We start from the raw sequence: 57,671 nt of genomic DNA, 5'->3' as shown, positions 1-57,671 counted from the left end.
GCAGCGGAAAGACTGACCCATGTTCGGCATCAGCTTCAGCGAGCTGCTGCTCGTCGGCCTGGTCGCCCTGCTGGTGCTCGGTCCCGAGCGCCTGCCCGGTGCCGCGCGCACTGCCGGCCTGTGGATCGGCCGCCTCAAGCGCAGCTTCAACGCCATCAAGAACGAGGTCGAGCGCGAGATCGGCGCCGACGATATCCGTCGCCAACTGCATAACGAGCACATCCTGCAGATGGAACAGGAAGCCAAGCGCATCCTCAATCCGCAGATGCCGCCCGCACCGCCGTCGGCCAGCCAACCTGTCGAACAGGCGCCACCCGCCCCTGTCGGCGAAACGCCCGCAGCGCCGAACACGACGCCGCCCTCCGAGCCGCCACAACCGCCCCGAGCCCCATGAGCGAAAACCCGGAACATGACCAGCCGATGCCGCTGGTCTCGCACCTGACCGAGCTGCGCACCCGACTGCTGCGCTGCGTCGCCGCCATCTTCCTGATCTTCGCCGGGCTGTTCTCGTTCGCCCAGCAGATCTACACCCTGGTCTCGGCCCCCCTGCGCGCCCACTTGCCGGCCAATGCGACGATGATCGCCACCGATGTGGCCTCGCCGTTCCTGACGCCATTCAAGCTGACCATGATCGTCTCGCTGTTCCTGGCCATCCCGTTCATCCTCCAGCAGATCTGGGGCTTCATCGCCCCTGGCCTGTATCGCCATGAGAAGCGCATCGCCATCCCGCTACTGGTGTCGAGCATCATCCTGTTCTACGCCGGCATGGCCTTCGCCTACTTCCTGGTGTTCCCGCTGATCTTCGGCTTCTTCGCCAGCGCCACGCCCGAAGGCGTGTCGATGATGACGGACATTTCCAGCTACCTGGACTTCGTCATGACCCTGTTCTTCGCCTTCGGCGTCGCCTTCGAGATCCCCGTCGCGGTGGTGCTGCTGGTGTGGATCGGCGTGGTCGACGTGAAGTACCTGAAGAAGGTCCGCCCCTATGTGATCATCGGCTGCTTCGTGGTCGGCATGATCCTCACTCCGCCAGACATCTTCTCCCAGACCCTGCTGGCAGTGCCGATGTGGATGCTGTTCGAGGTCGGCGTGCTCTGCGGCAGCCTGATCCGCAAGCGCGGCCATGTCGACGAAGACGCCGAAAACGATCACAACGACCAACCACCTGCGACCCAACCGTGAACCTGTTGCTCCTCGAAGAGGCCGACTTCGTGTCGGCCGACCGTGTCGTCCTTTCCGACCGCCGTTTCATCCACATGCAGGACATCCACCGCGTCGCGGTAGGCGACAACCTGCGCGTGGGGCGTATCAATGGCCTGATGGGCAAGGCCGAGGTGCTGCGCCTCGCCGGCCATGAGGCCGAGTTGCGGGTAATCTTCGACCAGACGCCGCCGGCCAAGCTGCCACTCACCCTGGTGCTGGCCGTGCCGCGGCCGAAGATGCTGCGCCGCCTGTTCCAGACAGTCGCCACCCTGGGCGTGCCACGCCTGGTCCTGGTCAACAGCTACAAGGTCGAGAAGAGCTTCTGGCAGACCCCGTTCCTCTCCCCCGAGAGCATCCGCGAGAACCTGATCCTGGGCCTGGAGCAGGCCCGTGACACCGTCTTGCCGGAGGTGATCATCGAAAAGCGCTTCAAGCCTTTCGTCGAGGATCGTCTGCCAGCCATCGCCCAAGGCAGCCTGGGCCTTGTCGCCCATCCGGGCCCCTACCCAGCCTGCCCACGGGCGGTCGAGGGCCCGGTCACCCTGGCCATTGGCCCGGAGGGCGGCTGGATCCCCTACGAGGTCGAGTTGCTGGGCAAGGCTGGACTGGCCCCCGTGCAACTGGGCGAGCGCATCCTGCGGGTGGAAACGGCAGTGACCGCACTGCTCTCGCGAATTTTCTGACAGCTCGGTCAGAGCTGTCTCATCAAGTTTCCCTGGCGCAAGCCGATGGCCTGTGCAACAAAACAACAATTTGCACTGCCAATCGCCGGGGGAGTCGACATGTACCGATGGTTTGCCCAATCACTGGGGAATGTGAGCGTCAATCGTAAGTTGGGGATCGGTTTCGGCCTGGTGCTGTTGCTCACCCTGGCCATCACCTTCACGGGCTGGATCGGCCTCGACAGCGTGACCGACCGTGGCGACAAGCTCGGCAACATCTCGGTGATCCACCAGTACACCCAGGACCTGCGCATCGCCCGCCAGCACTACGAGCGCAACCGCGACCAGGCGAGCGTGGCAGAGCTGGAGAAGGCCCTGGCCAACCTCGAGCGCCAGGTCCAGTTCATGCTCGACCAGATCGAGCTGCCGGCCGATCGCCAACGCCTGGAGCAGCAGCGCGAGGCGGTACGCCAATACCAGCAAGCCTTCAACGACCTCAAGCAAGCCGACCAACGGCGCAGCGCCAGCCGCCAGGTGCTCGGCGACAGCGCCGACAAGGCCAGCGAACTGATCGGCACGGTCCAGCAGCGCCTGCTGCAGGGCGGCGATATCCACCAGTACCAGGAAGCGGTAGAGGTCAGCGCCCAGTTGCAGCAGGCTCGCTTCCAGGTCCGCGGCTATACCTACAGTGGCCGTGCCGAATTCCAACAGACCGCGCTGGCCGCCATCGACCAGGCCCTGCCAGTCCTCAGGGCCCTGCCAGCCAAGGTCCCTGCCGAGCATGCCGCCAGCCTCGAAGCCGCCGCCAGTGCGCTGGCCGCCTATCGCGACGCGGTGATCCAGGTGGGCAACGCCCAGACCGCCAGCGAGCAGGCCCTCGCCCAGATGGCGGCCCAAGGCACCGTCCTGCTCGATACCAGCCTGCAGATGAGCGAATCGCAAACCCAGGTCCGCGACCAGGGCACCCGTCAGGCCAAGAGCCTGCTCGCCGGTGCTACCGGCCTGGCCCTGCTGCTGGGGGTACTGGCCGCCCTTGCCATCACCCGGCAGATCACCGTGCCGCTGCGCCAGACCCTGGCGGCGGCCGAACGCGTCGCCAGCGGCGATCTGCGCCAGGACCTCAAGACCGACCGCCGCGACGAACTGGGCCAGTTGCAGGCCAGCATGCAGCGCATGACCCAGAGCCTGCGCGAGCTGATCGGCGGCATCGGCGACGGCGTCACGCAGATCGCCAGCGCCGCCGAGGAGCTGTCGGCGGTGACCGAACAGACCAGCAATGGCGTCAACAACCAGAAGGTCGAGACCGACCAGGTCGCCACTGCCATGAACGAGATGGCCGCCACGGTGCAGGAAGTGGCGCGCAATGCCGAACAGGCCTCGGAGGCCGCGCTGATGGCCGACCAGCAGGCCCGCGAGGGCGACAGGGTAGTTGGCGAGGCCATCGCCCAGATCGAACGCCTGGCCAACGAAGTGGTGAACTCCAGCGAAGCGATGAACCAGCTCAAGACCGAGAGCGACAAGATCGGCAGCGTGCTCGACGTGATCAAGTCGGTGGCCCAGCAGACCAACCTGCTGGCGCTCAACGCCGCTATCGAAGCCGCCCGCGCCGGCGAAGCCGGACGCGGCTTCGCCGTGGTCGCCGACGAGGTTCGCAGCCTGGCCCAGCGCACCCAGCAGTCGACCGAGGAAATCGAGGAACTGATCGCCAGCCTGCAGAATGGCACCGAGCATGTGGCCAATGTCATGGACAGCAGCCGAGCGCTGACCGACAGCAGTGTCGAACTGACCCGCCGTGCTGGCGGATCGCTCGATACCATCACCCGCACGGTGTCGTCGATCCAGGCGATGAACCAGCAGATCGCCACCGCTGCCGAGCAACAAAGCGCGGTGGCCGAGGAGATCAACCGCAGTGTGATGAACGTGCGCGACATTTCCGACCAGACTTCGGCCGCCAGCGAGGAAACCGCCAGCTCCAGCGTCGAACTGGCACGCCTGGGCACGCACCTGCAGCAACTGGTGGGGCGGTTCAGGCTTTAACGCGCAAGGGCAGCGGTAGCCCTTCAATTCGCAAGGAATTTTCCTACGCGATTTGCAGGTCACGTCCCACGCACTCTGCGCCGATGATCGACAGGCCATGCCGGCAATTTGCCGCCATGGCCTTTGTTCATCTGCACGGAGACCTGCCATGTTCGGCTACCTAGACCGCATGCTCGGCAACCTCAAGGTCGGGCGCAAGCTCGCCCTCGGGTTCGCCGTGGTACTGCTGCTCACACTGGCCACCACCATTAGCGGCTGGCGTGCCCTCGATGGCGCCATCACTCGCTCGGAACAACTCAGCGAAATAGGGGCGATCAACGACCTGACCAAGGACCTTCGCGCCGAACGCATCACCTATCGGGTCCTCAACGACGACACCAGCAAGAGCCGTATCGGTCGCATCCTCGACCAGTTGCAGAGCCGTCTGAACCTGCTGCTGCAGCGCAGCAGGGTGGACGAATCGCGCCAGACGCTGGAGCAGAAACTGCAACTGCTCCAGCGCCTGCAAGAAGACTTCGCCACCTTGCAGCGCACCGTCGACAGTCGCGAAGGGCTGCGCACCGCCATGCGCGAACAGGCGGCCACGCTGGAGAAAGTCATCGACGAGTTGCAGACCCAAGCGCTACTGAAAATGCCCGGCGACGGTCAGCAAGGCAATGTGGTCGGCTTGATGGACACCCTCAGCCGCCATATCGAGTCCGCCAACCAGCAGAGCCAGGTGCCGGCCTACTTCGGCCCTCGGGATGATTTCGCCAAGGTGGGCGACACGGCACTGGACGCTGCGGATACCAGTCTGGGTCAGCTGTTGCGCGCGATCGCGCCGCTGAGCCTGCCACGCGCACTGATGGAGCGGCCCGAGGGCGAGCTCGGTCGCTACCGGGAAAGCCTGCTGCGCTATCGAAAGGCGGCACTGGAGGTCGAGCAACTGCAGGACAACATGGAGAAGATGGGCGAGGAACTGCGCGCCGCCAGCCTTGAACTGGGCGCCCGCAAGATCGAACAGCGCGACAGCGAAGCGGTAGCCGCCCGCTCGCTGCTCACCAGCGTTGCTGTGTTGGCGCTACTGGTCGGGGTGCTCGCCGGCTGGCTGATCACCCGACAGATCACCGCCCCCTTGCAGCAGGTGCTGACGCAGGCCACGCGCATCGCCCGTGGCGACCTCAGCCAGGTCGACTCGGTGGAAATGGGCGAGCTGCAGAACAGCATGCGCGAGATGACCCTGAGCCTGCGCGAGCTGCTTGGCGGCATCGACGAGGGCGTCGGGCACCTGTCGAAGTCTGCGGCGCAACTGGCCACTTCGAGCATCGACACCCGTGAACGCATCAGCCAGCAGCGCGAGGAGACCGACCAGGTGGCCACCGCGATGAACCAGATGAGCGCGACGGTACAAGAGGTGGCGCAGAACGCCGAGCAGGCTTCGGTGGCGGCGACCGCTGCGGACAACCAGGCACAACTGGGCGACCAGGTGGTGGCCGAAGCCATCGCCCGTATCGAACAGTTGGCCAGCCAGATGGATCACTGCCTTGACGCGATGGGCCACTTGTCTGGCGAAAGCCAGCGTATCGGCTCGATTCTCGATGTGATCAAGTCGGTTTCCGAACAGACCAACCTGCTGGCGCTCAATGCGGCCATCGAGGCGGCGCGGGCGGGTGAGGCCGGCCGTGGTTTCGCCGTGGTGGCCGACGAAGTGCGTGGTCTGGCCCAGCGTACCCAGCAGTCAACCGAGGAAATCGAGCAACTGATCGACAGCCTGCACCGGGGGACCGACGAAGTCACCGGCCTGCTGGACAACAGCAAGCGCCTGACCGAGCAAAGCGTCGAACTCAGCCGCAAGGCGGGCGACGCGCTCGGCCAGATCACCCAGACGGTGTCGACCATCCAGGGCATGAACCAGCAGATCGCCACGGCCAGCGAGCAACAGAGCGTGGTGGCCGAGCAGATCAATCGCAGTGTGATCAATGTCCGCGATGTTTCGGACCGGACCAGCGAAGCCAGCGAGCAGACCGCTGCATCGAGTAGCGAGCTGGAAGCGCTGGGGCAGCAACTGCGGGGGATGGTGGGAAGGTTCAGTCTTTGAGGGGCGAGCCCGCGCCTATGACGATGGCATAGGCGCGGGCTCGTCTTCGCTCACAGTACCTGGCGCAGGAACGCCTGGGCCCGTGGGTCCTGGGGAGCAGCGAAGAACTGCTGCGGCGGTGAATCCTCCAGCAGCTTGCCGTGGTCGAAGAACAGCACACGGTCGGCGACTTCCCGGGCAAAGCCCATCTCGTGGGTGACACAGACCATGGTCATGCCTTCCTGGGCCAGGGTCTTCATCACATCCAGCACTTCGCCGACCATCTCCGGATCGAGCGCCGAGGTCGGCTCGTCGAACAGCATCACCTTCGGCTCCATGGCCAGGGCGCGGGCGATCGCCACCCGCTGCTGCTGGCCACCGGACAGCCGCGAGGGGTACTCGTTGGCCTTCTGCGCGATACCGACCTTCTCCAGCAACGCCAGCGCCTTGGCTTCGCGCTCGGCCTTGCCACGCTTGCGCACCACCTTCTGTGCCAGGCACAGGTTCTCCAGCACGGTCATGTGCGCAAACAGGTTGAAGTGCTGGAACACCATGCCGACTTCACGGCGGTAGGCGTTGATATCGGTCTTGGGGTCGTCCAGGCGCAAGCCGTCGATGGACACATGGCCTTCGTCGAAATGCTCCAGGCCGTTGAGGCAGCGCAGGAAGGTCGACTTGCCCGAGCCCGACGGGCCGAGCACCACCACCACTTCGCCCTTGGCGACCTGGGTGGTGACGTTGTCCACCGCGCGCACCACCATGCCCCGGGTGTCGAAGACTTTCAGCAGGTCACGGACTTCAATCACTTTGCGCAAGCCTCCGCTCGAGCCGGCTGGCGATGTGCGACAGCGGCAGGTTGATCAGCAGGTAGAGGCCCGCCACGCAGAACCAGATCTCGAAGGTCGAGAACGAGGTGGTGATGGCTTCGCGGCCGCTCTTGGTCAGTTCGGTGATGGCGATCACCGACACCAGCGAGGTGTCCTTGACCAGGCTGATGAACTGCCCGGCCAGCGGTGGCAGCACGCGCTTGAAGGCCTGCGGCAGGATCACGTGGCGCATCGACTGGCCGCCGGTCAGGCCCAGCGAGCGCGCGGCCTCGTTCTGGCCCTTGGCGATCGACTGCACGCCGGCGCGAACGATCTCGGCCACGTAGGCGCCGGTGAACAGCGCCAGCGCCGCGACCCCGGCGAACTCGCGGGACAGGTTGAGCACCGTGCCGATGAAGAAGTAGAAGATGAAGATCTGCACCAGCAGCGGCGTGCCGCGCACCAGTTCGACGTAGACGGTGGACAGGTCGCGCAGGGTGGGATTGTGGGACAACCGGCAAAGCCCGGCGAACAGGCCGATCACCAGGCCAAGGGCGCCAGAGATCACCGAGATCCACAGCGTGGTCCACAGGCCCCAGGCCAGCGGCCCTGCGGCCCAGTGGCGGGTGACGCCGATGGCGTCGCCTTCGGCGACATCGTCGCCACGGGCCAGTTGCAGGCTGTCCTTGGCGACTTCGATGACTTGGGTATCGCCGCTGTCATCCTTCAGGGTGACCCGGGCGTTGTCGCCGGACACCACGATTTCCTCGACGCTGCCGAAGTTTGCGGCACGCTGGGTTTCCTCGGCCTTGTAGGCGAAGTATTGCGGAACGCGGTTCCAGCGCCACTCGTAGGAAATCATCGAGGTGGCCAGGTACAGGCTGAACGCCAGGCCCACCAGGACCAGCGCGGTCAGCCCATGCCAGGGCCACAGTGCTTTCTTGTGTTTGATCACGTGGGGTACTTCCGTAAATGCGGTACGCGCAGGGGGCACCTCGGCGCCCATCTAGGGCACCCCGCAGGGCAAGCCTGCCGTGGCAGCGGGCTTGTCCTGCGAATCGGCCGGGGCCAGCCTTGCGCGGAGGGTCAGCGCCAGGGCTTGTGGCCCGGCCTTATTCCATTTCCTTCAGCCAGTCCTTGTTCTTGAACCACTTGTCGTGGATACGATCGTAGGTCCCGTCGTGCCTGATCTGGTGCAGGAAGTTGTTGATGAAGTTGATGCTGTCGTAGTCACCTTTCTTCAGGCCGAAAGCCAGCGGCTCGTAGGTGAAGGGCTCCTCGAGGAACAGCAGCTTGCCGGCACCGGCCTTCTCCACCGCCACCACGTTGTAGGGCGCGTCGTAGACGAAGGCGTCGGCCTTGCCATTGACCACGTCCATCACCGCTTCCTGCTCGTTGTCGTAGCCGTGGTACTTGGCCTTGCCGATCAGCTTCTTGGAAACCATCTCGCCGGTGGTGCCCAGTTTGGAGGTGATGCGGTACTTCTCGTTGTTCAGGTCCTTGTAGGACTTGATCTCACCCGCCAACTCCTTGCGGATCAGCAGGGTCTGGCCGACGACGATGAACGGTTCGCTGAAGTTCAGCCGCAGGTTGCGTTCCTGGGTCAGGGTCATGCCGCTGCCGATGAAGTCGAACTTGTCGGTGAGCAGGGCCGGGATGATGCCGTCATAGGCGGTGGAGACGGTCTCCAGCTTGACGCCCATGGACTTGGCCATGGCCTTGAGGATGTCGACTTCGAAGCCGATGATCTCGCCCCGCTTGTTGGTCATCTCGAATGGCATGTAGGTCGGGTCCATGCCCACACGCAGGGTGCCGCGCTTGACGGCATCGTCGATGGCACCCGCCTGGGCGGCGGTTACCGCGATCAGGGCAGTCGCGCCGACCAGCAGTCGCGACAGGTATTTCTTCATCATCACCAGATCCCCTAGCAAGAATTACGCAGATTTTATTGTTGGCACGGCCCTACAGGCCGAGACGTAATGTCGGAAGGGATGCTAACGCATGCGTAGCGCCGGACCTAGAGCCGGGGGGGACTTTGTTGGCCAAAAAACGATGAGGGGAAAACAATCGCGGGGCAGGCCCGCTCCCACACGTCACTCATGGACATTGTGGGAGCGGGCCTGCCCCGCGATCATCGGTGCAACAGGCTCAAGCCAGGGCTGGCTGGGCCTCGTTCTCCGGGTGCAACGGCAACAGCGGCGAGTGTGGGTCGTTGTCGATGGAGGCGCGCCACACATCGATCCATGCCGTGCTGTGCTCGGCCCAGACCCGCTCGTGCAGACGCGACAACGCCACCGGGTCGCTCAGCAGGGCCAGCCGGGTCGCCAGGTCCAGGTCCTTCGGCCCGGCTTCCAGCGCCTTGGCCACGCGCTCGCTGCGCAAGGCCTCGATCGGCGCCGCCTGGCCATGCCGTGCGGTGGCCATGGCGCAGGCCAGGGCGTTCTGTCGCGGGTCGACCACCGCCCGCACGAAACCGTCATGCAGGGCATGCCAGCGGTTCTCGTGGGTGTAGCGATCGGTAGCCAGCAGCTCCTGCGGCGTGGCGTATTCCTCGGGGATCAGGAACAACTGCTCGTCCTTGGCTGCCAGGCCCAGGCGCGTGCGGCTGGAGATCACCGAGACCGGGATCGACAGCACCAGCGAGCCGACGATCGGTGCCAGCCACCACAGGAAGCTCGGGTTCAGCCAGGCCACCAGACCGGCCCAGGCGATACCCAGCAGGGTCTGCGGACCGTGGCGACGCACCGCTTCGCTCCATGGCGTGGAGTCGTCATCACGCTGCGGCGAGTTCCAGGTCGCGGCCCAGCCGAGGAACGCGGCGAGCACGAAACGGGTGTGGAAGATCATCCGCACCGGTGCCAGCAGCATGGAGAACAACATCTCCATCAGCATCGACAAGGTGACCTTGATCCGCCCGCCGAACTCGGTGGCGCCCTTGGCCCAGATCAGGATGACGCTGAGCAGCTTGGGCAGGAACAGCAGCACGATGGTGGTGGAGAACAGTGCCACGGCCTTCTCCGGATGCCACTGCGGCCACAGCGGGTAGAGCTGGTACGGCTCGATGAAGTACTGCGGTTCCATCAACGTGTTGGTCGCCAGCAGTGCGGTCGACAGCACCAGGAACAGGAACCACAGCGGCGCCGACAGATACGACATCACGCCGGTGAGGAACACCGCGCGGTGTACCGGATGCATGCCCTTGACCAGGAACAGGCGGAAGTTCATCAAGTTGCCGTGGCACCAGCGACGGTCGCGCTTGAGCTCGTCGAGCAGGTTCGGCGGCAGCTCTTCATAGCTGCCCGGCAGGTCGTAGGCGATCCACACCCCCCAGCCGGCACGGCGCATCAGCGCGGCTTCGACGAAGTCGTGGGAAAGGATGGCCCCGGCGAACGCGCCCTTGCCCGGCAACGGTGCCAGGGCACAGTGCTCGATGAACGGCTTCATGCGGATGATCGCGTTGTGGCCCCAGTAGTGCGACTCGCCCAGTTGCCAGAAGTGCAGGCCGGCGGTGAACAGCGGGCCGTATACACGGGTGGCGAACTGCTGCATGCGTGCGTACAGGGTATCCATGCCCGAGGCCTTGGGCCCGGTCTGGATGATGCCTGCGTCCGGGTTGGCCTCCATCAGGCGCACCAGGCTGCTCAGGCACTCGCCGCTCATGACGCTGTCGGCGTCGAGCACGACCATGTACTTGTAGTCGCCGCCCCAGCGACGGCAGAAGTCGTCGAGGTTGCCGCTCTTGCGCTTCACCCGGCGCCGACGGCGGCGGTAGAAGATGCGGCCGAAGCCCTTGGTCTCGCGGCACACGTCGAGCCAGGCCTGTTGCTCGGCCACGGCGATGTCGGTGTCGTTGGTGTCACTGAGCACGAAGAAGTCGAAACGGTCGAGGTTGCCGCTGGCGGCCACCGACTCGAACGTCGCGCGCAGGCCGGCGAACACCCGCGGCACGTCTTCGTTGCAGATCGGCATCACCAGCGCGGTGCGCGCCTCGGCGGGAATCGGCTCGTTACCCGCGCTGCTGCCGGAGATGCGGTACTTGTCACGCCCGGTGAGCAGTTCGAGGAAACCCATCAGCGCGGTCCAGAAGCCCGCCGACACCCAGCAGAACAGGATACCGAAGAGAATCAGGATCGAGGTTTGCAGGGCATAGGGCCAGACCTGCACCACGGTATCCCACAACGACTGGCTGAGGATTTCGTCGAGGTCGACGAACGACCAGCCCTGGTATGGCAGGATGCCCTTCATGTACCAACCGGCGACGATGGTCTGGCCAATCATCAGGGTCAGCAGGATATAGCGGCGGATCGAACCGACCGTGCGCCAACGCGCCGGCGGCAGCTCGCGCTTGGGCGGCTGCGGGGCATTGGTGCGACCGGTCATGCGTCGCCACATGCGGATCAGGATGTTGGTGCGCCACGGCTCGGGCACCACCTTGGTACGCTTGATCGGTGGCGCGATCTTCAGGCACAGCCGCCCGCCGGCGTCGACGCCGAGCATCTCGGCCTCCTCCAGCTCGGCGGCGCTGCCTACGGTAAGACGGGCGCCCACCGAGGCCTGGGCGGCCTCGGTGGTGCCGGCGGCCGGTTGGGCCGCCAGACGTTGGTGCAACTCGCTGAACGAGGAGCAGTTGGCGAGTTCCGCGCGCTGCTCGTCGCTCAGGGGGAGGTGGGCCAGGTACTCGCTCAGCGATTCCAGCCTTGGGCTTGAGTTACTCATCGGCAGGCAACTGATAGCTCCAGGTCTCGGTCAGCACTTTTTCAGTGGTAGCCGGGGCCCCGTTGGTGGATGCCGCGTCGGCGGCGGGTTGCTCGGCAGCCTTGTCAGCCTTGGCTTTCTCGGCCTTGGCATGGGCGTGCTTGGCCGCAGCTTTTTCCTGCTTGGTTTCCTTGGCTGGCTTGGGCTGCTCGACCGGAACATCACGCAGCAGAGCGGCGCGCATCTCGGTGGATTTCTTCGGATCCTGCACCTTCAGGCGCAGGGTCAGGCGCCAGCCTTTGGTCGCGGGGTTGTAGCGCAGGTTGTTCTCGACCAGCTCGGCATTGTCGCCGACGCTGACCTGGCTGCGCACGGCGGTATCTGCCGGCAGGGCCGCGAGGTTCGGGCCGATGAAGTCGACCAGGAACGCGACAGTGCCATCGGCCTGGCGGATCAGGTTGGACTGTTTGACATCACCGGTGGAGCGCAGGGTCTGCTTGACCCAGCCGAGCTCCGGCGAGTGCAGTTGGTCTTCCTTGATGGTCCAGCGCAGACGGTAGTCGTACTCGAACGGCTTGCCAGGCTCCGGCAGTTTCTCGGGGCTCCAGAAGGCAACGATGTTGTCGTTGGTCTCGTCGGCGGTCGGGATCTCGACCAGGTCGACGGTGCCCTTGCCCCAGTCACCCTTCGGCTCGATCCAGGCGCTTGGACGCTTTTCGTACTCGTCGTCGAGGTCTTCGTAGTCGCTGAAGGCGCGCTGGCGCTGCAGCAAGCCGAAACCACGCGGGTTCTCGACACTGAAGTTACTCACGGCCAGGTGTTTCGGGTTGTTCAACGGACGCCAGATCCACTCGCCGTTACCGGCATGGATCGACAGGCCTTCGGAGTCGTGCAGCGCCGGGCGGTAGTTCATCACCTTCGATGGCTGGTTGGGCCCGAACAGGTACATGCTGGTCAGCGGCGCGATACCCAGGCGGCTGACGTGGTCACGCAGGTAGACGCGCGACTTGACGTCGACCAGGGTGTCTTCGCCCGGACGCAGGGTGAGCTTGTAGGCGCCGGTGGAGCGCGGCGAGTCGAGCAGCGCGTAGATCACCAGGTGCTTGTCGGTGGGCTTGGGCTTCTCGATCCAGAACTCGCGAAAACGTGGGAATTCCTCGCCCGACGGCAACGCGGTGTCGATGGCCAGACCACGAGCCGACAGGCCATAACGGTGGCCCTTGCCGACCACGCGGAAGTAGCTGGCCCCCAGCAGGGTCATGATCTCGTCCTGCTTGTCGGCCTGGTTGATCGGGTAGAGCACGCGGAAGCCGGCGTAGCCCAGGTCCTTGGTGGCGTCGGCGTCATGCGGCACGTCACCGAACTCGAAGCGGCTCGGGTCGTACTTGATTTCCGACACCTTGTTGGCGGTGATCTCGTTGATCTTCACCGGCGTGTCGAAATGCATGCCCTGGTGGTAGAACGAGAGCTTGAACGGGGTCTTGTCCTTCGCCCATTCGGCCTTTTCCTGAAGGAAATGAATCTTCTGGTAGTCGGCGTACTTCATGTCGCGGAACACCGGCGGCAGGTTGCTCTTCGGTGCCTCGAACTTCTGACCGGCCAGATCCTTTGCCTTGGCTGCAACATCGTCCAGATTGAATGCCCACAGCTGGCCTGCGCTCATCAGGCCAACCAGCGCCACGCCAGCGAGTACCGCCTTGCGTAGCCGAATACCGGGGATTCTTTGTGCAATACAGGGACTTACAATCACGAGCAATCCTCGCCGAAAACAGATCATGAAACCAACGGCCAGCGACCAATGCCGGGTTGGCGAGCACTGTTCGGACCCCGTGAGGGCGTAATGATTCCCCAAACGGATCCAGACAATGCTCGAGTCAAAGTGAAACGAACCCGCGAGTGCGGGTCCAGGTAGCGCGCGATTATCCAGCAGGTCGCGTTACAACGCATCAGGCCGGACAAACTATTTATCGTACAAAACCCCTTGTTTTCCTACAAACAAAGGGTTTTTTGACCTCATATTTGTAACATAAATGTTACGGGGCCATCATTGACCAGGTGCACCTGCATGTCGGCACCAAAGCGTCCGCTCGCCACATCCGGGTGCTGGCCCTGTGCCGTTCGCAAAAGATAGTCGAACAACTCGGCGCCCAGCGCCGGCGGCGCTGCGGTGGAAAAGCTCGGGCGCATGCCATTGCGGGTATCCGCGGCCAGGGTGAACTGCGAAACCAGCAGCAGCCCTCCACCAACATCCTTGAGCGAGCGGTTCATCTTGCCCTGCTCGTCGCTAAACACCCGATAGTTGAGCAGCTTGTGCAGCAGTTTGTCGGCATGCTCGACAGTATCTTCAGGTTCGACCGCGACCAGCGCCAGCAAGCCCTGGTCGATGGCCCCGACGATTTCGCCGGCCACCTCGACCCGCGCGCCGCGCACGCGTTGTATCAGGCCCTTCATGCCTCTTCCAGAGGCAGGTCGAGCAGACGGCGGGCCATCTGATCGGCGGCACGCACCAAGGCATCGGTGATGCCCGGTTCGGAAGCGGCGTGGCCGGCATCGCGAATCACCTTCAACTCGCTGTTCGGCCAGGCCTGGTGCAGCGCCCAGGCATTGTCCAGCGGGCAGATCACGTCATAGCGACCATGCACGATCACTGCCGGCAGATGGGCGATCTTCGGCATGTCGCGGATCAGTTGGTCCGGTTCGAGGAAGGCGTTGTTGGTGAAGTAATGGCACTCGATCCGGGCGATCGACAGCGCACGCTGCGGCTCGGAGAAGCGGTCGACCACCAGCGGATTGGGCCGCAGGGTGGCGGTGCGCCCTTCCCAGGTCGACCAGGCCTTGGCTGCGTGCATCTGGGCGATCTGGTCGTTGCCGGTCAGGCGTTTGTGGAAGGCGCCGACCAGATCGTTGCGCTCTTCCGGTGGAATCGGCGCGATATAGTCCTGCCAGTAGTCCGGGAACAGGCGGCTGGCCCCTTCCTGGTAGAACCAGCTGATCTCCTGCGGACGGCACAGGAAGATGCCGCGCAGAATCAGACCATGCACGCGCTCGGGGTGGGTCTGGGCATAGGCCAGGGCCAGCGTGGAGCCCCAGGAGCCGCCGAACAGCACCCACTTGTCGATCCCCAGGTGCTCACGAATGCGCTCCAGGTCCTCGACCAGGTGCCAGGTGGTGTTGTTCTCCAGGCTCGCGTGTGGCGTGGAACGGCCACAGCCGCGCTGGTCGAAGGTAATGATGCGGTACAGCGTCGGGTCGAAGTAACAACGGCTCTGGGCATCGCAGCCGGCGCCCGGGCCTCCGTGAATGAAGACCACCGGCAGACCTTCCGGCGAGCCGCTTTCATCGACATACAGCACATGCGGCGCTTCCACGGCCAGATCGTGCCGGGCGTAGGGTTTGATCTGCGGGTAGAGGGTCTGCATTGCGCACTCCGTGTGGGGATTGTTCGGCCGTGGGCCATCATAAACCTGAATCGTGCTTTGAGCATGTGTCTGTGCCGAGATCATGTTATGCGCTGGCCGCGCGCCCCGGCCAATAGCATCGCAACCCTGGAAAAAACCAAGGTGCCCCCATGATCGACCCGACGCCCGATACCCCCCCTTCCCTACCGTACGACTTGGTGGCCGGCAAGCTGCCCGCCTGGATCGCCGGCACCCACCCGGACGAGCATCAGCAGATGCGCACGGCCAGCGGCACGCCGCCCCAGTGGTTCGAAACCGCGTGCCAGGACCAGCCGGCCATCGCCCGCCAGTTGATCGACGAATACGCCACCCATCGCCAGGCTGAACGTGAGGTCCGGACGCTGCTGGCCGGGTTGCCTGAACTGCGGAGCTTCGCCAGCCAACTGCTGGGCAAGGAAATCGTCCAGCGCTTCGGCCTGAAGCTGGATGTCACCGCCACCTACCTGATGAACCTGCGCAAGGCCAAGTCCTACAAGCAAGCCCTGAATGGCGACCCCTTCGTGACCAGTGACCGGGCGCTGAAACTGGCCACCCAGTCCCTGTTGCACAGTGCCCTGCAGAACTTCGAGGCCGACGAAGCACAGCCCTCAGGCCTGGAGGCAGGCGGCATCAAGTCGCGGATCCTCGACAGCAAGCAGGTCGGCATCGTCGGTTCGGCCAAGCCTCTCCCCATCGTGGCCGAGTCATTCGCGGCAATGACCCGCGAACTGGATATCGGCGGCCGCTACCAAGCGTTGATCGATACGCTCTGCGCGCCGCCTGCAGTGACCCGGCTGCTCGCTGACACCGAGGCATCCACCTTGCGCCTGCATCTGCACAAGGCCTTCCTGCACAAACACATCGATCCGACCACCTATCAGGTACTGCTCGACCTCGTTGCCAATGGCCAGGCCGAATATCAGGGGCAGCCGGTCCTGTGCTCACACCTGACCGTGCTGCACACCACGCTCACCGGTGCCGTCGTGTTCGGCATCGCCGGTGCCGGGCCTAACCCTGGCGGCAAGTTTCCCCCCGTAGCCTTCCCTTATGGCGGCTGGCTGGTGACCTACCTGCCCGGCATGCCGGAGCCGCTGGCCACCCATGCATCCAGGGCCGAGGCCGAGGCGTTCCTGCTCGGGCAACTGCCAACACTGCTGCGCCCCGAGCACCAGCGCCTGGTGCCCGAACGCAGCAAGGCCGTGTTCCTCGCCAAGGCCAGGGACACCCTCGAACCCTATACCTGGAACCCCGCGAAGGGGTACCAGGAGCGTATCCCGGACCCGAATGCCAAGCTCACCCTTCATCTACAACCGTTCACTCGCCCCCCACTGGACGAACTGGCCCAGCAGCGCCTGCAACGCTTGCGCGACGACGCCGCGTTTCATGCCGTCCCCACTGCCACGGAGGATCAGAAGAGCGCCGAGAAACGTCTGGCCTACTTCGAATCGCTGGCACTCACCGCACTGAATATCGGCGCCTTCTTCATCCCGGGCCTGGCCCCCGTGATGCTGGGCCTGACCGTACTGCAACTGGGGCACGATGTGTTCGAGGGACTGGCCAGCTGGACCGACGGCGAGCGCGAGCAGGCGTTCGGCTACCTGATGGATGTACTGGAAAATGTGGCCTTGGTTGGCGCGCTTGGCGCTGCGGGAGCCAATGCTGGCAAACCTGCAATCGAGAAAATCACGGTACAGACGCCTTCATTCATCGAGGAGCTCAAGCCTGTCGAACTGGCCGACGGCAGCACACGGCTGTGGAAGCCAGACCTGCTGCCATTCGCCCATGACACCGTGCTCCCCGCCGACCTCAAGCCCGATGAGTTCGGCTTGTACCACCACCAGGGCAAGACCTGGCTTGCCCTCGAGGACAAGACCTACGCCGTCGCACCTACCCGTACGAGCGGTGAATACCGGATCGAACACCCTTCCCGCCCGAACAGCTACCAGCCGCGACTGCGCCACAACGGCGCCGGGGCATGGCTGCACGAGCTGGACCGCCCCCGCGACTGGACCGGCATGACCCTGTTTCGCCGCCTGGGCCACTTGGGTGGCGAATTCGACGAACAGGCAGCACAAAGCATCCTGGCAGTCTGCGACACGGACGAAAGCGTACTGCGCCATATCCTCGACAAAAACCAGCGGCTGCCCGCTCTGCTGGAAGACACCCTGCAACGCTTCACGCTGGATCGACAAGTCAGACGCTCACTGCCCGATGCAGGCATTTCAGCCCGCAACGCCGAGTTCGAGAAGCGCTATCGCGTGCTGTCCACCGACACAACCGGCGTCATTTCACGGGTCTACCCGGCCCTTCCCAAAGCCATGGTCGATGAACTGCTGCGCAACGCCACCCTCGCCGAACGGCAACGACTGCTCAGCGACCGGATACCGCTGCGCCTCGCCGAGGAGATCCGCCTGTACCAGCAGCATCTGCGCCTGACGCGCGCCTGTGAAGGCCTCTACCTGGATACCCTACGCAACCGGGACAGCGACGGGGTGATGTTGCGGATGCTCGAGCGGCTGCCAGGTTGGCCGACCGACCTGCGGATCGAACTGCACCAACGCATCACCTCGCCGAGCAGCACCGACAGCATTGGCCCCTCGGACGCCGCGACCCAGCGCTCGCTCAACAGCGCCTGGGCCGGCTACCTGGAAACGCCTGGCGCAGAGACACCGGACGCCCAGATCAAGGTGCACGACTCGCTCGCCGGGGCAGTATTCGAAGTATTGTCGGTGCAGCAGCGACAAGCCTTGGGCGTGAGCAATGCACAAGCACTACAGGCACAGCTAAGGGCCCTCCCACTGCCGACTCGAGGCGAGCTACGCCGCTGGCTGGGCCTGCAACGCGCAAGTTTCCGTTCTCCCATGCGCCTGGCCGACGGCCGGATCGGCTATCCCCTGAGTGGTGCCGGCAGGCTCGATGACGCAATGCGCAGCGGCCTGATCCGCCGGCTGAACGAGCTGGGCCTGCCACAACGCCTGACCCGCTCGGCCGAAGCCATCCTGGACGGCCTGCTGGCGCAGGGAATGTCGGTCGAACGGATCCAGGCCCGCCTCGCCCAACTGGGTGAAGAACGCCAGGAACTGAGCGATAGCCTGGCGCGCTGGCGTGCAGGTGACGGCGTAATAACCGACCTGGCCGCGCGCAGTGCCAGCCGCTATGAAATCGAGGACGCACTCTGGCGGCACTGGGCCCACGGCGCATTGGAGGGCGCTGGGGAACCAGATAGCGTGCTACACCTGCAGCAGACCTTCATAGCCGAATTCCCTGCCGAGTTACCGGCATTCTTCAGCGAGCGCACCAGGTCCCTGCGCCTGGACGCCATCGAGCTGGATCACTCGGGCAATGGTTCGCTGGAGCGGACAGACGTCGCGGCCCAACTGAGTAATCTGTTCAGGCATTTCCCCCTGTTGGAGCAACTGGAGATCCTGCGCCCTTACGACCCCCAGGCCACCGCCTCGGCGTTCGCCAATCACCTGACGCAGATCGTCGACAGCTTCCCGCAGCTTGCCCGGTTGCGCCTGCCCAACCAGAACCTCAGCCTGCTTGCAGCGGACATCGAACACCTGGGCACCCTCCCCCTTCGCGAACTCGACCTTGCTGGCAATACCTTCGCCCCCGACGCAAGCTTCCGGCTCCCGGACCGGCAACTGGATCGTCTGGTCCTGGACCGCATGGGCATCACCCAATGGCCCGTCTGGCTGGACGCCACGGCACTGGCGCGGGTCGGTGAACTGTCGCTGCAAGGCAACAACCTCACGGTAGTGCCACACTTCCTGGTCGACAATCCGCTCAGCGCCGAGCATCACACCGTGGTCGCGCTCGACGACAACGCCATCCTGCCGACCCAGTTGCAGAACCTGCACCTGAGCCAGGATGGGCGACCACGACGCTTCGCCTTCACCCTGGACCTGCCACTGCCGCTCCAGGAACGTCTCTCCACCTGGCTGGAGGAACGCCAGCAACTGCATGACGCCATCGACCAGTGGGCGAACGCCTCGTCCTCCTCGGCGTTGCCGAGCCAGGCCACCATGGCGAGCCGCAACCGGATAGGCGCCCTGCTTCTGGAATACTGGGAAATCAGGATCCGCGGCTCCAGCCTTTCGCCGCTTGGGCTCGCCGATATGGCGCTGACCGACTTCCCGCCGCACCTTCCCGAGTTCTTCTATCGCTATGTGGAGCACCTGCGGTTACGCAACGTCGACGCCGCGCCCGAACAGCTGGACGCCTTCCTGCAGCGCTTCCCCGCACTCAATTCGCTGACACTCGAAGGGCATGTGCAGCCGCTACGCGGCTTGCCCTCGGCACTCCTCGACTCTACCCGCCTGTATGAGCTGAACCTGCGCGAGCAAGGCCTCGTGGTGGATCAGCGCCTGATGGAGGACCTTGGTCGCGTACACGGTCTCATTGCCCTCGACCTCTCCGGCAACCTTGTCAGCCCGCAGCTGCAGGTACCGGTCGGACTCAGCAGGCCTCTCCACCGGCTGTACCTCAGGAACCTTGGCCTGCAGAGCTGGCCGGCGTGGCTGGACGACATCATGCCGCTGTATGTCCTGGCGCTGGACGACAACCAGCTGACCGAGCTGCCTGAGCATATCCTGAGCAACCCGGAGAACGATGACGGGTTCACCTCGATTTCTCTGGCAGGCAACCCGTTGAGCGATGCCACCATGCGCCGTGCCCACCTATCCCAGGGTCGTCACCGCAGCTACACCTTCGAGATGGACCTGACCCTGGAGATCCTCAACCTCGAACCCCTGGAGTACGCCTCCGACAGCAGTACGCCCGGCAGCAGTCCAGATAGCGGCGCCAGCGTGCTCAGCTTGCACCGACACAGCCCGGTGCCTTGGGCACAGGGCGACATACCGAACGTGCAGGCCTGGCTGCAAGGCTCGGAACAGATGCAGGGCAGCCACCGGGCCCAGTGGCAGGCGCTGGAACGCGACGGCGAGGCGAAGGACCTGCTGGCATTGGCTGGTCGCCTGACCCAATCCGCCCCCTACCGGACCCAGGTGTCCCGCTCGGAGTTCATCGACCGCCTGTGGCGGGTGCTCGACATGGCGGCCGACGATCAGGCACAGCGCCTGTTGTTCAACGGCATGGCCCAGGACGGCGCCTCGTCGAAAACCTGTCATGACGGCGCCTTGCTGGTGTTCAAGCAGATCGAGGAGCAACTGCTGGTCAACCAGATGGCCGCGACAGCCAAGGTCCCTGAGCACGATCAATACCTGTATCAGATGACCCGTCGATTGTTCCGCCAGCGGGAACTGGACAGAATTGCCCGCGAGCAGGCAGGCGGGCGTGACGAAGCCGAGCTGCGCCTGGCTTATCACCGGCGCCTGGCCACCTCGCTGGATTTGCCGGCGCCGGCGGACTACATGCTGTATGAGAGCTCGGTCAGGTTGCATCGAGGTGAACTGGAGACGGTCGAACGACAAGTGCGCGAGGGCGAGGAAGGCGAGGCGTTTCTGCAGTTCGCCGTCGAATTCGAGCCTTGGGTAAACGCCTTGCGTCACCGCTACGCGGCGCGCTTCGAGCGGATCGACAATGCCTATCTGGAGGCCGAGGAACGGATCGATCAGCAACTGCGGGAGAATCCCCAGTTGCTGCGTGAAACACTTGCCCAGGCGGCCCTCGACGACAGAGAGAGTCAGACGCGGCAGCTGTTGCGGGAACTGACCAACCGCGCCGGCAGGCCACAAGACTAATCAAAGGGGTGCATTGATCGCGAAGGTCCAGGGGCTGCCTTGCAGCCCATCGCCGGCTACGCCGACTCCCACAGGCACACCCTGGCACTGCCGACTGCTGTGCGATGCCCATGCCCCCACCAGACTGCAGACCGCCCTGTGGGAGCTGGCGAAGCCAGCGATGCCGACTCCCACAGGCACACCCTGGCACTGCCGACTGCTGTGCGATGCCCATGCCCCCCACCAGACTGCAGACCGCCCTGTGGGAGCTGGCGAAGCCAGCGATGCCGACTCCCACAGGCACACCCTGGCACTGCCGACTGCTGTGCGATGCCCATGTCCCCCACCAGACTGCAGACCGCCCTGTGGGAGCTGGCGAAGCCAGCGATGCCGACTCCCACAGGCACACCCTGGCACTGCCGACTGCTGTGCGATGCCCATGCCCCCCACCAGACTGCAAACCGCCCTGTGGGAGCTGGCGAAGCCAGCGATGCCGACTCCCACAGGCACACCCTGGCACTGCCGACTGCTGTGCGATGCCCATGCTCCCCACCAGACTGCAGACCGCCCTGTGGGAGCTGGCGAAGCCAGCGATGCCGACTCCCACAGGCACACCCTGGCACTGCCGACTGCTGTGCGATGCCCATGCCCCCCCACCAGACTGCAGACCGCCCTGTGGGAGCTGGCGAAGCCAGCGATGCCGACTCCCACAGGCACACCCTGGCACTGCCGACTGCTGTGCGATGCCCATGCTCCCCACCAGACTGCAGACTGCCCTGTGGGAGCTGGCGAAGCCAGCGATGGGGTGCGCAGCGCCCCCCACCCGGCAATCACGCCGGCCTAACGTCCGTAGCGCTCGCGCCCCCAGGCCAACAGCGTCTCCAGCAAGCGCCGCAAGACCACCTGGGTCGGCTGCGCCAGGTCCTCGCGGTAGGCGAACGGCTCCACTTCGTTCATGTAGGTACTCTGCGCCAGCTCCAGTTGCACCGCATGAATGTCGTTGGCCGGGTCACCATAGTGCCGGGTAATGTGCCCGCCCTTGAAACGGCCATTGAGCACATGACTGTACTGTCCGAACCCGGCACACACGTCTTGCAACCGTTCAGCCAACTGGAGATCGCAACTGGCGCCGTTGAAGGTACCCAGATTGAAGTCCGGCAGCTTGCCGTCGAACAGGTGCGGGATCAGCGAGCGGATCGAATGGGCATCCCACAGCAGTGCATAGCCGAACTGAGCACGCAGGCGTGCCAGCTCACGACGAATCGTGTCGTGGTAGGGGCGCCAGATCTGCTCCAGATACATTGCCCGCTCGGCAGCGGACGGCTCCTGGCCTTCCTTGAACAACGGCTCGCCATCGAACAATGTGGCCGGGTACAGACCAGTGGTGGCGCCGGCATACAACGGCTTGTCGTCATCCGGGCGGTTCAGGTCGATGACGAACCGCGAATACTCCGCCGCCACCACGCTGGCACCCAGCTCACGCGCGAAATCGTACAACCGCGGGATATGCCAGTCGGTGTCCGGCAGGCTACATGCCGGCTCGACCAGGCCATCGCGCACGGCATCGCTCAGGCCAAGCCCGGCGTGGGGCATGCTGATCAACAGCGGCAGGCGGCCCTGGTGGAAACTCAATACCTTGTCCATGTCGCCTCGCTCAGTTGGAAAGTTCATGACCCAGACGCACCACGCGCTTGGGCAGGTCGCCGCCGAGCCAGTAGGACAAGTCGGCCGGACGCTCGATCTGCCAGGCGACGAAGTCGGCGACCTTGCCCACCTCCAGCGACCCATGGCTGTCACCCAGCCCCAGTGCCGTGGCGGCATGCACAGTGACGCCGGCCAGGGCCTCTTCCGGGGTCATCCGGAAACAAGTGCAGCCCATGTTCAACATCAATCGCAGCGACAGGCCTGGCGAGGTGCCAGGGTTCAGGTCACTGGCCAGGGCGATCTTCACGCCATGTCGACGCAGGGCATCCATCGGTGGCAACTGGGTCTCGCGCAGGAAGTAGAACGCGCCTGGCAGCAGCACGGCGACAGTGCCGGCCTCAGCCATGGCGATGGCATCCTCTTCGGTCATGAACTCCAGGTGATCGGCCGACAGCGCCTGGTAACGCGCCGCCAGGCTCGAACCGTGCAGCGACGACAGCTGCTCGGCGTGTAACTTGACCGGCAGGCCCAGCTCGCGCGCCTTGATGAACAGGCGCTCGACCTGGGCGGGGGAGAACGCCAGGTGCTCGCAGAACGCATCCACTGCGTCCACCAGCCCCTCGGCAGCCAGCGCCGGGAGCATCTCGTCGCAGATGTGGGCGATGTAGTCGTCCGCCCGGCCGGCATACTCCGGCGGCAGCGCGTGGGCAGCCAGGCAGGTTGCGCGCACCGACAACGGCAGGGTCTCGCCCAGGCGCCGCGCCACACGCAGCATCTTGCGCTCGTTGATCAGGTCCAGCCCATAGCCGGACTTGATCTCGAGGGTGGTCACGCCATCGCGCATCAACGCCAGGACGCGTTGCCGGGCACTGGCGAACAGCTCGTCCTCGCTGGCCGCGCGGGTGGCCCGCACCGTGCTGGCAATACCGCCGCCCTGGGCGGCGATCTCGGCATAGCTCACGCCCTGCAGGCGCTGCTCGAACTCGCCGCTGCGGTTGCCGCCGAACACCGCGTGGGTGTGGCAGTCGATCAGCCCCGGCGTGACCCAGGCACCGCCCAGGTCCACCGTATGTCCGCTCGCAAGTGCCGGCAGTTGGCCGCGCGGACCGATCCATTCGATCCGCCCGTCGCAGGTAACGATGGCCGCATCCTCGATGATCGAGTAGCGGCCTTCGGCCATGGTCGCCGCGTGACAGTGCTGCCAGAGGGTTCTCATCAGGCTCTCCTTGTTTTTCAGCGGTGCAGCTCGGCAGGCGCGCGCACTGGCTCGCCATTGCCTGCGCGCGGCTTGCACCACAGCAGGTAGGACGCCACCAGGAACACCACCCAGACCACGCCGACGATCAATGCCGCCTGGGTGTCAGGGAAGTAGCCGAGCACACCGAAGATGAACAGCATGAATGCGATGGCCATGGCCGGCCCATAAGGCCAGAACGGCACGGGGAACTTCAGTTGCGCCACCTCTTCGCGGCTCATGCGCCGACGCATGGCGACCTGGGTGACGAGGATCATCAGCCAGACCCACACCGTGGCGAAGGTGGCGATCGAGGCAATCAGCAGGAACACGTCTTCCGGGATCAGGTAGTTGAGCACCACGCCGACCAGCAGCGCCACGCCCATCACCACCACGGTCAGCCACGGCACGCCGTGCCTGGACAGCTTGCCGAAGCCCTTGGGCGCCTGCCCGTGCTGGGCCAGGCCGTACATCATGCGGCCGGCACCGAAGATATCGCTGTTGATCGCCGATACCGCGGCCGAGATCACCACGATATTGAGCACCGCCGCCGCGGAGCCGATGCCGAGGTTGCTGAAGATCTGCACGAACGGACTGCCCTGGCTGCCGATCTGCGGCCAGGGGTACAGGCACATCAGCACGAACAGGGTGAGCACGTAGAACAGCAGGATGCGCAGCGGCACGGCGTTGATCGCCTTGGGAATGACCCGCTGCGGATCCTTGGCCTCACCAGCGGTCACACCGATGATCTCGATTCCGCCAAAGGCGAACATCACCACCGCGAACGAGGCAATCACGCCACCGATGCCATTGGGCATGAAGCCGCCATGGTCGAGCAGGTTGCTGATCCCCACCGCGTGCTCGGCGCCCACCTGGCTGAAACCGAAGGCCATGATGCCGAGGCCGGCAAGGATCATCGCGACGATGGCGCCGACCTTGAGCAGCGACAGCCAGAATTCCATCTCGCCGAACACCTTGACGTTGCACAGGTTCAGGCCGCCGATCAGGAACACGATGCCCAGCACCCAGATCCAGCGGGCGACCTCGGGGAACCAGAAGCCCATGTAGATACCGAAGGCGGTGACGTCGGCAATGGCGACTATCACCATCTCGAAGGCATAGGTCCAGCCGAGAATGAAGCCGGCCATGGGGCCGAGCCAGGTGCTGGCGTAGTGACCGAAGGAGCCGGCCACCGGGTTGTGCACGGCCATCTCGCCGAGGGCGCGCATCACCATGTACACCGCCGCGCCACCGATCAGGTAGGCCAGCAGCACGGCGGGGCCTGCCATCTGGATGGCCGAGGCGGAGCCATAGAACAGCCCGGTACCGATTGCCGAACCGAGCGCCATGAAACGGATATGACGGGCCGATAGCCCGCGCTTGAGACCTTGAGCTTGTTGCATGTCACGTCCTTAAATTGTTCTTGTGGTCGTGAGATCGAAGGGGCTGGGTTGCAGCCGTTCGCGGGCAAGCCCGCGCCTACGTGTCTACGCCACATGACCGCGACATTTGAACGCGATACAGGGTGGGCGCGATAGCTTTTTCGTAGGCGCGGGCTTGTCCGCGAATGGGCCGCAAGGCGGCCCCTGGGGTATTACAGGCTTGGCAGCACGCCCGTCGGCAGCAAGCCGGTCAGGGTACCCTTGGCCAGCAGCGCGGCAGCCGCCTCGATATCCGGGGCGAAGAAACGGTCGCGGTCATAGTGCGGCACCTCGCGGCGCAGCGCCTGACGCGCCTGCTCGAGCTTGACCGAGGTCTTCAGCCCTTTGCGCAGGTCCAGGCCCTGGCAGGCGCCCAGCCATTCGATGGCCAGCACGCCACGGGTGTTTTCGGCCATTTCCCACAGACGCTTGCCGGCAGCCGGAGCCATCGACACGTGGTCTTCCTGGTTGGCCGAGGTCGGCAGGCTGTCGACACTGTGCGGATGCGACAGCGCCTTGTTCTCGCTGGCCAGCGCGGCGGCGGTGACCTGGGCGATCATGAAGCCCGAGTTGACCCCGCCGTTTTCCACCAGGAATGGCGGCAGTTGGGACATGTGCTTGTCCATCATCAGCGAGATGCGGCGCTCGCTCAGCGAGCCGATCTCGGCAATGGCCAGGGCGATGTTGTCAGCGGCCATGGCCACCGGCTCGGCGTGGAAGTTGCCGCCGGAGATCACATCGCCTTCGGCGGCGAACACCAATGGGTTGTCCGACACGGCGTTGGCCTCGATGCCCAGCACCTCGGCGGCCTGGCGGATCTGGGTCAGGCAGGCACCCATGACCTGTGGCTGGCAGCGCAGCGAGTACGGGTCCTGGACCTTGTCGCAGTTCTTGTGCGACAGCGAGACTTCGCTGGAATCGCCCAACAGGTCGCGGAAGCAGGCAGCGGTGTCGATCTGGCCGCGCTGGCCACGCACAGCGTGGATGCGTGCATCGAACGGCGAACGCGAGCCCAGTGCCGCCTCGACGCTCAGACCGCCACAGGCGATCGCCGCGGCGTACAGGTCCTCGGCCTGGAACAGGCCGCGCAGGGCGTAGGCAGTGGAGGCCTGGGTCCCGTTGAGCAGGGCCAGGCCCTCCTTGGCGGCCAGGGTCAGCGGTTCAAGGCCGGCGACCGCCAGGGCCTCGGTGGCCGACAGCCACTGGCCCTTGTAGCGGGCCTTGCCCTCGCCCAGCAGCACCAGCGACATGTGCGCCAGCGGTGCCAGGTCGCCGGAGGCACCGACCGAGCCCTTGAGCGGAATGTGCGGATAGACTTCGGCGTTGACCAGGGCGATCAGCGCATCGATGACTTTGCGGCGGATACCGGAGAAGCCACGGCTGAGGCTGTTGATCTTGAGCACCATGATCAGCCGTACCAGGTCGTCGTCCAGCGGCGCGCCGATACCGGCGGCGTGGGACAGCACCAGCGAGCGCTGCAGGTTCTCGAGGTCGTGGCTGGCGATGCGGGTCGAGGCCAGCAGGCCGAAGCCGGTATTGATGCCGTACGCGGTGCGGTCTTCGGCGATGATCTGCTCGACGCAGGCGACGCTGGCGTCGATGGCCGGTGCAGCGCTGGCATCCAGTTGCAGGCGCACGGGCGCGGCATGAATCGCGCGCAGCTGGGCCAGGGTCAGGGTGCCAGGCTTGAGGGTGAGTTCGGTCACTTCGCTACTCCAATCGCTTGGGGGCCATGGCCCCCTTCTTGTTGTTCAGTATCACCCGTGCAGGGTGCGATCCAAAACGCGGCGATCAGCCGGTGATCATCGGCAGGTCCAGGCCCTGCTCCTTGGCGCAGTCGATGGCGATCTGGTAGCCGGCGTCGGCGTGGCGCATCACGCCGGTGCCTGGGTCGTTGGTCAGCACGCGGGCAATCCGCGCCGCCGCCTCGTCGGTACCGTCACAGACGATGACCATGCCCGAATGCTGGGAGAAGCCCATGCCCACGCCGCCGCCGTGGTGCAGCGAAACCCAGGTGGCGCCGCCCGCGGTGTTGAGCAAGGCGTTGAGCAGCGGCCAGTCGGAGACTGCATCGGAGCCGTCGCGCATGGCTTCGGTCTCGCGGTTGGGGCTGGACACCGAGCCGGAGTCCAGGTGGTCGCGGCCGATCACCACCGGTGCCGACAGCTCGCCGCTGCGGACCATCTCGTTGAACGCCAGGCCCAGCTTGGCGCGCAGGCCCAGGCCAACCCAGCAGATACGCGCCGGCAGGCCCTGGAAGCTGATGCGCTCGCGCGCCATGTCCAGCCAGCGGTGCAGGTGGGCGTCGTCCGGGATCAGCTCCTTGACCTTGGCGTCGGTCTTGTAGATGTCCTCGGCGTCGCCCGACAGCGCGGCCCAGCGGAACGGACCGACACCCCGGCAGAACAGCGGACGGATGTAGGCCGGGACGAAGCCCGGGAAGTCGAAGGCATTGGCCACGCCCTCTTCCTTGGCCATCTGGCGGATGTTGTTGCCATAGTCGAAGGTCGGAATGCCCTGCTTCTGGAAATCGAGCATGGCCTGAACGTGCACGGCCATCGACTGCTTGGCGGCCTTGACCACTGCGGCCGGATCGGTCTGCGCGCGGTCGCGGTACTGCTCCCAGGTCCAGCCGGCTGGCAGGTAGCCGTTGAGCGGATCGTGGGCACTGGTCTGGTCGGTGACCATGTCCGGGCGCACGCCGCGCTTGACCAGTTCCGGGAGGATCTCGGCGGCGTTGCCATGCAGGGCGATGGAGATGGCCTTGCCTTCGGCGGTGTACTTGGCGATACGCGCCAGGGCGTCATCGAGGTCCTTGGCCTGCTCGTCGACGTAGCGGGTTTCCAGGCGGAAGTCGATGCGGCTCTGCTGGCACTCGATGTTCAGCGAGCAGGCGCCGGCCAAGGTCGCGGCCAGAGGCTGGGCACCGCCCATGCCGCCCAGGCCGGCGGTCAGTACCCACTTGCCTTTCAGGCTGCCGTTGTAGTGCTGGCGCCCGGCCTCGACGAAGGTTTCGTAGGTGCCCTGGACGATGCCCTGGCTACCGATGTAGATCCAGCTGCCGGCGGTCATCTGGCCGTACATGGCCAGGCCTTTGGCATCCAGTTCGTTGAAGTGCTCCCAGTTTGCCCAGTGCGGCACCAGGTTGGAGTTGGCGATCAGTACCCGCGGAGCGTTGCTGTGGGTCTTGAACACGCCAACCGGCTTGCCCGACTGCACCAGCAGGGTCTCGTCGTCTTCCAGGCGGGTCAGGGTCTCGACGATCTTGTCGTAGCACTCCCAGTTGCGCGCGGCACGGCCGATGCCGCCGTACACCACCAGTTCCTTGGGGTTCTCGGCGACCTGCGGGTCGAGGTTGTTCATCAGCATGCGCAGCGGCGCTTCGGTCAGCCAGCTCTTGGCGGTCAGCTTGTTGCCACGCGGGGCACGGATTTCTACGTCACGGTATTTGTTGTTGTCAGTCACGGGGATGTCCTCTGCGGTCGTCCGACGGCATGTATGTGTCGTGGCGACTATACAAACACACCTTTACTTGTATGTACAAGCATAGGCAACCAAAAAAGACCGACCACTCCTCCGAAACGCATCGCGGGGCAAGCCCACCCCCACGACCAACGAAGCTTGGCGTGGGAGCAGGCTTGCCCCGCGATGTACTGGCGACGGAATCAGGTTGGTGTCAGTTCGATCAGGCAGAATCGCCCTTGCACGTCCAACTCCTGAACCTGGCCACCATTCTCGATCTGCAGGCAGTCGTACAACCCCAGCTGCTTCACGCCCGGCCATGCCCCGCGAACCTCGACATGGTTGCTCGCCGCGAACAGCAGCACCGTCGACGCCGAACTGAACAGCCGGCTGCTACCGTCGAACCACTGCAACCGCGCCCGATAGCGCTGTGGCGCATAGATCAGGTTGAAGTCGCGGATCGCTGCGCCCAGCAGCTTGCAACTGACCTGGCTCTCGCCACTGAAGGCGAACGCATCGAACGGTAGCAGCGGTCGAGTGGCCTGGCCATCGACCAGCAGACGCATGCCGTCGCCCTGGAGCACGGTGATGATGCGCTGATAACCGGCAAAGCTGGAAAAGCCACCGGACTCCTCGATATCGGCGATCGACAGGCGCCAGCCGAAACCGTCCAGGCCATCACCGGCGTCGCGGGTGATCTCTTCGGTGAAACCACCACCGTTCTTCCAGGGCATGCGCGGATAGTCGTGGGCGCGCAACAACTGCAACTGGCTCATTTACTGAATCGTCCTTCCAGGCGATGACGGGAACCGGGGTGGATCAGCCGCGCGGCAGTCACCGGCTGGCGGCCGGACCAGGTACGGCGACGGATCAGCAGACACGGCTCGCCGCGCTCGATCTGCAGCAGGCGGCACTCCTCGGGCTCGGCGAGGATGGCCTCGACCACGTGCTCGCCCTCGGTGAGCGGCGCGACCTGCGACAGGTAGGCGTACGGCGTCTGTCGGGTGAAGTCCTGCTTGAGGTAGTCCGGGGCGATGGCGGCATTGACGTAGCGGTCCTCGATCTGCACCGGCACGCCATTCTCGTAGTGCACGATCAGCGAATGGAACACCCGCTGGCCTTCGCGCATGTCCAGGGCCAGGGCACGCTCGGAGCCTGCGGCTTCCTCGGCCAGGCGGATCACCTGGCAGCTATGCTGGTGACCACGGCCGGCGATCTCGTCGGCGATGTTGTTGACCTCGAACAGCGCCGAGCGGCTCTTGGGTTCGGCAACGAAGGTGCCGACACCCTGCATGCGGATCAGCAGCCCTTCGGCGGTCAGCTCGCGCAGGGCACGGTTGATGGTCATGCGGCTGAAACCCAGCTCGCTGACCAGTTCGCTCTCCGAGGGCACCCGGTGATGGGGCGGCCAGCTGCCGCTCTCGATCTGCTGGATGATCATCTGTTTCACCCGGGCGTAGAGCGGCGCCGGCCCTTCGCCCATCTGGGCAACCAGCGCGGAGACAGGAGGTGTCGGCACGGCGTTGAGTCCTTGTACGGTTGGCGTGAGCGGTAGCTTGCCGGAGTTTACCCGGCAGGCAAACGGCTGTATATGTATATACAAGTTAACAATAACAGGATTTGCCTCGATGTCCGCCTACTTCGCCGAACGCGCCCTGCTGCCCACGGGCTGGTCCCGCAACGTCCGCCTGGAGGTCGCCGCCGATGGCCGGTTGAGCTCGGTTACCACCGATGCCAGTGCCGAGGGCGCCGAACGCCTGGGCGGTCCCCTGCTGCCGGGCATGCCCAACCTGCATTCGCACGCGTTCCAACGAGCCATGGCCGGGTTGGCGGAAGTGGCCGGCAATCCCAACGACAGTTTCTGGACCTGGCGCGACCTGATGTACCGCCTGGTCGGCCAGATCACGCCCGGGCAGTTGCAGGTCATCGCCCGCCAGCTGTACATCGAGATGCTCAAGGCCGGCTACACCTCGGTGGCCGAGTTCCACTACGTGCACCACGACCAGCACGGCCAGCGCTACGCCGACCCGGCCGAGCTGTCGCGCCGCATCAGCGCCGCCGCTACCGCCAGCGGCATCGGCCTGACCTTGCTGCCGGTGCTCTACAGCCACTCGGGCTTCGGTGGCCAGGCGCCCAACGACGGGCAACGCCGCTTCATCAACAGCACCGAACAGTACCTGCGCCTGCAACAGCAGCTGCAACCACTGCTGGCGCAGCAGCCCGCGCAACAGCTGGGCTTGTGCTTCCACTCCCTGCGCGCGGTCACTCCAGGACAGATCGCCGAGGTTCTGGGCGCCAGTGACACGACCTGTCCGGTGCACATCCACATTGCCGAACAGCAGAAGGAGGTCGACGACTGCCTGGCCTGGAGCGGTCGCCGCCCGCTGCAATGGCTGTACGAGCACACCGAGGTGGACGCGCGCTGGTGCCTGGTCCACGCCACCCACGCCGAGCCCGACGAAGTCGCCGCCATGGCTCGCAGCGGCGCGGTGGCCGGCCTGTGCCTGACCACCGAGGCGAACCTGGGCGACGGTATCTTCCCGGCCGTGGACTACCTGGCCCAGGGCGGGCGACTGGGGATCGGCTCGGACAGCCACGTGTCACTGAGCGTGGTCGAGGAACTGCGCTGGCTGGAGTACGGCCAGCGCCTGCGCGACCAGCGCCGCAACCGGCTGTATCGTGCCGACCAGCCGATGGTCGGGCGCACGCTGTACGACGCTGCCCTGAGCGGCGGTGCCCAGGCACTGGGGCAACCGGTCGGCGAACTGGCGGCCGGCCGACGTGCGGACTGGCTGGTGTTGGACGGACAGGATCCATACCTGGCCGTGGCCGACGGCGACGCCATCCTCAACCGCTGGCTGTTCGCCGGCGGCGACCGGCAGGTACGCGATGTGATGGTCAACGGCCAATGGGTGGTGCGCCAGGGGCGGCATGCCCAGGAAGAGGAAAGTGCAGCGGCGTTTGTGGAGGTACTGCGCCAGCTACTCGCCTGAAGCGCGCTAGCTGTAGAGGCGGCCTTGTTTCGCGAAAGGGGTGCGGAGCGCCCCACAGAACTTCAGTGTTGCACCTATCGCCGGGGCCGCCTTGCGGCCCTTTCGCGACACGAGGCCGCTCCTACAGAGACTGCGCCGGCCTGAAACTCAATGCCGGGCGACAATGTCCTTGTCGGGCGTGCGCCAGATCAGCCGGCTGGTGTCGTACCCCTGCTGACGCGCCTTGGACATCAGGCTCTCGCGCTCCCACGCCGGCATCGACGGCGTGCGCGACAGAATCCACAGGTACTTGTGGTCCGGGCTGCCGACAACGGCGCTGCGGTAGCGATCGTCGACATACAGGATCCAGTACTGCCCCTTGGCCACGCCAGGCACCAGGCGGGTGAACCAGTTGTCGAACTCCACCCACAATTTGTCGGTGTGCCCGGCTTGCTGCGGGGTGGCATGGCCTTCGGCGCGCAGCCACTCGTCACCCAGGGTACGGCAGCGGTTCAGCACACCCATGGTGCCGTCGGGCTTGACGTTGTAGTGGGCCTCGGACTGGGCACAGCCCTCCTGGTACTTCATCGGCAGGCGTGCCAACTCGAACCACTTGCCCTGATAACGCTTGAGGTCGACCGCACCTGCGGTCTTCGGCGCCAGAGGATCGGTGGCCGAGGTAGCGCAGCCACCGAGCAGCATCACCAGGCAAATCCCCAGCAGCAGGTGCAGACGCCTCATTTGAGGCCCTGCCCGGAATACATCAGGACCTTGTCGGCAGCATACTGCACGCTGATGAAGCTCTTCTCGTCACCCCAGGTGCAGCTGCTCATGCCCAACGCGCCCGAGCACTCCTTCGGCGTACCGAGCAATTGCTCGACTTCGGCCTTGTTCATGCCGGCCTTGAGCTTGGAATAGTTTTCCTGGTTGATCTTGCTGCAGGCAGTCAGGACGACGCACAAGGACAACAGGGCGAGGGAACGCAACGACATGGGGGACACTCCTGGAGGTGGATGCACAGGCACGAGGACCTGCAGGGAGCTTAGAAGGGAAAACAGCTCCGCGGTTCCCTGCCAGCCAAGGTTTTCGTCATCCGCCATTGGTCGACTGGCGCGCAAACGATTGGTGCCTTGTGCAGTGGCTGGACAGCCGTGGCCGATACGCGCAATCAGGGAAAGGGAGCAGAAGCAGCAAGGCACTTTGCGTGCCTGCAACAGGTCGCGATTGAAGCACAGGATGGATAGCTCAAGGCTCTGAAAACGTGGGAGCGGGGCAAGCCCGCTGCCACGTTACTCGGCTCAGAACCGCGAACCGGGCTCCAGCAGGAAGTCCATCTCTTCACTGGTGCTCGGACGCCCCAGCACCAAGTTGCGGTGCGGGAAGCGACCGAAGCGGGCAATCACCCGCTGGTGCTGCTCGGCATAGTCGAGGAAGCCTTCGAACAACCGACGGTTGGCTTCCGGCTGCTCGTCCAGCAGCGACTTATAGCGCTCGACGCACAGGTTCTGCCAGTCGAGCACCTCGGCATGCTCCAGCACCAGCAGCACGAACACCCGCTGGATCGGCAGCAACTGGTAGTCCCAGTTCTTCTGCAGCCCCTGCATGGCCACCACCTGCGCCCGCCGATCGCCCTCGAAGGCGCGTGGCGTGTCGCGATGGATCATACGCGGCAATTGATCGAGCAGGATCAGCAGACCGAGCCAGCCCTGCGGACTCTGCTGCCACTCGTCGAGCCCGCCCGCCAGGGCCTGCTCGACCAGGTCGCCGAACAGGGCATGGGCATCGACATCATGGTGCTTGCCGAACCACAGCGTGTTCTTCTCGTCAGCCACGGCCTGGGCACTGGTGCCCCAACCGAACCACCACTCCAGCAACGGCTGCCAAGGTGCGAGCATGACTTACTCCTTGTGGTAGGCGGTGACGCGCTCTACCTCTTCCTTCGAGCCGAGGATCACCGACACACGCTGGTGCAGGCTGTCCGGCTTGATGTCGAGGATCCGGTCGTAGCCGTTGGTCGAGGCGCCGCCAGCCTGTTCGATGATGAACGACATCGGGTTGGCTTCGTACATCAGGCGCAGCTTGCCCGGCTTGCTCGGCTCGCGGGCATCGCGCGGGTACATGAACAGACCGCCACGGGTCAGGATGCGGTGCACGTCAGCCACCATCGAGGCGATCCAGCGCATGTTGTAGTTCTTCTTCAGCGGACCGGTCTCGCCGGCCAGCAGCTCGCCCACGTAGCGCTGTACCGGGGCTTCCCAGTGACGCTGGTTGGACATGTTGATGGCGAACTCGGCGGTGCTTTCCGGTACGCGGATGTTCTCGTGGGTCAGGACGAAGCTGCCCAGTTCACGATCCAGGGTGAAGCCCTTGACGCCGTTGCCCAGGGTCAGGATCAGCATGGTCTGCGGGCCGTAGATGGCGTAACCGGCGGCGACCTGCTGGGTGCCTGGCTGCAGGAAGGCGTTTTCGTTCAGGGTTTCGTTCTGGCTCAGGTATTCGTTGGGGCAACGCAGTACCGAGAAGATGGTACCGACCGAGACGTTGACGTCGATGTTCGACGAACCGTCCAGCGGGTCGAAGACCAGCAGGTAGGCGCCTTTCGGATACTTGCCCGGGATCTGGTAGGCGTTGTCCATTTCCTCGGACGCCATGCCGGCCAGGTGGCCGCCCCACTCGTTGGCCTCGAGCAGGATGTCGTTGGAGATCACGTCGAGCTTCTTCTGCACTTCGCCCTGCACGTTCTCGGTGCCCATGCTGCCCAGCACGCCGCCGAGGGCGCCCTTGGACACGTGGTGGCTGATCTCCTTGCACGCACGCGCCACCACTTCGATCAGGAAGCGCAGATCGGCAGGGGTGTTGTTGCTGCGGGTCTGCTCAATCAGATAGCGACTCAGGGTAACGCGGGACATGTATGGCTCCGAAAGGAAAAGGGGGAGAAAACCCCCGCAGTTTACAGGGAGAGTTGCAGGCTAGCGAGCAAAGAGACTCGACTTCGGGACTTGAGTTCAGCAAGTATCCGGCCGATGGTCGGTTGCCCGCTCCTGCAGCGCCGACATCAATCCAGCGCCTTCCAGATTTCGGTGGCATATTCGCGAATGGTCCGGTCGGATGAAAACCAGCCCATCCGCGCAGTATTGAGCACCGCCATGCGCCACCATTCCTGCGGCGCGTGCCACAGTTCCTCGACCCGCCGCTGGGCATCCCAATAGGCATCGAAATCGGCGCACACCAGGAAGCGGTCATAGGCGACCAGGCCGTCGACCAATCCGACATAGCGCGACGGGTCATCTGGCGAAAACACCCCGCTGCGGATCGCCTGCAGCACATCGCCCAGGCGCCCCGAGGCCGCGATCGCGGCACTGGCGCCGAAATCGCCGGAGCGCCGGCGTGCCTCCACCTGCTGCGCGGTCAGGCCGAAGATGAACATGTTCTCGGCGCCGACCTGCTCGCACATTTCAACGTTGGCGCCGTCCAGGGTGCCGATGGTCAGCGCGCCGTTGAGCCCGAACTTCATGTTGCTGGTACCCGATGCCTCGTAGCCGGCGGTGGAGATCTGCTCGGACAGGTCGGCCGCCGGAATGATGCTCTCGGCCAGGCTGACGTTGTAGTTGGGCAGGAACACCACCTTGAGCAGACCGCGCACGGTCGGGTCGTTATTGACCACTCGGGCGATATCGTTGGCCAGCTTGATGATCAGCTTGGCCTGCTGATAACTCGCCGCGGCCTTGCCGGCGAAGAGCTTCACCCGCGGCACCCAGTCGGTGCCCGGATCGTTGCGCATGGCCTGGTACAGGGCCACGGTGTGCAGCAGATTGAGCAGTTGGCGCTTGTACTCGTGGATACGCTTGACCTGCACGTCGAACAACGCCTCGGGATTGACCGTAACGCCGAGCCGGTCCTGGATGATGCTGGCCAGCGCCCGCTTGCTGTGCAGGCGCTGGGCGGCGAATTGCCTGCGGAACGCGGCCTTGTCGGCGAACGGCGCCAACGCCTTGAGCTTGCCTTCGGGATTGTCCAGCACGTCCGCCCCCAGGGCCTCGACCAGCATCGAGGTGAGCGACGGGTTGGCCTGGTACAACCAACGGCGGAAGGTGATGCCGTTGGTCTTGTTGTTGATCCGTTGTGGGTAGAGCTTGTGCAACTCGGCGAACACCGTGCTCTTCATCAGTTTGCTGTGCAGCGCCGACACGCCGTTGACGCTGTGCGAGCCGAGAAACGCCAGGTTGCCCATGCGTACCCGGCGACCGTTGTCCTCCTCGATCAGCGACACTGCCCGCAGCACGTCGAAATCATGCAGGCCTTTGGCCCGCAAGGCGTCGATGTGGTAGGCGTTGATCAGGTAGATGATCTGCATGTGCCGCGGCAGCATCCGCTCCATCAGCGCCACCGGCCAGGTCTCCAGGGCCTCGGGCAGCAGCGTGTGGTTGGTATAGGCCAGGGTGCCGACGGTGAGCTGCCAGGCCGTGTCCCAGGGAATCTCGTGCTGGTCGACCAGCAGCCGCATCAATTCGGCCACCGCGATCGACGGATGGGTGTCGTTGAGCTGGATGGCGGCGGCATCCGGCAGGTTGAGCAGGTTGTCGTGCATGTTCAGGTGGCGCCGCAGCAGGTCCTGCAGCGAAGCCGAGACGAAGAAAAACTCCTGGCGCAGGCGCAGCTCCTGCCCCGCCTCGGTGCTGTCGGCCGGGTACAGCACCCGCGAGATGCTCTCGGCCCGCGCCACTTCGGCGACGGCCCCCAGGTGGTCGCCGGCGTTGAAGCGCTCCAGGTGCAGCTCCTCCAGCGCCCGGGCCCGCCACAGGCGCAGGGTGTTGACGCTGGCGCCACGCCAGCCGACCACCGGGGTATCGTAGGCCACCGCCCGCACCGTCTCGCCCGGCCACCATACCTGGCGCTGCTGGCCATTGTTCTCGTACACGGTCTCGACACTGCCGCCAAAGCTGATCGGGTAGATCACCTCGGCCCGCTCGAACTCCCAGGGGTTGCCGAAATCCAGCCAGTTCTCGGTCTGCTCCTGCTGCCAACCCTCAACCAGCGCCTGGCGGAACAGTCCGTGCTCATAACGGATGCCATAGCCATGGGCGGCGATGCCCAAGGTCGACATGCTTTCCATGAAGCACGCCGCCAGACGCCCGAGGCCGCCGTTGCCCAGTGCGGCGTCCGGCTCGAGCAGGCGGATGCGCTCCAGGTCCACGTCCAGCCCTTCCAGGGCCTCGCGGGCGATCTCCAGGTAGCCGAGGTTGCTCAGGCTGTCGTACAGCAGCCGACCGATGAGGAACTCGAGGGAAAGGTAATAAACACGCTTCTGGCTACGGCGGTAGGCCTGGCGGGTATGGTCCATCCAGTGGTCGACCATGTGGTCGCGGGCCGCCAGGGCGATGGCTTCGAACCAGTCGTGATCGAAGGCATGTTCCGGGTCCTTGCCGACCGCGTAGGTCAGCTTGGCCAGTACAGCGGCGCGAAAAGCGGCCACCTCTTCTTGCTGGGCCTTGGCGTCACGGGCTTTGGGTTCCTGGGACATGGGGCATCCTCGGGCAAGTGGACGAAAGCGCGGGAAGATTGTTCAGCCTAGACGCTCTGACATGGAGTGGCAGCCACGGTTCGCGGTTTTCACCCGGACGGCGGAAATCAGGCAAAAGGTTGTTCACAAATTGAACAACTCCGGTATGATCGCGCGCCCCAAGACCGTGATGCGCCCCCTATAACGATGAAAACGACCCTGATCGCCGCCGCCGAAGTCGACCGCCTGGAAACTTGGCAGCGTTATGCCAGCCACATGTGCGGTGGCTGCCACTCGACCTGTTGCACCCTGCCGGTGGAGGTGAAGATCAAGGATCTGATCCGCATCGGAGTGGTGGACGAATTCGAGAAGGACGAACCGCCGAAGAACGTTGCCAAGCGCCTGCAGAAGGAAGGCATCATCGAGCGCTTCAACCAGAAGTCGGGGATCTTCACCCTGACCCGGATGAGCAACGATGACTGCATGTACCTGGATCGCAAGAGCCGGCTGTGCACCATCTACGACAAGCGTCCGGACACTTGCCGCAACCACCCCAGGATCGGGCCGCGGCCAGGGTATTGCGCGTACAAGCCCAAGGCAGTCGGACGTTAAGCCTTCAAGTATCCCCGCAGCCCGTCGCAGCCCGTCGCAGGCTGTCGCCAGCTCCCACAGAGATTGTGAAAGGCCTGGATCAGCAACCCAAACAGAGACTGTGAAAGGCCCGGATCAGCAATCCCAAACAGCGACTGTGAAAAGCCTGGAGTCAGCAATCCCAAACAGAGATTGTGAAAAGCCTGGAGCCAGCAATCCCAAACAGCGATTGTGAAAAGCCTGGAGCCAGCAATCCCAAACAGCGATTGTGAAAAGCCTGGAGTCAGCAATCCCAAACAGAGATTGTGAAAAGCCTGGAGCCAGCAATCCCAAACAGAGATTGTGAAAAGCCTGGAGCCAGCAATCCCAAACAGCGATTGTGAAAAGCCTGGAGTCAGCAATCCCAAACAGAGATTGTGAAAAGCCTGGAGCCAGCAATCCCAAACAGCGATTGTGAAAAGCCTGGAGTCAGCAATCCCAAACAGCGATTGTGAAAAGCCTGGAGTCAGCAATCCCAAACAGCGATTGTGAAAAGCCTGGAGTCAGCAATCCCAAACAGAGATTGTGAAAAGCCTGGGGTCAGCAATCCCAAACAGAGATTGTGAAAAGCCTGGAGTCAGCAATCCCAAACAGAGATTGTGAAAAGCCTGGAGTCAGCAATCCCAAACAGCGATTGTGAAAAGCCTGGGGTCAGCAATCCCAAACAGAGATTGTGAAAAGCCTGGAGTCAGCAATCCCAAACAGAGATTGTGAAAAGCCTGGAGTCAGCAGCTCAGGCAGGGCTTGCGCTAGAGCCGAAGTCGGTTACCCAAACAGAGAATGGACAGGGCATGATGTCGGCAGAACCCTGTGGGAGCTGGCGATAGCCTGCGACGGAGCGCAAAGCGGCCCGACATCCCGAAGACAAACAAAAACGCCCCCGGCCTTTCGACCGGGGGCGTTTTCATTTCAGCCTGAACTCAATCAGTTCTTGGCTTTCTTGGCAGCGCGGGTACGCTCGCCTTCGTCCAGGATCTTCTTGCGCAGACGGATCGACTTAGGCGTCACTTCGCACAGCTCGTCGTCCTGGATGAATTCCAGGGCCTGCTCCAGCGTGTGGCGAACCGGCGGAACCAGGGCGATGACTTCGTCCTTGCCCGAAGCACGCATGTTGTCGAGCTTCTTGCCTTTGGTCGGGTTCACGCCCAGGTCGTTGTCACGGCTGTTCAGGCCGATGATCTGACCGTTGTAGATGTCCTGGCCGTGCTCGATGAACAGCTTGCCGCGAGCCTGCAGGGTTTCCAGCGAGTAGGTCAGCGCCTTGCCGGTCTCGATCGAAACCAGAACACCGTTCAGACGACCGGACATCTGGCCTGGCTTCATGGTGTCGTAGCGATCGAAGATCGAGGTCAGGATGCCTGCACCGTTGGTCAGGGTCAGGAACTGGTTACGGAAACCGATCAGACCGCGAGCCGGTACGTTGTACTCCAGACGAACACGGCCCTTGCCATCCGGCGCCATGTTGGTCAGGTCGCCCTTACGCAGGCCCATTTCTTCCATGACCTTGCCCTGGGAGTCTTCAGGGATGTCGATGGTGACGTTCTCGAACGGCTCCTGCTTGACGCCGTTCTCTTCGCGGATGATCACTTCAGGACGGCCCACGGCCATCTCGAAGCCTTCACGGCGCATGGTTTCGATCAGTACCGACAGGTGCAGTTCACCACGGCCGGAAACCTTGAACTTGTCGGCCGAGTCGCCTTCTTCAACGCGCAGTGCCACGTTGTACAGCAGCTCTTTGTCCAGACGCTCCTTGATGTTACGGGAGGTCACGAACTTGCCTTCCTTGCCGCAGAACGGCGAGTCGTTGACCTGGAAGGTCATCGAAACGGTCGGCTCGTCAACGGTCAGCGGCTTCATCGCCTCGACGGTGTTGATGTCGCACAGGGTGTCGGAGATGAACAGCTCTTCGAAGCCGCTGATGCAGACGATGTCGCCAGCCTGGGCTTCTTCGACGTCCACACGGTGCAGGCCGTGGTGACCCATCAGCTTCAGGATACGGCCGTTGCGCTTCTTGCCGTTGGTGTCGATGGCGACGACCGGGGTGTTCGGCTTGACGCGACCACGGGCGATACGGCCAACGCCGATAACACCGAGGAAGCTGTTGTAGTCCAGTGCAGAGATCTGCATCTGGAACGGACCATCACGGTCAACGGACGGCGCCGGTACGTTGTCGATGATCGACTGGTACAGCGGGGTCATGTCTTCGGCCATGGCGGTGTGGTCCAGACCGGCGATGCCGTTCAGGGCCGAGGCGTAGACAACCTGGAAGTCCAGCTGGTCGTCGGTGGCGCCGAGGTTGTCGAACAGGTCGAAGATCTGGTCCAGAACCCAGTCAGGACGAGCGCCCGGGCGGTCGACCTTGTTGATCACGACGATCGGCTTCAGGCCGGCTTCGAAGGCCTTCTTGGTCACGAAGCGGGTTTGCGGCATCGGGCCGTCCTGGGCGTCGACCAGCAGCAGCACGGAGTCGACCATCGACATCACACGCTCGACCTCGCCACCGAAGTCGGCGTGGCCGGGGGTGTCGACGATGTTGATGTGGTAGCCGTTCCAGTTGATGGCGGTGTTCTTCGCCAGAATGGTAATACCGCGCTCTTTTTCCTGGTCGTTGGAGTCCATGACGCGCTCGTCGTTGAGCTCGTTACGCTCCAGGGTGCCGGACTGGCGCAGGAGTTTGTCGACCAGGGTGGTTTTACCATGGTCAACGTGGGCGATGATGGCGATGTTACGCAGATTTTCGATCACAACTGTATCTCGATCAGAGGATTCGGTTGCCACCAGTGTAGGCGGCGAATATGTACGGTTTGAGGCTCAGCGGGCCCGATGGTCGGGAGGGCGATGGCGGATGCTGCCGCCATACAGCCCTGGCGTCTTATGTCGGACGATAAACACGCACATTGGCATGTCCCTCACTGAGCAGGTGGTGTGCGTGCAAGCGGCTCATCACACCTTTGTCGCAATACAGCAAGTACTGGCGATTGGCGTCCAGATGCTTGAACTTGCTGTTGATGGCGTAGAACGGCATGGCCTGGACTTCGATTCCGTCCAGCACCAGAGGTTCGTCTTCCTGGGCATCGGGGTGACGAATGTCGATGACGATCTGGCCAGGCAGCGCCTCGCCCACTTCCTCGACTTCGATGTCCTTGCCCAGTTCGTCGATCACATGGTCGATGGAGATGAACTTGGCGCGCTCGATGGCTCGCTCCAGGACCTCCATCTCGAACTGTTTCTCTTCATGCTCCATGCGGTGACGCTTGGCATGGGTGGTCGGATTCACCGAGATCACGCCGCAGTATTCCGGCATGTGCTTGGCGAAGTCGGCGGTGCCGATCGCGTAGGCCTGGTCGATGATGTCCTGCTTGTGGCTGGCCAGCAGCGGGCGCAGTACCAGCTTGTCGGTGGCCGAATCGATGATCGACAGGTTCGGCAGGGTCTGGCTGGAAACCTGGGAGATCGCCTCGCCGGTGACCAGGGCGTCGATCTCCAGGCGCTCGGCCATGCGCGCGGCGGCGCGCAGCATCATGCGCTTGAGGGTCACGCCCATGTAGCTGTTGTCGACCTTGTTGAGGATCTCGCCGACCACTTCCTCGAACGGCACGCTGATGAACAGCACGCGCTGGCTGCTGCCGAACTTCTTCCACAGGTAGTGGGCAACTTCCATCACGCCCAGTTCGTGGGCACGGCCACCGAGGTTGAAGAAGCAGAAGTGGGTCATCAGACCGCGGCGCATCATCTGGTATGCCGCCACGGTGGAGTCGAAACCACCGGACATCAGCACCAGGGTCTGCTCCAGGGCACCCAGCGGGTAACCGCCGATGCCGTTGTGCTGGTTGTGCACGACGTACAGGCGCTGGTCGCGGACTTCGATGCGGACCAGGACTTCCGGGTTCTTCAGGTCGATGCCGGAAGCGCCGCACTGCTGGCGCAACTGGCTGCCGACATAACGGTCGACATCCATCGAGGTGAAGTCATGGTGGCCACCACGCTTGCAGCGCACGGCGAAGCGCTTGCCGGCCAGCAGGTGACCGAAATGGTGCTTGCACTTGGCGACGATGTCGTCGAAGTCGCCCAGCGGGTACTCCTCGACCTGCAGGAAGTGGGTGATACCCGGGGTGCAGGTGAGGCGCTCGATCATTTCGCGCTGAATCTTCTCGTCCTCGACGCGGGTGACCACCTCGAGATTGTCCCAGACACCATCGACCACGAGCTCGGGATCGAGGTCCTTGAGCACGACGCGGATGTTCTTGCCGAGCTGGCGGATGAAGCGCTTGCGCACCGGCCGGCTCTTGATGGTGATCTCTGGGAAGACTTTGACGATAAGTTTCATTGGGTTAACAGCGCGCGCAGGGCCTGCCGAAAATAGGGGGCGCGAATTATAGCGGAAATTGCTCAGCTTTTGACCAATTTTGTACAGCCGGTGCGAATTATGTTGCCTCTACCGGCCTTATCGCGGAGCAAGCCCGCTCCCACGCCAATCACCGCCCCGCGATACGGCCTGCACCTTTCAGTAACGCACCAAAATAGTGCAATTAAATCCCAGGGCGCATCATATGAGTGCGCCGCCAGCATCAGCACCCGCACCAAATGCCCGTCAGCGCCGGATTTTGTCCCCGCCTCGCCATTTTCGAGCACTGGCATGCAATTTGCTCTCTTGTGAGGCAGGTAAGCTTGGCCGACTATCCGCGCCCGGCGACACCCTTTTTCCAGGGCCGCGGCCAAGCGCCCTAGACCATCCGGAGGACAATATGTCGAAGTCGGTTCAACTCATCAAAGATCATGACGTCAAGTGGATTGATCTGCGTTTCACGGACACCAAAGGCGTTCAGCATCACGTGACCATGCCGGCGCGCGATGGCCTGGACGAAGACTTCTTCGAAGTCGGCAAGATGTTCGACGGATCCTCCATCGCTGGCTGGAAAGGCATCGAAGCCTCCGACATGATCCTGATGCCGGTCGATGAGACCGCCGTGCTGGATCCGTTCACCGAAGAACCGACCCTGATCATCACCTGCGACATCGTCGACCCGTCGAGCATGCAGGGCTACGATCGTGACCCGCGCGGCATCGCCAAGCGCGCCGAAGAGTACCTCAAGAGCACCGGCATCGGTGACACCGTGTTCGCAGGCCCGGAGCCTGAGTTCTTCATCTTCGACGAAGTGAAGTTCAAGTCGGACATCTCCGGCTCGATGTTCAAGATCTTCTCCGAGCAAGGCTCGTGGATGTCCGACGCTGACGTGGAAGGCGGCAACAAAGGCCACCGCCCAGGCGTCAAAGGCGGCTACTTCCCGGTTCCGCCGTTCGACCACGACCACGAAATCCGTACCGCCATGTGCAATGCACTGGAAGAAATGGGTCAGACCGTCGAAGTTCACCACCACGAAGTGGCGACTGCCGGCCAGAACGAAATCGGCGTCAAGTTCAACACCCTGGTGAAGAAGGCTGACGAAGTGCAGGCCCTGAAATACGTCGTGCACAACGTTGCCGACGCTTACGGCCGTACCGCCACCTTCATGCCCAAGCCCCTGTACGGCGACAACGGTTCGGGCATGCACGTGCACATGTCGATCTGGAAAGACGGCAAGAACACCTTCGCCGGCGAAGGCTATGCCGGTCTGTCCGACACCGCCCTGTACTTCATCGGCGGCATCATCAAGCACGGCAAGGCCCTGAACGGCTTCACCAACCCGTCGACCAACTCCTACAAGCGTCTGGTCCCAGGTTTCGAAGCCCCGGTCATGCTGGCCTACTCGGCACGCAACCGCTCCGCCTCGATCCGCATCCCCTACGTCGGCAGCCCGAAAGCACGCCGTATCGAAGCGCGCTTCCCGGACCCGTCGGCCAACCCGTACCTGGCCTTCGCTGCCCTGCTGATGGCCGGCCTGGACGGCATCCAGAACAAGATCCACCCAGGCGATGCTGCCGACAAGAACCTGTACGACCTGCCGCCAGAAGAGGCCAAGGACATTCCGCAGGTTTGCGGCAGCCTGAAAGAGGCCCTGGAAGAGCTGGACAAAGGCCGTGCGTTCCTGACCAAGGGCGGCGTGTTCTCCGACGACTTCATCGATGCCTTCATCGAACTGAAGAGCGAAGAAGAGATCAAGGTCCGCACCTTCGTGCACCCACTGGAGTACGAGCTGTACTACAGCTGCTGATCTGATCCCGCTGCACTGAAACGGCCTCCCTCGGGAGGCCGTTTCTATTTTCACCCATCAACAAAGGAAAATGCTTATCCGCGATCACCGATTCAGCGACGACACTCGACGCGACCTTTCCTAGGAGATCACCATGCGTATCACACTCCTCGCCTTGACCTGCTGCGCCGCCGTGACAGGTTGCGCCACACCACCCGCTACCCACCCTGCCCTGGACCCGCTGCTAACCACCATCGAACGCCGCCTGGACCTCGCCGAGGCAGTCGCATTGCACAAATGGGATCGACAACAGCCAGTACAAGCCAGCGCCCGTGAACACCAGGTCCTGAGCGACGCTCGCCAGGCAGCGGCGGACTACCAGCTGGCCCCTGAACGTGCCGAAGGCTTCTTCGCCGACCAGATCGAGGCCAACAAACTCCTGCAATATCACCTGCTCGACAACTGGCGCCGCGCCAAGCGCTCACCTGACCTGCCCCGCCGTGACCTGGGGAATGACATTCGCCCGGCACTGGACCAGTTGCAGGAACAGTTGCTGAGCGCCCTCGCCCGCTTCGACCAGAGTGCGCCGGACGATTGCGCCGACCAACTGGCTGCGGCGCTGCAACAACGCACCCATGATGCCGTCCGCCACCTTGCCCTGGTTCGCGCCACCACGCAGCTGTGCAAAGTGCGCTGACCACCCTATGCTCCATAATGGTGCACTTTCAGGCCTCAGCGCTCGATCGTGCAGCCAATCTGGTTTACAAGAATCGATAAACCCAGGTTTTCTGGGCCGAAATCGCGCAGTCCCAGGTCTTTCTCTGGAATTTCCGCTTCTTTTCGGAGCCTTGGTTTGCTTCTTGCATTTTCATCGCATCCAGCACGTCATCCGTGCGCGCCCTTCTTCAGTGGCAGGGACGCCAATGTGCCAAAAGAGGTCAACGACGCCTTATGACCATCAGCGATGCTCAGCACCGTCTGCTCCTGGACAACCTGACCACAGCCACCCTGCTGCTCAATGGCGAACTGCGCCTGGAGTACATGAACCCCGCTGCGGAGATGCTCCTCGCCGTCAGCGGCCAGCGCAGCCATGGGCAGTTCATCAGCGAACTGTTCACCGAGTCGGCCGAGGCGCTCAACTCGCTGCGCCAGGCGGTGGAACAGGCACACCCGTTCACCAAGCGCGAAGCTCAGTTGACCTCGCTGACCGGCCAGCCCCTCACTGTCGACTATGCCGTCACACCGATCCTGCACCAAGGCCAGACCTTGCTGCTGCTGGAGGTGCACCCCCGCGATCGCCTGCTGCGCATCACCAAGGAAGAAGCCCAGCTGAGCAAGCAGGAAACCACCAAGATGCTGGTGCGCGGCCTGGCCCACGAGATCAAGAACCCGCTCGGGGGAATCCGCGGCGCGGCGCAGTTGCTGGCCCGCGAACTGCCCGAGGACGGCCTGCGCGACTACACCAACGTGATCATCGAGGAAGCCGACCGGCTGCGTAACCTGGTCGACCGCATGCTCGGCTCGAACAAGCTGCCGGCGCTGGCCATGACCAATATCCACGAGGTGCTGGAGCGCGTCTGCAGCCTGGTCGAGGCAGAAAGCCAAGGTGGTATCACCCTGGTCCGCGACTACGACCCGAGCCTGCCGGACGTGCTGGTCGACCCCGAGCAGATGATCCAGGCCGTGCTCAATATCGTGCGCAACGCCATGCAGGCCATCGGCGGGCAGAACGAGCTGCGCCTGGGACGTATCACCCTGCGCAGCCGCGCGGTGCGCCAGTTCACCATCGGCCACGTGCGTCATCGCCTGGTGGCGCGGGTCGAGATCGTCGACAACGGCCCAGGCATCCCCGCCGAACTGCAGGACACCCTCTTCTATCCCATGGTCAGCGGCCGCCCGGACGGCACCGGGCTGGGCCTGGCCATCACCCAGAACATCATCAGCCAGCACCAGGGCCTGATCGAATGCGAGAGCCACCCCGGGCATACCGCGTTCTCGATCTACCTGCCCCTGGAACAAGGAGCCATCGCCCCATGAGCCGAAGTGAAACCGTCTGGATCGTCGATGATGATCGCTCCATCCGCTGGGTCCTGGAAAAGGCCCTGCAGCAGGAAGGCATGACCACCCAGAGCTTCGACAGCGCCGACGGCGTGATGGGCCGACTGGCCCGCCAGCAACCGGACGTGATCATCTCCGACATCCGCATGCCCGGCACCAGCGGGCTCGACCTGCTGGCACAGATCCGCGAGCAGCACCCCGGCCTGCCGGTGATCATCATGACTGCCCACTCCGACCTGGACAGCGCCGTGGCCTCCTATCAAGGAGGAGCGTTCGAGTACCTGCCCAAGCCGTTCGACGTCGACGAGGCCGTCTCGCTGGTCAAGCGTGCCAACCAGCATGCCCAGGAGCAGCAGGCACTGGATGAGCCCCTGGCCCTGGCCCGCACACCCGAGATCATCGGCGAGGCGCCGGCGATGCAGGAAGTGTTCCGCGCCATCGGCCGGCTCAGCCACTCCAACATCACCGTGCTGATCAACGGCGAGTCCGGCACCGGCAAGGAGCTGGTGGCCCACGCCCTGCACCGCCACAGCCCGCGCGCGGCGGCGCCGTTCATCGCCCTGAACATGGCGGCGATCCCCAAGGACCTGATGGAGTCCGAGCTGTTCGGCCACGAGAAAGGCGCCTTCACCGGCGCCGCCAGCCTGCGCCGCGGCCGCTTCGAACAAGCCGATGGCGGCACGCTGTTCCTCGACGAGATCGGCGACATGCCCGCCGACACCCAGACCCGCCTGTTGCGGGTGCTGGCCGATGGCGAGTTCTACCGGGTCGGCGGCCATGTGCCGGTGAAGGTGGACGTGCGCATCATCGCCGCCACCCACCAGAACCTGGAGTCGCTGGTCACCGCCGGCAAGTTCCGCGAAGACCTGTTCCATCGCCTGAACGTGATCCGCATCCACATCCCACGCCTGGCCGACCGCCGCGAGGACATCCCGGCCCTGGCCCGCCACTTCCTCGGCCGTGCCGCCCAGGAGCTGGCAGTGGAGCCCAAGCTGCTCAAGCCGGAAACCGAAGCGTTCATCCGCAACCTGCCCTGGCCGGGCAACGTGCGCCAGCTGGAGAATACCTGCCGCTGGATCACCGTCATGGCCTCCAGCCGCGAAGTGCTGGTCGGCGACCTGCCGCCAGAGCTGCTCAACCTGCCACAGGATGCCGCGCCGGTGACCAACTGGGAGCAGGCCCTGCGCCTGTGGGCCGACCAGGCCCTGGCCCGCGGCCAGTCGAACCTGCTCGACAGCGCGGTGCCGAGCTTCGAGCGGATCATGATCGAGACCGCGCTCAAGCACACCGCTGGGCGCCGTCGCGATGCCGCGGTGCTGCTGGGCTGGGGACGCAATACCCTGACGCGCAAGATCAAGGAGCTGGGGATGAATGTCGATGGCGGGGATGAAGACGAGGCGGAAGAACACTGAGCCCTGACGTTGAAACGTCTCGCGGGGCAAGCCTGATCAACACCATTGGTGTGCGAACGGACTTGCCCCGCGATCGCTTCATGCACCGCTTACGCGCCACTTGCACCATGAAGAAGCAAAAAAACCACAGGTATCGCTGCAGGCGCCGGCAATCCCCTGCATTTGCATGCCAGTAAAACTGGCACGGCACCTGCAATGACCCTGGCATCTCCAGTTTTGGGGACCTCGGTACAGGCAGGCCGGGAAATCCCCTCTTTTATTCGTGTAGCCTCACCTGCACCTTCCAGCGCCCCGCCGTTTCTGCGCCGGCCCACTCGCCGCGCAGTGGGCGGGCGGCAACCAAGGTCAGCAGCAAGCCTTCATCGCTCTTCTGCAAGCGCCAGCTCACCGGCTTGCCCTGCAACATCAACTGACCCCGCGCCACCTTGCCCTCGGCCTGGAACACCACCGCCACGGTGCCCTCGACGTTCTCGCCATGCAGTTGCGGCTCTTCGTTGAACCATAGGTCGAGACCGTCCTGGACCACCTCGACCTGCTCCAGCACGCGCTCGTCAGGCGCGGTCAAGCGGCCGATCATCAGGCCCACGAGCATGCCGAAGATCGCCAGCGACAGCAGCACCCGCGGCCAGGCCTTCGAACGCGGGTCGGGTTCGGGGGTAGAATGCTCGTCATCTTCACGCTTGGAGCCGTGCATGTTTCACGTCATCCTTTTTCAACCAGAAATTCCGCCGAATACCGGCAACATCATCCGCCTGTGCGCCAACAGCGGCTGCGCCCTGCACCTGATCGAGCCCATCAGCTTCGAACTGGACGACAAGCGCCTGCGCCGCGCGGGGCTGGACTACCACGAGTATGCCACGCTCAAGCGCCACGAGAGCCTCGCCGCCTGCCTGGAGAGCCTCGGCCAGCCGCGGCTGTTCGCCTTCACCACCAAGGGCTCGCACCCATTCCATGAAGTCGAGTATCAACCGGGGGATGCCTTCTTGTTCGGCCCCGAGAGCCGCGGCCTGCCTGCCGACGTACTGGACAGCCTGCCTGCCGAGCAGCGCCTGCGCCTGCCGATGCGGCCGGGATGCCGTAGCCTGAACCTGTCCAACACTGTGGCGGTGACAGTGTACGAGGCCTGGCGCCAGCAGGGCTTTGCCGGCAGTTGAGCCATCGCGGGACCAGCCAGGACAAGCGGCACAAAAAAAGCGCCCCGAAAGGCGCTTTTTCGATGACCGCAGAATTACTGTACGGTCGGCAGCTCGCCGGCTTCCTGCATGCGCTGCATCTCTTGCGCGTACAGAGCGTCGAAGTTGACCGGCGACAGCATCAGGGCCGGGAACGAACCACGGGTCACCAGGCTGTCCAGGGTCTCGCGGGCGTACGGGAACAGGATGTTCGGGCAGAACGCGCCAAGGGTGTGGCTCATCGAAGTGGCATCCAGACCGGAGATCAGGAAGATGCCCGCCTGTTGCACTTCAGCGATGAACGCCACTTCGTCACCGTTCTTGACAGTGACCGACAGGGTCAGCACCACTTCGTGGAAGTCGCCTTCCAGGCCTTTCTGACGGGTGTTCAGGTCCAGCGAGACGCTCGGTTCCCACTGCTGGCGGAAGATCTGCGGGCTTTTCGGCGCCTCGAACGACAGATCGCGCACGTAGATGCGCTGCAGGGAGAATTGTGGTGCGTTGTCTTCAGCGGCAGCGCCGTTGTTCTGTTGCTCGGTCATGGCAGATCCTTTTCCTAAGGTTTTCAAATGCAGAGCGAATCAGGCCGCCAGCAGCGCGTCGAGCTTGCCGGCGCGCTCCAGGGCATAGAGGTCATCGCATCCACCGACGTGCGTGCTGCCGATCCAGATCTGCGGCACCGAAGTGCGTCCGGCCTTCTGGCTCATTTCGGCGCGCACCTGAGGCTTGCCGTCGACCTTGATCTCTTCGAACGCCACGCCCTTGCTCTCGAGCAGGTACTTGGCGCGCATGCAGTAGGGGCAGTAGTCGCTGGAATAGACGATGACGGGCTTCATATCACTTCACCAGGGGCAGGTTATCGGCTTTCCAGCTGGAAATGCCACCGCTGAGCTTGGCAGCGGTGTAGCCAGCCTTGAGCAGTTCGCGGCAGAGAGTACCGGACTGCTGGCCCATTGCGTCGACGACGATCAGGGTCTTGTCCTTGTGCTTGTCCAGCTCGCTCATGCGGCCGACCAGCTTGTCCTGGGGAATGTTCACCGCACCGACGATGTGGCCGGCCGAGAACTCCTTGGCCGGGCGGACGTCGATCACCAGCGCCTTCTCGGCGTTGACCAGCGCGGTCAGCTGGCCGTTGCTCAGGCTCTGGCCGCCACGACGAACTTCATTGATCAGCAGCAGGATCAGCAGGACAACGAAAATCGCGACCAGGATAAAGTGATCTGTCGCGAATTGAATCAGGTGAGCAACCATCAGCGGTGTTCCAGGCGATTGAAAATGCCGGCCAGTATACACAGCCCCCCATGACCGCCAAAGCCTGCTGGACTGGCGGGGAAATAGCCTTCATCGGCGATACCTGACTGCACCTGTCGGACAAGAGGAGGAATATTCGCCGTTGCTGGCGTATTTGCCCTAAAATGCGTGTCTTTATCATCTTTGAACAACCGTGAGTTTGATTGATGACGAGTACGCCTAAACCGCTGGTCCTGATCATCCTGGATGGCTTCGGTCACAGCGAAAGCCCCGAATACAACGCCATCTTCGCCGCCAACACACCGGTCTACGACCGCCTGCGCGCCACCCAGCCGCATGGCCTGATCTCCGGTTCCGGCATGGATGTCGGCCTGCCTGACGGCCAGATGGGCAACTCGGAAGTCGGTCACATGAACCTCGGTGCCGGCCGCGTGGTGTACCAGGATTTCACCCGGGTCACCAAGGCCATCCGTGACGGCGACTTCTTCAGCAACCCGGTGCTCACCGGCGCGGTAGACAAGGCCGCCGGTGCCGGCAAGGCCGTGCACATCCTCGGCCTGCTCTCCGACGGTGGCGTGCACAGCCACCAGGACCACCTGGTGGCCATGGCCGAACTGGCCGCCCAGCGTGGCGCCGAGAAGATCTACCTGCACGCCTTCCTCGACGGCCGCGACACTCCGCCACGCAGCGCCCAGTCATCCATCGAACTGCTCGATGCCACCTTCGCCCGCCTGGGCAAGGGGCGTATCGCCAGTCTGATCGGTCGCTACTACGCGATGGACCGCGACAACCGCTGGGACCGTGTCAGCGCCGCCTACAACCTGATCGTCGACAGCGCCGCCGACTTCACCGCGCCAACCGCCCTGGCCGGCCTCGAGGCCGCCTACGCCCGCGACGAGAGCGACGAATTCGTCAAGGGCACCCGCATCGGTGACGCGGTCAAGGTCGAGGACGGCGACGCGGTGATCTTCATGAACTTCCGCGCCGACCGCGCCCGCGAACTGTCCCGCGTGTTCGTCGAGCAGGACTTCAACGAGTTCCCTCGTGCCCGCCTGCCCAAGCTGGCGGCCTATATCGGCCTGACCCAGTACTCGGCGAAGATCCCGGCCCCGGCGGCCTTCGCCCCGGCCAGCCTGAACAACGTGCTCGGCGAGTACTTGGCGAAGAACGGCAAGACCCAGCTGCGCATCGCCGAGACCGAGAAATACGCCCACGTCACCTTCTTCTTCTCGGGCGGGCGCGAAGAGCCGTTCGAAGGTGAAGAACGCATCCTGATCCCGTCGCCGAAGGTCGCCACCTACGACCTGCAGCCAGAAATGAGCGCGCCGGAAGTCACCGATCGCATCGTCGAGGCCATCGAGCAGCAGCGTTATGACGTGATCGTGGTCAACTACGCCAACGGCGACATGGTCGGCCACACCGGCGTGTTCGAGGCGGCGGTCAAGGCTGTCGAAGCCTTGGACAACTGCGTCGGGCGCATCGTCGCGGCCCTCGACAAGGTCGGTGGCGAGGCCCTGATCACTGCCGACCACGGCAACGTCGAGCAGATGGAGGACGAAAGCACCGGCCAGGCGCACACCGCCCACACCACCGAGCCGGTACCGTTCATCTATGTTGGCAAACGCCAGGTCAAGGTCCGTGACGGCGGCGTACTGGCCGACGTGGCGCCGACCATGCTCAAGCTGCTGGGCCTGGAGAAGCCGGCCGAAATGACCGGCACGTCGATCCTGCTCGACGCCTGACCTGCCCTAGGCAGCAAAACGCCCGGTGCCTTGCCCCGGGCGTTTTGCTCTGCGCGAAAGCGCCATTTCAGCGAAATCCATAGCCGACGTTGATCATCATGGCGTTGGCCCCCAGCAGGACAGCCTCCACACCGACCGGGCCGAGGCCATAGCCCACGGCGGGAATCACGGCAGGCGCCACACCGAAACGGTTGAGCGGGATCTTGTCGCGGTACTCGCCTCGATAGCCGTGCAGCAGCCCGGCGCTGAGCTTGGCGTAGACCGGCCAGTCGTCATGCCGCCAGGCCTTGCCACCGTAGGCATAGACCGAGCGCTGGTCGAACGAGTTGCGAAAGGTCGCCCCACCCCACAGCCAACCCCCGGCGTCTTCACGCTCCAGCCCGATCAACCGTTGCCGGTTGTTGTGCTCAGGGTCCGGACTGAAATGCCGCGTGTAGGCACTGGTTTGCAGGTACCAACGCTCACCTTCGGCCATGGCGTTCGGCAGCCAGCCTGCCAACAGCAGCACGCTGCCCATCAGCCCGCGACACAGGGAAGGTAATGTCGAAATGGTAAGGCTCATGTGTACCCCTCGGAGGATTTACCCATAGGGCCGCGATACTAAAGCGCCATATCCGACACGCCCTATAGGAATTGTCCGATCTTTTCTCCAGCAAATCTGCCGGCACAAGATGAAAATCCTGACAAACGCCCCGCCGCAGTAGCGTTCAGGCGTTTTTTTTGCAGGCCTGCGCGGGCATACTAGGCCAGTCTCCATCCTTGGTACGCCCAAATCCATGCTCCGCGCCCTCATCCTACTCGCCCTGTCATGCCTGTTCGCCCCGGCCTTCGCCGACGAACGCGCACAGACCCAGCAACAGCTGGACGCCACCCGCCAGGACATTGCCGAGCTGAAGAAGATGCTGGGCAAGCTCCAGGAAGAAAAAGCCGGCGTGCAGAAAGACCTCAAGTCCACCGAGACCGATATCGGCAAGCTCGAAAAGCAGGTGGAGGCTCTGCAACAAGAACTAAAAAAGACCGAGGGCGAGCTGGAGCGCCTTGATCACGAGAAAAAAAAACTCCAGAGCGCCCGCGTTGAGCAACAGCGACTGATCGCCATCCAGGCACGGTCCGCCTACCAGAACAATGGCCGCGAGGAATACCTCAAGCTGTTGCTCAACCAGCAGAACCCCGAAAAGTTCGCCCGAACCCTGAGCTACTACGACTACTTGAGCAAGGCCCGTACCGAACAATTGCGCGCCTTCAACGAGACCCTGCGGCAGTTGGCCAACGTCGAGCAGGACATCGCCCGCCAGCAGGAACAACTGCTGGCGCAACGGGCCGACCTCGACAGCCGCCGCCAGGCCCTGGTCGCCGAGCGCAGCAAGCGCCAGCAGGTGCTGGCCAAGCTCAACAGCGACCTGAAGGCACGCGACGAAAAGCTGCAAAGCCGCGAACAGGACCAGGCCGACCTGGCCAAGGTACTCAAGACCATCGAGCAAACCCTCGCCCGCCAGGCCCGCGAGGCCGAGGAGGCCCGCCAGCGCGCCCTGCTCGCCCGCCAGGCGGAAGAGAAACGCAGCCGTGAACAGGCCCTGGCCAGCGCCCGCGACAAAGTACCTGAAGAGGCTCCGAAAAAGGCCCGGACGATCCTCGGCCCGGTGGTCTCCAGCGACGGCGCCAGCTACGGTGGCGCCTTTTCTGCCGCCCGGGGCAAACTGCCCTGGCCCGTCAATGGTCGATTGCTGGCACGCTTCGGCGATACCCGCGGCAACGATGCCCGGGCCAAGTGGGACGGCGTGATGATCAGCGCTTCGGCAGGCACCCAGGTGCATGCCGTGCATGGTGGGCGTGTTGTGTTCGCCGACTGGTTGCGTGGCGCCGGACTTCTGGTCATCCTCGACCATGGCAATGGCTACCTGAGCCTGTACGGGCATAACCAGAGCCTGCTCAAGAGCGCCGGTGACGTGGTCAAGGCCGGTGAGGCCATTTCCACCGTCGGCGACAGTGGCGGCCAGGACAGCGCCGGTCTGTACTTCGCGATTCGTCAGCAGGGGCGGCCCACCGACCCTGCGCAATGGTGCCGCGGCTAGGTACCGACTACTTTTACGGCGCCGCGCCGGAAAGCGCCGCGCCGATGCTCCCCCCGGGAGCACCAACAGGATCAGGAGTTCGTTCGACATGCTGCACTCGCCTCGCCTCACCCAGCTGGCCCTGACCATCGCCCTGGTCGTCGGCGCGCCCTTGGCCACCGCCGCCGAGCCGGCCAGGCCCACGGCCGCCCGCCCGGCCGCGGTACCGGCCACCGAGGTGACCGCCAAGGCGCCGCTGCCACTGGAAGAGCTGCGCACCTTCGCCGAGGTCATGGACCGTATCAAGGCGGCCTATGTCGAGCCGGTCGACGACAAGACCCTGCTGGAGAACGCCATCAAGGGCATGCTCAGCAACCTCGACCCACACTCGGCCTACCTCGGCCCCGAGGATTTCCAGGAGCTGCAGGAAAGCACCAGCGGCGAATTCGGCGGCCTGGGCATCGAGGTAGGCCAGGAAGACGGCTTCATCAAGGTAGTCTCGCCCATCGATGACACCCCAGCCTCCCGTGCCGGCGTGCAGGCCGGCGACCTGATCGTCAAGATCAACGGCGCGCCGACCCGCGGCCAGACCATGACCGAGGCGGTCGACAAGATGCGCGGCAAGGTCGGCGAAAAGATCACCCTGACCCTGGTACGCGATGGCGGCAACCCGTTCGACGTGGTCCTCACCCGCGCCACCATCCAGGTGAAGAGCGTCAAGAGCCAGTTGCTGGAAAACGACTACGGCTATATCCGCATCACCCAGTTCCAGGTCAAGACCGGCGAAGAAGTAGGCAAGGCCCTGGCCAAGCTGCGCAAGGACAACGGCAAGAAACTGCGTGGCATCGTCCTCGACCTGCGCAACAACCCAGGTGGCGTGCTGCAGTCGGCGGTGGAAGTGGCCGATCACTTCCTGACCAAGGGCCTGATCGTCTACACCAAGGGCCGTATCGCCAACTCCGAGCTGCGCTTCTCCGCCAACTCGGCCGACGCCAGCGAAGGCGTGCCACTGGTAGTGCTGATCAACGGTGGCAGCGCCTCGGCCTCGGAAATCGTCGCCGGTGCGCTGCAAGACCACAAGCGCGCGGTACTGATGGGCACCGACAGCTTCGGCAAGGGTTCGGTGCAGACGGTACTGCCACTGGCCAACGACCGCGCGCTGAAACTCACTACCGCGCTGTACTTCACCCCCAACGGCCGCTCGATCCAGGCCCAGGGCATCGTGCCGGACATCGAAGTGCGCCCGGCCAAGCTCACCGCCGAAGCCGACAACGACAACTTCAAGGAAGCCGACCTGCAGGGCCACCTGGGCAACGGCAACGGTGGCGCCGACCGGCCGACCGGCAGCGCCAAGCGCAAGGACCGGCCGCAGGACAACGACTTCCAGCTCAGCCAGGCACTCAGCCTGCTCAAGGGCCTGAACATCACCAAGGGTGACTGAAGCCTCCCATGCGTTATCTGTGGTCCCTGCTGTTCTGCCTGTTGGCCGGTATCGCGCAAGCGGCACCGGCCGGCAAGGCCTACATGAGCATCATCATCGACGACCTCGGCCAGAGCAGTGCACGCGACAGCCGCACGCTCGCCCTGCCCGGCCCGGTGACGATGGCGATCATGCCCGACACCCCGCACGCCACCGATTTCGCCCGCCAGGCCCACAAGGCCGGGCGCACGGTGATCCTGCACATGCCCATGGATCCGGCCACCGGGCCTTATGCCTGGCACCCGGGCCTGGCCCTCGAGGAACTGGCCCGGCGCCTGGATACCGCCCTGGCCAAGGTGCCCTACGCCGCCGGCATCAACAACCACATGGGCAGCCGCATGACCGCCCAGCGCGAGCCCATGACCTGGCTGATGGGGGAACTGCAGCGCCGTCATCTGTTCTTCGTCGACAGCCGTACCAGCGCCGCCACGGTGGCAGCGGCACAAGCCCAGGCGCTGGGGCTGGCACATGTCTCGCGGGACGTATTCCTGGATGACGTGCGCACCACCGATGCCATCACCAGGCAGTTGCACCAGGGCATCGAGCTGGCACGCAAGCAAGGCTCGGCAGTGCTGATCGGCCACCCATACCCGCAGACCCTGGATGTGCTGGAGCGCGAGATGCCCCGGCTCAAGAGCCAGGGCATCGAGTTGGTGAACCTACGCCAGATGATCGCCGAACGCAGCAACCAGGCCATGCCTGGCCATGGTCGCAAGGGCGTCTACAGCAACCGCTGAGCCCTCAATCGAACGGGATCAGCCCCTCCACCTGAGCAAGGCTCACATTGCCGCGGTAGATCGACAGCAGTTCATTGCGCTCGATCGCCGCGCGCAACTGCGCCTCGCGCCCCAACTTGCGCTCAGTCCAGAGCTTGAGATGCCCTTTGCTGAATGCACGCCGCGGCGTGTCGGCCTGCGTGTAGTGGAAGTGCGCCTCCCACAAGCCATCGCCCAGCGTCTCGCCAGGCTCCGGCAAGCGGCGGATCTGGTAGACATCCAGGTAGTCGCCAGGTTGCAGCAGCTTGCGCTCCCGGACCCGACTGACGCTTACCTGCCCCCGTGACAACAGAAAGCGCAGGCTCTCGGCGTTCGGGTGCCTGGTAGAAAGATACAAAGCCGTCAGCAGGTCGCTACGCAAGGAGCGCAGGCGCCGGGTACTCGCATCCAGGCTCTCCAGCAAGGCCGCATTGGTCTCGGTCCTGGGCAACTTGCCCGTCACCTCGCGCAGCTTGTCGATATGTCCATCGATGATGGTCGACAGGCCCGTGGGTTCGTCGGTGTTGACATACCGCCGGGCCAGGCCGGCCACCGACTCGGTCTCCTTGACCAGTTTGCGTGCCTTCCCTACCAAGGCTCCGGAGTCGATAACGGGAGACGCGGGTGCGCCATCGTCAGGCAAGACATCCTCGACCACCTCCCCATCGCGGTAACGGAAGCTCTTGAGCACCGCACCATTCGTGTCGAGCTGCTGGATCACTTCTTCGCCGTTCACCTGCCGCTGCTCGCCGATCACACTTTTGCCTCGCCGCGTCGTGACCACCCTGCGCCGGCCTCCCCGCATGGTGTACAGCTTCGGCCGACGCGGTCGTGGCTCGGCCAGCTCCTGCTCGCGGATGTCCTGCTCCAGCTCGGCCCTGGCCGCCCGGATCAAGCCATCCAGTACCTGCTGGTAATCCTTCAACCGCGTCGCTCGGATCGCATTCCCACCCAGGCTCATCAGGTACTCGCTCATGACCTGGGCCTGGACGTAGGAATCCAGCGCATCGTTGAGCACCTTGATCCGCTCGGCGGTGGACCATTCGCTGCCAGCCAGGTCTCCATGGGCGGTTCCGGCGCTTCGCAGCTCCACCCCGCAGAGGTATTCCTCGTACTCGACCAGGGTACTCTCCTCGACACTCGCCAAACGGTCGAGGCTCGCCTCAGCCAGGTCGGTCAGTTGGCGGAACACCAGATCAACAGCCGAAAGACGCCGCTGCTCGATGATCGCGTTCAGCAAGGCCTGCTTGCCACCGCCTTCCGGCTCACCCTCACCGCGGAACACGATCGTCTTGTCGTGGAGTGTCTCTTCGAGCAAGACGTCGAAGTCACGCGACAGGCTGACCAGATCGGCCGACCAGGCGACGACTTGCTCCAGCTTGGCGTAAAAGACGCGGTACTGCTGCTTCTCACTCTCCGACTCGGGCAAGGCTGCCATCGAATCGGCCAATTCGCCGATCTTTGCCTCGTTGATCAATGCCGCCAACTCGTTGTAGTAGATCTCGCAGCGCGAAATCAGCTCCTGGCGGGTATCGTTGCGCTGCAACTTGATCGCCTCGGGCATCTTGGGATCGATGGGTTTCAACGGCGCTATCTGCGAGACCACGTCGTCATGTCTCATGCCTTTCTCGATCAGGCGCTTGAGATCGCCCACCACCCGCAGCCGCGCCTGGAACTGCAGCCTTTGCACATTCAGCAGGTCGCGGTCTCCCGGTTCACGCTCGATTTCGAGGTCCTTGAGATCGGCGGTCACCCGGTTGAGATACTCCCGATGCCTGTTGAACTCATCACCCAGCGCATTGAGCGCCCTGATCAGCTCTCCTTCCTGCCGACTCAGCTCCAGGAGCTTGCGCTGGTTCTCCGCCCGCTTCAATTCGACCCGGCTCTTTGGCCCACCGCCCTGTAAACGCAAAGCACTGTCCACACGCCAGGCCCCCTGCTCGAAGGTGACCTTGGGTCCCGCTGTACCTTGTGAATCGGTGATCTGCACCACGCCTTCGAGTTGCCGTACCCGGTAGACATCACCTGCCATCGACATGTAGTGGTGCCCCTCGACCAGATACAAGCCATTTGTCCACCCCTCGCTTAGCGGTTGTCGGCCACTCAGGTCGACGTCCGAACGCATCGACCGCAAGGCCTCGCGTTGTGCAGGCGCAAGCCAGTTGAAGCCCTGCCG

At 64.0% G+C, this 57,671-nt stretch carries 44 protein-coding genes and 1 pseudogene (2 of these 45 cut by a window edge); 18 read left to right on the top strand and 27 right to left on the bottom strand.

The window, feature by feature from the left end; all coding sequences use genetic code 11:
- From F3J43_RS11370 to F3J43_RS11345, 6 genes are all read left to right on the top strand, one after another.
- On the top strand, positions 1–16 hold the final stretch of the coding sequence (locus F3J43_RS11370) for a twin-arginine translocase TatA/TatE family subunit (protein WP_166885860.1). Its footprint begins 257 nt before the window's first position; 16 of the gene's 273 nt are visible here — the last part of the coding sequence; its start codon lies beyond the left edge, outside the window; it ends in the stop codon at positions 14–16.
- A gap of 3 nt (positions 17–19) precedes the next feature.
- Entirely contained in the window at positions 20–394 is a 375-nt protein-coding gene (gene tatB, locus F3J43_RS11365) for a Sec-independent protein translocase protein TatB (protein WP_166885858.1), read from the top strand.
- Positions 391–1,182: a twin-arginine translocase subunit TatC gene (gene tatC, locus F3J43_RS11360; RefSeq protein ID WP_166885857.1), complete on the top strand. Its 792-nt coding sequence runs from the start codon at positions 391–393 to the stop codon at positions 1,180–1,182. The genes tatB and tatC overlap by 4 nt, the downstream gene beginning before the upstream one ends.
- Positions 1,179–1,886, top strand: coding sequence for a 16S rRNA (uracil(1498)-N(3))-methyltransferase (locus tag F3J43_RS11355; protein ID WP_166885856.1), 708 nt, complete (start codon positions 1,179–1,181; stop codon positions 1,884–1,886). The genes tatC and F3J43_RS11355 overlap by 4 nt, the downstream gene beginning before the upstream one ends.
- Before the next feature lie 99 nt (positions 1,887–1,985).
- On the top strand, positions 1,986–3,902 hold the full coding sequence (locus F3J43_RS11350) for a HAMP domain-containing methyl-accepting chemotaxis protein (protein WP_166885854.1): 1,917 nt from the start codon (positions 1,986–1,988) through the stop codon (positions 3,900–3,902).
- A gap of 148 nt (positions 3,903–4,050) precedes the next feature.
- Entirely contained in the window at positions 4,051–5,979 is a 1,929-nt protein-coding gene (locus F3J43_RS11345) for a methyl-accepting chemotaxis protein (RefSeq protein WP_166885852.1), read from the top strand.
- A 50-nt stretch (positions 5,980–6,029) separates the two neighbouring features.
- Here the strand turns inward: F3J43_RS11345 and F3J43_RS11340 are convergent, their stop codons facing one another.
- From F3J43_RS11340 to pip, 7 genes and pseudogenes are all read right to left on the bottom strand, one after another.
- Positions 6,030–6,764 carry an amino acid ABC transporter ATP-binding protein gene (locus F3J43_RS11340; RefSeq protein WP_166885997.1) on the bottom strand — a complete coding sequence of 245 codons (735 nt, stop codon included), beginning with the start codon at positions 6,762–6,764 and terminating at the stop codon, positions 6,030–6,032.
- Positions 6,757–7,719, bottom strand: coding sequence for an amino acid ABC transporter permease (locus tag F3J43_RS11335; protein ID WP_166885850.1), 963 nt, complete (start codon positions 7,717–7,719; stop codon positions 6,757–6,759). Before F3J43_RS11335 ends, F3J43_RS11340 begins: the two co-directional genes overlap by 8 nt.
- A gap of 157 nt (positions 7,720–7,876) precedes the next feature.
- Positions 7,877–8,677, bottom strand: a complete 801-nt coding sequence (locus F3J43_RS11330; protein ID WP_166885848.1) for a transporter substrate-binding domain-containing protein — start codon at positions 8,675–8,677, stop codon at positions 7,877–7,879.
- 235 nt (positions 8,678–8,912) lie between these two features.
- Entirely contained in the window at positions 8,913–11,480 is a 2,568-nt protein-coding gene (gene mdoH, locus F3J43_RS11325) for a glucans biosynthesis glucosyltransferase MdoH (RefSeq protein ID WP_166885846.1), read from the bottom strand.
- A 205-nt stretch (positions 11,481–11,685) separates the two neighbouring features.
- Positions 11,686–13,122, bottom strand: a pseudogene (locus tag F3J43_RS11320) (glucan biosynthesis protein G); the annotation flags it as partial.
- A 350-nt stretch (positions 13,123–13,472) separates the two neighbouring features.
- A complete protein-coding gene (gene dtd, locus F3J43_RS11315) occupies positions 13,473–13,910 on the bottom strand; it encodes a D-aminoacyl-tRNA deacylase (RefSeq protein WP_166885842.1) in 438 nt (145 codons plus the stop codon).
- Complete coding sequence (pip, locus tag F3J43_RS11310; RefSeq protein ID WP_166885839.1) at positions 13,907–14,878, bottom strand: prolyl aminopeptidase; 972 nt, start codon at positions 14,876–14,878, stop codon at positions 13,907–13,909. The genes dtd and pip overlap by 4 nt, the downstream gene beginning before the upstream one ends.
- A 149-nt stretch (positions 14,879–15,027) precedes the next feature.
- On the opposite strand from pip, the gene F3J43_RS11305 reads away from it, so the two are divergent.
- Positions 15,028–20,601: an NEL-type E3 ubiquitin ligase domain-containing protein gene (locus F3J43_RS11305; RefSeq protein ID WP_166885837.1), complete on the top strand. Its 5,574-nt coding sequence runs from the start codon at positions 15,028–15,030 to the stop codon at positions 20,599–20,601.
- An 819-nt stretch (positions 20,602–21,420) separates the two neighbouring features.
- Here the strand turns inward: F3J43_RS11305 and hutG are convergent.
- The 7 genes from hutG to hutC form a co-directional block, all read right to left on the bottom strand.
- On the bottom strand, positions 21,421–22,224 hold the full coding sequence (gene hutG, locus F3J43_RS11300; protein ID WP_166885995.1) for an N-formylglutamate deformylase: 804 nt from the start codon (positions 22,222–22,224) through the stop codon (positions 21,421–21,423).
- A gap of 10 nt (positions 22,225–22,234) precedes the next feature.
- Entirely contained in the window at positions 22,235–23,440 is a 1,206-nt protein-coding gene (hutI, locus tag F3J43_RS11295; protein WP_166885835.1) for an imidazolonepropionase, read from the bottom strand.
- A gap of 17 nt (positions 23,441–23,457) precedes the next feature.
- Positions 23,458–24,861, bottom strand: a complete 1,404-nt coding sequence (locus F3J43_RS11290) for an L-histidine transporter HutT (protein WP_166885833.1) — start codon at positions 24,859–24,861, stop codon at positions 23,458–23,460.
- A gap of 191 nt (positions 24,862–25,052) precedes the next feature.
- Positions 25,053–26,585 carry a histidine ammonia-lyase gene (gene hutH, locus F3J43_RS11285; protein ID WP_166885831.1) on the bottom strand — a complete coding sequence of 511 codons (1,533 nt, stop codon included), beginning with the start codon at positions 26,583–26,585 and terminating at the stop codon, positions 25,053–25,055.
- Between the two features lie 85 nt (positions 26,586–26,670).
- Entirely contained in the window at positions 26,671–28,344 is a 1,674-nt protein-coding gene (hutU, locus tag F3J43_RS11280; RefSeq protein ID WP_166885829.1) for a urocanate hydratase, read from the bottom strand.
- 200 nt (positions 28,345–28,544) lie between these two features.
- The gene (locus F3J43_RS11275) at positions 28,545–29,117 is read right to left on the bottom strand and encodes a HutD/Ves family protein (RefSeq protein WP_166885826.1); all 573 of its coding nucleotides are present in this window, start codon (positions 29,115–29,117) and stop codon (positions 28,545–28,547) included.
- Positions 29,114–29,824, bottom strand: coding sequence for a histidine utilization transcriptional repressor HutC (gene hutC / locus F3J43_RS11270; RefSeq protein WP_205297798.1), 711 nt, complete (start codon positions 29,822–29,824; stop codon positions 29,114–29,116). The genes F3J43_RS11275 and hutC overlap by 4 nt, the downstream gene beginning before the upstream one ends.
- A 145-nt stretch (positions 29,825–29,969) precedes the next feature.
- Here hutC and F3J43_RS11265 point away from each other — a divergent pair, with 145 nt between their 5' ends.
- A complete protein-coding gene (locus F3J43_RS11265; protein ID WP_166885822.1) occupies positions 29,970–31,334 on the top strand; it encodes a formimidoylglutamate deiminase in 1,365 nt (454 codons plus the stop codon).
- 147 nt (positions 31,335–31,481) lie between these two features.
- Here F3J43_RS11265 and F3J43_RS11260 read toward each other — a convergent pair whose 3' ends face one another.
- From F3J43_RS11260 to F3J43_RS11240, 5 genes are all read right to left on the bottom strand, one after another.
- On the bottom strand, positions 31,482–32,054 hold the full coding sequence (locus F3J43_RS11260; protein WP_166885820.1) for a lipocalin family protein: 573 nt from the start codon (positions 32,052–32,054) through the stop codon (positions 31,482–31,484).
- The gene (gene bamE / locus F3J43_RS11255; protein ID WP_011536093.1) at positions 32,051–32,305 is read right to left on the bottom strand and encodes an outer membrane protein assembly factor BamE domain-containing protein; all 255 of its coding nucleotides are present in this window, start codon (positions 32,303–32,305) and stop codon (positions 32,051–32,053) included. The genes F3J43_RS11260 and bamE overlap by 4 nt, the downstream gene beginning before the upstream one ends.
- A gap of 306 nt (positions 32,306–32,611) precedes the next feature.
- A complete protein-coding gene (locus F3J43_RS11250; RefSeq protein ID WP_166885818.1) occupies positions 32,612–33,208 on the bottom strand; it encodes a DUF924 family protein in 597 nt (198 codons plus the stop codon).
- Between the two features lie 3 nt (positions 33,209–33,211).
- Positions 33,212–34,222 (bottom strand): class 1 fructose-bisphosphatase, encoded by a 1,011-nt coding sequence (locus F3J43_RS11245; protein WP_166885815.1) that lies wholly within the window; start codon positions 34,220–34,222, stop codon positions 33,212–33,214.
- A 146-nt stretch (positions 34,223–34,368) separates the two neighbouring features.
- Positions 34,369–36,834 carry a glycogen/starch/alpha-glucan phosphorylase gene (locus tag F3J43_RS11240; protein WP_166885813.1) on the bottom strand — a complete coding sequence of 822 codons (2,466 nt, stop codon included), beginning with the start codon at positions 36,832–36,834 and terminating at the stop codon, positions 34,369–34,371.
- 186 nt (positions 36,835–37,020) lie between these two features.
- On the opposite strand from F3J43_RS11240, the gene F3J43_RS11235 reads away from it, so the two are divergent.
- A complete protein-coding gene (locus F3J43_RS11235; protein ID WP_166885811.1) occupies positions 37,021–37,425 on the top strand; it encodes a YkgJ family cysteine cluster protein in 405 nt (134 codons plus the stop codon).
- 942 nt (positions 37,426–38,367) lie between these two features.
- Here F3J43_RS11235 and typA read toward each other — a convergent pair.
- Positions 38,368–40,188, bottom strand: coding sequence for a translational GTPase TypA (gene typA, locus F3J43_RS11230; protein WP_166885809.1), 1,821 nt, complete (start codon positions 40,186–40,188; stop codon positions 38,368–38,370).
- Positions 40,189–40,315: 127 nt separating this feature from the next.
- The gene (thiI, locus tag F3J43_RS11225) at positions 40,316–41,770 is read right to left on the bottom strand and encodes a tRNA uracil 4-sulfurtransferase ThiI (protein WP_166885807.1); all 1,455 of its coding nucleotides are present in this window, start codon (positions 41,768–41,770) and stop codon (positions 40,316–40,318) included.
- Between the two features lie 418 nt (positions 41,771–42,188).
- Between thiI and glnA the strand changes: the two genes are divergently transcribed.
- The 4 genes from glnA to ntrC all read left to right on the top strand — a co-directional run bounded on the left by glnA (position 42,189) and on the right by ntrC (position 47,044).
- Positions 42,189–43,595: a type I glutamate--ammonia ligase gene (glnA, locus tag F3J43_RS11220; protein ID WP_166885805.1), complete on the top strand. Its 1,407-nt coding sequence runs from the start codon at positions 42,189–42,191 to the stop codon at positions 43,593–43,595.
- Between the two features lie 133 nt (positions 43,596–43,728).
- Positions 43,729–44,271: a chorismate mutase gene (locus tag F3J43_RS11215; protein WP_166885803.1), complete on the top strand. Its 543-nt coding sequence runs from the start codon at positions 43,729–43,731 to the stop codon at positions 44,269–44,271.
- Positions 44,272–44,525: 254 nt separating this feature from the next.
- A complete protein-coding gene (glnL, locus tag F3J43_RS11210; RefSeq protein WP_166885801.1) occupies positions 44,526–45,611 on the top strand; it encodes a nitrogen regulation protein NR(II) in 1,086 nt (361 codons plus the stop codon).
- Positions 45,608–47,044: a nitrogen regulation protein NR(I) gene (ntrC, locus tag F3J43_RS11205; RefSeq protein WP_166885799.1), complete on the top strand. Its 1,437-nt coding sequence runs from the start codon at positions 45,608–45,610 to the stop codon at positions 47,042–47,044. The genes glnL and ntrC overlap by 4 nt, the downstream gene beginning before the upstream one ends.
- A 256-nt stretch (positions 47,045–47,300) precedes the next feature.
- On the opposite strand, the gene F3J43_RS11200 is transcribed toward ntrC, so the two are convergent.
- Positions 47,301–47,738: a hypothetical protein gene (locus F3J43_RS11200; RefSeq protein WP_166885797.1), complete on the bottom strand. Its 438-nt coding sequence runs from the start codon at positions 47,736–47,738 to the stop codon at positions 47,301–47,303.
- Here F3J43_RS11200 and trmL point away from each other — a divergent pair.
- Entirely contained in the window at positions 47,737–48,198 is a 462-nt protein-coding gene (trmL, locus tag F3J43_RS11195) for a tRNA (uridine(34)/cytosine(34)/5-carboxymethylaminomethyluridine(34)-2'-O)-methyltransferase TrmL (protein ID WP_166885795.1), read from the top strand. The genes F3J43_RS11200 and trmL overlap by 2 nt on opposite strands.
- Before the next feature lie 74 nt (positions 48,199–48,272).
- On the opposite strand, the gene secB is transcribed toward trmL, so the two are convergent.
- From secB to F3J43_RS11180, 3 genes are read right to left on the bottom strand one after another with little or no spacing between them, the layout of a single operon-like run.
- Positions 48,273–48,758: a protein-export chaperone SecB gene (secB, locus tag F3J43_RS11190; protein WP_166885793.1), complete on the bottom strand. Its 486-nt coding sequence runs from the start codon at positions 48,756–48,758 to the stop codon at positions 48,273–48,275.
- Positions 48,759–48,797: 39 nt separating this feature from the next.
- Positions 48,798–49,052, bottom strand: a complete 255-nt coding sequence (gene grxC, locus F3J43_RS11185; RefSeq protein ID WP_003249204.1) for a glutaredoxin 3 — start codon at positions 49,050–49,052, stop codon at positions 48,798–48,800.
- A gap of 1 nt (position 49,053) precedes the next feature.
- Positions 49,054–49,467, bottom strand: coding sequence for a rhodanese-like domain-containing protein (locus F3J43_RS11180; RefSeq protein ID WP_166885792.1), 414 nt, complete (start codon positions 49,465–49,467; stop codon positions 49,054–49,056).
- Positions 49,468–49,673: 206 nt separating this feature from the next.
- Between F3J43_RS11180 and gpmI the strand changes: the two genes are divergently transcribed.
- Entirely contained in the window at positions 49,674–51,209 is a 1,536-nt protein-coding gene (gene gpmI, locus F3J43_RS11175) for a 2,3-bisphosphoglycerate-independent phosphoglycerate mutase (RefSeq protein ID WP_166885789.1), read from the top strand.
- A 67-nt stretch (positions 51,210–51,276) separates the two neighbouring features.
- On the opposite strand, the gene F3J43_RS11170 is transcribed toward gpmI, so the two are convergent.
- A complete protein-coding gene (locus F3J43_RS11170) occupies positions 51,277–51,771 on the bottom strand; it encodes a sn-glycerol-3-phosphate transporter (RefSeq protein WP_286184483.1) in 495 nt (164 codons plus the stop codon).
- Between the two features lie 214 nt (positions 51,772–51,985).
- Between F3J43_RS11170 and F3J43_RS11165 the strand changes: the two genes are divergently transcribed.
- The 3 genes from F3J43_RS11165 to F3J43_RS11155 all read left to right on the top strand — a co-directional run bounded on the left by F3J43_RS11165 (position 51,986) and on the right by F3J43_RS11155 (position 55,477).
- A complete protein-coding gene (locus F3J43_RS11165; protein ID WP_166885787.1) occupies positions 51,986–53,281 on the top strand; it encodes a murein hydrolase activator EnvC family protein in 1,296 nt (431 codons plus the stop codon).
- A gap of 88 nt (positions 53,282–53,369) precedes the next feature.
- Entirely contained in the window at positions 53,370–54,701 is a 1,332-nt protein-coding gene (locus F3J43_RS11160; protein WP_166885784.1) for a S41 family peptidase, read from the top strand.
- Between the two features lie 8 nt (positions 54,702–54,709).
- Positions 54,710–55,477 carry a divergent polysaccharide deacetylase family protein gene (locus F3J43_RS11155; RefSeq protein WP_166885782.1) on the top strand — a complete coding sequence of 256 codons (768 nt, stop codon included), beginning with the start codon at positions 54,710–54,712 and terminating at the stop codon, positions 55,475–55,477.
- A gap of 4 nt (positions 55,478–55,481) precedes the next feature.
- On the opposite strand, the gene F3J43_RS11150 is transcribed toward F3J43_RS11155, so the two are convergent.
- Positions 55,482–57,671: the 3' end of a dermonecrotic toxin domain-containing protein gene (locus tag F3J43_RS11150; protein ID WP_166885780.1), read on the bottom strand. The gene runs 2,424 nt beyond the window's last position; 2,190 of the gene's 4,614 nt are visible here — the last part of the coding sequence; its start codon lies off the right edge, out of view; it ends in the stop codon at positions 55,482–55,484.

Origin of the sequence: Pantoea sp. Cy-639 (genome assembly GCF_011752525.1) — a bacterium.
In the GTDB taxonomy this organism is placed as follows: domain Bacteria; phylum Pseudomonadota; class Gammaproteobacteria; order Pseudomonadales; family Pseudomonadaceae; genus Aquipseudomonas.
Note: the sequence above shows the minus strand (reverse complement) of the source record. Positions and strands in the feature narration are given on the sequence as shown.

What these genes read in the sequence shown, in the direction of transcription:
- secB (WP_166885793.1), bottom strand. Translation starts at nt 48,758, where the DNA reads ATGACCGAGCAACAGAACAACGGCGCTGCCGCTGAAGACAACGCACCA.
- hutC (WP_205297798.1), bottom strand. Translation starts at nt 29,824, where the DNA reads ATGGGCGAAGGGCCGGCGCCGCTCTACGCCCGGGTGAAACAGATGATC.
- glnL (WP_166885801.1), top strand. Translation starts at nt 44,526, where the DNA reads ATGACCATCAGCGATGCTCAGCACCGTCTGCTCCTGGACAACCTGACC.
- F3J43_RS11240 (WP_166885813.1), bottom strand. Translation starts at nt 36,834, where the DNA reads ATGTCCCAGGAACCCAAAGCCCGTGACGCCAAGGCCCAGCAAGAAGAG.
- trmL (WP_166885795.1), top strand. Translation starts at nt 47,737, where the DNA reads ATGTTTCACGTCATCCTTTTTCAACCAGAAATTCCGCCGAATACCGGC.
- dtd (WP_166885842.1), bottom strand. Translation starts at nt 13,910, where the DNA reads ATGAAGGGCCTGATACAACGCGTGCGCGGCGCGCGGGTCGAGGTGGCC.
- F3J43_RS11290 (WP_166885833.1), bottom strand. Translation starts at nt 24,861, where the DNA reads ATGCAACAAGCTCAAGGTCTCAAGCGCGGGCTATCGGCCCGTCATATC.
- F3J43_RS11350 (WP_166885854.1), top strand. Translation starts at nt 1,986, where the DNA reads ATGTACCGATGGTTTGCCCAATCACTGGGGAATGTGAGCGTCAATCGT.
- thiI (WP_166885807.1), bottom strand. Translation starts at nt 41,770, where the DNA reads ATGAAACTTATCGTCAAAGTCTTCCCAGAGATCACCATCAAGAGCCGG.
- tatB (WP_166885858.1), top strand. Translation starts at nt 20, where the DNA reads ATGTTCGGCATCAGCTTCAGCGAGCTGCTGCTCGTCGGCCTGGTCGCC.
- F3J43_RS11305 (WP_166885837.1), top strand. Translation starts at nt 15,028, where the DNA reads ATGATCGACCCGACGCCCGATACCCCCCCTTCCCTACCGTACGACTTG.
- gpmI (WP_166885789.1), top strand. Translation starts at nt 49,674, where the DNA reads ATGACGAGTACGCCTAAACCGCTGGTCCTGATCATCCTGGATGGCTTC.
- hutG (WP_166885995.1), bottom strand. Translation starts at nt 22,224, where the DNA reads ATGGACAAGGTATTGAGTTTCCACCAGGGCCGCCTGCCGCTGTTGATC.
- bamE (WP_011536093.1), bottom strand. Translation starts at nt 32,305, where the DNA reads ATGTCGTTGCGTTCCCTCGCCCTGTTGTCCTTGTGCGTCGTCCTGACT.
- F3J43_RS11265 (WP_166885822.1), top strand. Translation starts at nt 29,970, where the DNA reads ATGTCCGCCTACTTCGCCGAACGCGCCCTGCTGCCCACGGGCTGGTCC.
- F3J43_RS11250 (WP_166885818.1), bottom strand. Translation starts at nt 33,208, where the DNA reads ATGCTCGCACCTTGGCAGCCGTTGCTGGAGTGGTGGTTCGGTTGGGGC.
- hutI (WP_166885835.1), bottom strand. Translation starts at nt 23,440, where the DNA reads ATGAGAACCCTCTGGCAGCACTGTCACGCGGCGACCATGGCCGAAGGC.
- mdoH (WP_166885846.1), bottom strand. Translation starts at nt 11,480, where the DNA reads ATGAGTAACTCAAGCCCAAGGCTGGAATCGCTGAGCGAGTACCTGGCC.
- F3J43_RS11165 (WP_166885787.1), top strand. Translation starts at nt 51,986, where the DNA reads ATGCTCCGCGCCCTCATCCTACTCGCCCTGTCATGCCTGTTCGCCCCG.
- F3J43_RS11275 (WP_166885826.1), bottom strand. Translation starts at nt 29,117, where the DNA reads ATGAGCCAGTTGCAGTTGTTGCGCGCCCACGACTATCCGCGCATGCCC.
- grxC (WP_003249204.1), bottom strand. Translation starts at nt 49,052, where the DNA reads ATGAAGCCCGTCATCGTCTATTCCAGCGACTACTGCCCCTACTGCATG.
- F3J43_RS11245 (WP_166885815.1), bottom strand. Translation starts at nt 34,222, where the DNA reads ATGTCCCGCGTTACCCTGAGTCGCTATCTGATTGAGCAGACCCGCAGC.
- F3J43_RS11235 (WP_166885811.1), top strand. Translation starts at nt 37,021, where the DNA reads ATGAAAACGACCCTGATCGCCGCCGCCGAAGTCGACCGCCTGGAAACT.
- glnA (WP_166885805.1), top strand. Translation starts at nt 42,189, where the DNA reads ATGTCGAAGTCGGTTCAACTCATCAAAGATCATGACGTCAAGTGGATT.
- F3J43_RS11345 (WP_166885852.1), top strand. Translation starts at nt 4,051, where the DNA reads ATGTTCGGCTACCTAGACCGCATGCTCGGCAACCTCAAGGTCGGGCGC.
- F3J43_RS11155 (WP_166885782.1), top strand. Translation starts at nt 54,710, where the DNA reads ATGCGTTATCTGTGGTCCCTGCTGTTCTGCCTGTTGGCCGGTATCGCG.
- F3J43_RS11200 (WP_166885797.1), bottom strand. Translation starts at nt 47,738, where the DNA reads ATGCACGGCTCCAAGCGTGAAGATGACGAGCATTCTACCCCCGAACCC.
- F3J43_RS11170 (WP_286184483.1), bottom strand. Translation starts at nt 51,771, where the DNA reads ATGAGCCTTACCATTTCGACATTACCTTCCCTGTGTCGCGGGCTGATG.
- pip (WP_166885839.1), bottom strand. Translation starts at nt 14,878, where the DNA reads ATGCAGACCCTCTACCCGCAGATCAAACCCTACGCCCGGCACGATCTG.
- F3J43_RS11260 (WP_166885820.1), bottom strand. Translation starts at nt 32,054, where the DNA reads ATGAGGCGTCTGCACCTGCTGCTGGGGATTTGCCTGGTGATGCTGCTC.
- F3J43_RS11160 (WP_166885784.1), top strand. Translation starts at nt 53,370, where the DNA reads ATGCTGCACTCGCCTCGCCTCACCCAGCTGGCCCTGACCATCGCCCTG.
- F3J43_RS11180 (WP_166885792.1), bottom strand. Translation starts at nt 49,467, where the DNA reads ATGGTTGCTCACCTGATTCAATTCGCGACAGATCACTTTATCCTGGTC.
- F3J43_RS11330 (WP_166885848.1), bottom strand. Translation starts at nt 8,677, where the DNA reads ATGATGAAGAAATACCTGTCGCGACTGCTGGTCGGCGCGACTGCCCTG.
- F3J43_RS11215 (WP_166885803.1), top strand. Translation starts at nt 43,729, where the DNA reads ATGCGTATCACACTCCTCGCCTTGACCTGCTGCGCCGCCGTGACAGGT.
- tatC (WP_166885857.1), top strand. Translation starts at nt 391, where the DNA reads ATGAGCGAAAACCCGGAACATGACCAGCCGATGCCGCTGGTCTCGCAC.
- ntrC (WP_166885799.1), top strand. Translation starts at nt 45,608, where the DNA reads ATGAGCCGAAGTGAAACCGTCTGGATCGTCGATGATGATCGCTCCATC.